We start from the raw sequence: 57,671 nt of genomic DNA, 5'->3' as shown, positions 1-57,671 counted from the left end.
TCCCGACGGAAGTATTTTTGAAGATACAGTTTTTGATTATGATACTTTAAAACAGAGGCTTCGTGAAATGGCGTTTCTGACAAAGGGCATCAGAATCTGTTTGATCGATGAGCGGGAAGGGGTGGAACAGGAAAAAGAATTCCATTACGAAGGAGGAATTAAAGAATTTGTCACTTATTTGAACCACAGTAAGGAAGCTCTTTACGACAGTGTGATTTATTGTGAAGGAGAGAAGGACGGCGTTTATGTGGAAGTTGCCATGCAGCATAATGATTCTTATAATGACGCCACTTACAGTTTTGTCAATAATATTACTACGCCGGAAGGAGGAACCCATCTGGCGGGATTTCGGAATGCATTGACAAAGACGTTTAATTCTTATGCCAAGGCAAACAAGATTTTAAAGGAAAATGAAGCGGCTCTTTCCGGTGACGACATTCGAGAGGGAATGACGGCGATTATCAGCGTTAAAATACAGGAGCCACAGTTTGAGGGACAGACCAAGCAGAAGCTTGGAAACAGTGAGGCAAGAGGGGCTGTAGACAGTGTGGTCAGCGAGCAGCTAACCTATTTTCTGGAGCAGAATCCTGCAGTTGCAAAGGTGATCTGTGAGAAATCACTGCTGGCTCAGCGCGCCAGGGAAGCAGCAAGAAAAGCCAGGGATTTGACCAGAAGGAAGACTGCTTTGGAGAATACGTCTCTGCCCGGAAAATTGGCAGACTGCTCTGACAAAGATCCGAGAAACTGTGAAATTTTTATTGTGGAGGGCGATTCTGCAGGAGGTTCTGCCAAAACAGCCAGAAGCCGTGCAACTCAGGCAATTCTTCCCCTTCGGGGAAAGATCCTGAATGTAGAAAAGGCGAGGCTTGATAAAATTTATGGTAATGCGGAAATTAAAGCAATGATCACTGCGTTTGGAACGGGAATTCATGATGATTTCGATATTTCCAAGCTGAGATATCATAAAATTATTATTATGACGGACGCAGATGTGGACGGCGCTCATATCAGTACGCTGATGCTTACCTTTATGTATCGTTTTATGCCGGAATTAATTAAACAGGGGTATGTATATCTGGCAAAACCGCCTCTTTTTAAGATAGAGAAGAATAAAAAGATCTGGTATGCCTATGATGCGGTGGAGCTGGATCAGATTCTTCAGGAAATCGGCAGGGATGGAAATAACAAAATTCAGCGGTATAAAGGTTTGGGAGAGATGGATGCGGAACAGCTCTGGGAAACTACTATGGACCCGGAAACCAGAATTTTGGAACGTGTTATGATAAATGATGAAACGGCTTCTGAAATAGATTTAACCTTTACCACACTGATGGGGGATAAGGTGGAACCGAGACGTGAATTTATTGAAGCCAATGCCAAATATGTACAGAATCTGGATGTGTAACGGATACATGGAAACTATGCGTAAGTGGCAGACGTGCCGGAAGAATGCAAATACAGGATGCGTAATGGAGGGAAATAGATGGATGATAAAATATTTGACCGGATTGATGAAATTGACTTGAAGAAAACCATGGAAAAATCTTATATAGATTATGCCATGAGTGTTATTGCATCCCGTGCACTTCCGGATGTAAGGGACGGCTTAAAGCCGGTACAGCGGCGTATTCTTTATTCTATGATTGAACTGAACAACGGACCGGATAAACCCCACCGTAAATGCGCCCGTATTGTGGGTGATACCATGGGTAAATATCATCCTCACGGCGACAGTTCTATTTATGGCGCATTGGTAAATATGGCTCAGGAATGGTCTACCCGTTATATGCTGGTGGACGGCCACGGGAATTTCGGTTCGGTAGACGGTGACGGCGCCGCTGCTATGCGTTATACAGAGGCACGTTTAAGTAAGATTTCCATGGAAATGCTGGCAGATATCAATAAAGATACTGTTGATTTCGGGCCGAACTTTGATGAAACGGAGAAAGAACCGCTGGTTCTGCCATCCCGCTATCCCAATCTTTTGGTTAACGGTACCACAGGAATTGCGGTAGGCATGGCTACGAATATACCGCCTCATAACCTTAGAGAAGTAATAGGGGCAGTGGTAAAGATTATTGACAACAGAATTGAAGAGGATCGGGCCACTGAAATTGAAGAGATCTTAAAAATTGTAAAAGGCCCTGATTTTCCCACCGGCGGTATGATTCTTGGAAATTCCGGCATCGATCAGGCTTACAGGACAGGAAGGGGAAAGATTAAGGTACGTGCCGTTTCTGATATTGAACCTATGCCAAATGGCAAGAACCGTATTGTGGTGACAGAACTGCCTTATATGGTAAATAAGGCAAGGCTGATCGAGAAAATTGCTGACTTGGTGCGGGATAAAAAGGTAGATGGGATTACAGATTTAAGGGATGAGTCCAACCGGGAAGGAATGAGGATTTGCATTGAGCTTCGCCGTGACGTGAATCCTAATGTAATTTTAAATCAGCTTTATAAGCATACCCAGCTTCAGGATACCTTTGGTGTAATTATGCTTGCTCTGGTAGACAACCAGCCGAAAGTCCTGAACTTAAATGATATGCTTGGATATTATCTGAAGCATCAGGAAGAGGTTGTGACCAGAAGGACGAAATATGAGTTGAATAAAGCGGAAGAGCGCGCTCATATTTTGCAGGGATTGCTGATTGCCCTTGACAATATTGATGAAGTAATCAGCATTATAAGAAGCAGTGATAATGTTCAGCTTGCCAAGACAAGGCTGATGGAGCGGTTTGCGCTGTCAGACGCCCAGGCTCAGGCAATTGTGGATATGCGTCTTAGGGCTTTAACCGGTTTGGAACGGGAGAAGCTGGAGGCGGAATATAATCAGTTAATGGAATTAATCAAAGAATTAAAGGAAATCCTTGCAGATGAGAAGAAGCTTCTTGGCGTGATTCGGGAAGAAATTATGGTGATTTCCAACAAATTTGGAGATGAAAGAAGAACGTCCATTGGATTTGACGAATATGATATTTCCATGGAGGATTTGATTCCTGTTTCCAATACAGTCATTACTATGACAAAATTAGGATATATTAAGCGCATGAGCGTAGATAATTTCCGCAGCCAGAACCGGGGCGGCAAAGGAATTAAAGGGATGGAAACCATTGAAGATGATTATATCGAAGAACTTTTGATGACTACCACTCACCATTATCTGATGTTTTTTACCAATACCGGAAAGGTCTACCGTATGAAGGCGTATGAGATACCGGAAGCAGGAAGGACAGCCAGGGGAACGGCAATTATCAATCTGCTTCAGCTTCAGCCAGGAGAAAAAATTACGGCTGTAATACCAATTCGGGAATATAAAGATGATCACTATCTTTTTATGGCTACGAAAAATGGAATTGTAAAGAAAACTCCAGTTGCGGATTATGCCAATGTGCGTAAAAAGGGTTTGGGAGCCATCAGTCTGCGGGAAGAGGATGAATTGATCGAGGTGAAAATGACGGACAATACCAAGGATATGATCCTGGTGACCCGCTATGGACAGTGTATCCGGTTCCACGAAACAGATGTGAGAAGCACCGGAAGAACTTCCATGGGCGTCATAGGCATGAACCTGTCAGATCGAGATGAAGTGGTAGGAATGCAGATGCATACTCAGGGAGAATATCTGCTGATTGCTTCGGCAAAAGGTCTTGGTAAATTAACCAGAATGGATGAATTTACTCCTCAGAACCGGGGCGGCAAGGGAGTAAAATGTTACAAGATCACGGAAAAAACTGGCAATATCGTAGGAGTGAAGGCAGTAAACCAGGAAAATGAAATTATGATGATTACTACGGAGGGAATTATTATACGGATGAAGGTGGAAGGAATTTCTGTTCTTGGCCGTGTAACCTCCGGAGTGAAGCTGATGAATCTGGATGAGGATATTACAGTTGCAAGTATTGCTAAGGTAAGGGAAGATCAGTCGTTGATGGATAATTCTGATGCAGAGGATTTGCTGACAGAAGAAGAGGAACAGCAGAGCCTGAAAGAAGTTGGGGAGGCTGCAAAGAGAATGTTACCTCCAGCGGAGAGCACGGAGACGAATGAAGAATTGATGAAGGAGCTGCTGGAGAGAGCAGAAGCAGATCAGAAGGAGCAGGAAGAGTAATTAGCATAGTTTTCTTTAAAATAAAATGAAAAAAAGAGTCGGAATAGATAAGTATTCCGGCTTCTTTTTTTAGTGAATTCCGTCATGAAATATTATAGTAGATCCGATTTTTTATTGAAAAGTCAGGGAAAATACGGACATGTATTTCATCCAGGTGCGCCTATGCAGTCCTGTTCTTATAATTTGTTTGTGAGGAAGTGACATGGGCTCCTTCTGTTCTTAATGTTATTAGAATGATATGTAGTATACTCTGCATGCTGTCTTTATTTTCAGACTTATAGGCGATTAATCTTCTTCCCCTTTGTTCAATGACATAATCGTATCAGTCACATTGTTCAGCGCCTGCTTAATCTGTACACTTGTCACTCCCATACCCTGTGCAAGCTTTTGAACTTCATTTGCAACTACGGAAAAACCTTTTCCTGCTTCTCCGGCTCTTGCTGCTTCTATACTGGCGTTTAAGGCAAGAATTTTCTGACGTTTGCTGAAGCCTTCGATTTGTTTTGTATCTTCATTTGCCAAAACAAGCTGCTCTGCCGCTTTGCTGATGCCGTCTCTTAATTCGGAAACAAGCTGATGATTCTGCATTGTTGCATAACTTGCCCGGACAAACATGTTAATTACGTCTCCCAGTAAATGAGCAGAGGCTTCAATTTCTGTTTGTGTTTTGACATTTACTTCATGAAGCGCCTGGATATATTCATCTTCATCAATATTCAGTTCTCTGGCTGTCTGACGGAATTTTTCTTCATCAGGGTTTTCTGGCAGCACCTGGCCGCCAATGATGCTTCCAAGCACTGTTCCATTATCTAAAGTAATGGGAATGCCAAAGTCCATAAGGCCGGCATGGCAGGAATATACTCCAACGCCTTCCCGATCGTTTTTCTCACAGCGTTTACAACCTTCTGCACTGCCTCTGGTTAGCTTAATGCAAAAATCTGTAAAATTATAGCAGTCACTGATATATTGTCCATCAGCTCCAACAGCTACGGTTGCAAGGCCGGTGCTGAGCGCCCAGTTACTCATGATTTCTTCAAATTTTTCCATATCACAGAAATCTTCTAATTTCATAATGAAGCCCCCTATTTTTTTATTTTTATTATAGGTAAAATTACTAATAATGTCAATAAAAGATATATCATAATTGTATATTTTGCAATAATTAAATGAGAAAGATATCAGAATTATTTTTAATCTTAGAAATTCAGCGCATGTTATTCTGGTAAATGATAATTCTGTCAGTTATAATTAAAGTATAATAATTCTGCAGATACGGCATTGCAGCGGATTAAGTGCAGAAATTATACCCAATCTCTGGAGAATTATACCGGTGAAATTATACTTGTGGGAGTAAATTATACCAAGGGCAGTGAGGATAAACTACATAGCTGTGTCGCAAATGCAGTCACCATGTATGCTTTTACCATAAAAGAAGTTGAAGAAGAGGAAAAGGTATTTTTAAATTATCAGGAACAATCTACACGTCTTTTTGAGGAAGTGTACCAGGATGAAAAGTTGTATGATAAATTTGGATTTCGTCAGGCTGCAGCCATTGCTTTAAGCGGAAGATATATCAAAATTGAAAATTGCAGGAAGCAGAGAATATTTAAAAAATCTCTCCTTAGAGAGAATGGATACCGCCCATATGCATATGTTGGCTCAAGTTTATCTGAAACAGGGGAAAACGAAAGATGTAAGGAAATATATCCGCCAGACAAAGGTAAGAGATTTGATAAATCTAACAATGATGCCTATTTTGAATTGGGTGCATCCTTCTGAACTTTTGGTGGAAGTATACCTTAATATGAAAGATTTGGAAATGGCAGAAGAGCATTTCTGTCATTATGTGGATGAGATTATTGAGACCTTACGATTATCTCAGGATAATTTTGTAATTCCTTTTTTCAAGATCAATGTGTATCGTATAGTTACAGAAAATCCGCTATATCAACCCTTATTGGAACGACCTGCTTGCAGGGAGAAATTAAAAAAATTATGCAAATTAAGTGAAAAGGAGAATCAATGAGAAGATTTGAAAAAATACTTCCTGCTATTTTAACAGTGTGGCCTTATTTGTTTTTTCTGTTTTTTATTGTGCCAGATAAAACAGGAAAAAATCATGGATTGTTTCTTATTATATATACTTTTTTAACGATTATTATATATGGATTTAATATTTATAATGCATTTGCTTTTCAGAATTCTGATGTGAAACTTGCCTTTTATGGTATGATGGTGAAACTGTTGCAAATACCTTTTTATCTGGCAGGATTTGCCGTGGGGATGTTATGTTTGTTTGTGATGGCTGTGCCTGCTTTTTTGCTTATTTCCCCGGTTCTTATTTTTATGTTAGCGCTGGTGGAATTCTTTTTAATGGCTGTTTCTTCTATGTATGGGATCAGTGCAGCTATTCGAATGACAAAGAAAAGGAAATTATCAAAGACATGGGCTGTAGTGTATATGATTGCACATTTTATTTTTGTTGCAGATGTAATAAGCGCTGTTTGCCTGTACATAGCGGCAAAAAAGAAATTGTTTCAGTGATTGACTATTGCCATCTGCGTCCGGTACAGTCACTTGCAGTGCTGTTAGTTTGAATGTCAAGTGCCAGTACACTAGTATAATCCACATTAAATATCTTAATATTATATGCCAAACATAAGGTTGTTTCGCGCAGATTATATTAAGTGTACTGGTACGATGATATTTGAAATTACAATTTTAAAGAGCGGTACCGGTTAAAGCAGGCAAATATCTCTTGTTTTCTTGGCATGGCAAACCCGCTGGGGATATAGTTTCCCTCACAGACAGCAGATAAGCCTTTGGTGCTCAGTATGCGGCAAAGTTCTTCCACTGCTTCAGAAAGTGTTTTTTTACCGTCAAAAATATGAAGCTGTGCATATTTTACAAGAATTCCCAAAGAAGATAACTGTTCGGAATCAGCCAGTTGTTCTACATACCGCAAATCTATGGTTTCTTTATTAATCAATACAGAATCCCTTCCCTGTGTTTTTAATTTAATTCTATCGTTCTTCTTAAAGTTAATGTCTGATTTAACAATTCGATGGAAAGAAGGAATATCACTGGGTTTTACAGGATCATTTGGAATCGGAAAGGCATAGGCTTCTTGTTTTGCAAATTCTGTAATGTCTTTTGGAAGGTAATGATCCATTTGAAGAATACAATCAGCCTTATGGAAATAGGAACCAGAACTTCCTGCCACCAGAATTGTGGAAATATGGTATTGGCTAAAAAGTTCCTGTACCCGGTCAATAAAAGGAGTAATCGGTTCGGAATTACGGTTTACGACACGCTGCATCAGTTCATCCCGGATCATAAAATTTGTTGCGCTGGTGTCTTCATCAATCAGCATCAGATTTGTTCCTGTTTCCATAGCTTCTATTACGTTGGCCGCCTGAGAAGTGCTTCCGCTGGCGTCCTGGGTGCAGAAATGCACCGTATCTTTTCCATTGGGAAGATTATTGATAAACATGGAAATATCTGATTGTTTAATGCTTCTTCCATCTTCGGCTCGGATTTTCACAGCTGTATCATCGGTGATCACGTATTCTCGGCCGTCGCCGGAAATATGATTGTATATGCCCAGTTCCAGTGCCTTTAACAAAGTAGATTTCCCATGATATCCGCCTCCTACAATCAAGGTAATGCCCTGTTTGATTCCCATACCGGCAATCTTACCGTAATTAGGAAGATCAATTGAAACTTCCATAGATTTTGGAGACTGAAAAGCAACAGCTTGTTTCATGGGGCGGTTGGAAACGCCGGATTCTCTTGGAAGTATGGAGCCGTTGGCAACAAAAGCGGCAAGCCCTAACTTTGGAAGCTGTTCCCTGATATATTGTTGATCTTCTGCAAGCTCTGCATTTTTCTGAACATCCGCTTTGTTCAAGGAAGCATAAAATAAGGATTTCTTCACACAGCCTGGAAGAAAATCAAAGAGTATTTTGATTAATTCTCTGCTGTTAATGGTTCTGCCGTTGGCAGGAAAACCAATTTCCATCCGCACAATGACGGTTCCATCCAACCGGATTTCGCAGGCAGTCCGCTCTAAAATTTCCTGTCCGCAGCGGCTGACAGACAACAGTCCGCTTTTTCCGGAACCTTTGGCTTTGAAATTAAAGGTTTCTGCCTCTCTTGCAAATTTGCGGATCAGATAGTCCTGGAGCGCAGTCCGCTTGTGTTTTTCCTGAAATAAATCAGAAGGAAATCCGGCGGTTTTTCCTGGAACCTGAATGCTGACTTTGGAAGGAGCGGCAAAGGGATCTCCCTGTACATGATCGATAGAGAGGATATATCCTTCAAACTGGTAGCTTCCTCTGGTATCTTTATAAGCCGGATAACCTTTATGGTCAATCCTTGTCAGTAATTCTCTTAAATCCTTAAATGTTTTCATATTTTCATTCCTCACTTTCCAAGATATTGTATCATCCAGGGAAAAATAACACAATAGAAATGGAAGATCCAATAAGAAAGTATTGATTTTGAGGGAACGATAGTTCATAATATGATTGTAAATGATATCAAAAGAAGAGATTTGGAGGCATGCATGAATAACGAATGGGAGAAATTTGGGAAGGATATTAAAGATCTTGTAGATGACGCCATTAATTCTCAAGATTTTAATCAGTTGAATAAAGCCATTACAAATTCAGTGAATGAGGCAGTCAATACCCTCCAGAAAGGTTTGAAAACGGCAGGAGATGCGGTGAATAGGGCTTCTTTTCTCTCTTATCAGAATAAAGAAAAACAGAGAGAATGGGAAAGAAATTGTCAGAATAACCAATATGGGCAGAATTCTCTGAAGGTGCCAAATACAGATGTAAGTCCTGAGTTATTTAAGAAAAATACTTCCCTGAAAGCTGGAGGATGGGTATTGGCAGTATGCGGTTACACCTTTAGTGCTGGAATCGGAATTACAATCATGATTTTATTTCTTGTAAGTTTCTTTTTGGGCAGCTTTCCTATTGGAATTAAAATTGCACTTTCTGTTTTGGTTCCTTTACTTTTGGGAAGCGGAATTATGGCCTGGAAGGGAAGCAGTATTTTGTCGGGATTAAAGAGATATCGGAATTATATTGCACAGCTGCGGGGGAGAACTTATTGCAATATTAAGGAATTGGCAGATAAGAATGGAAAATCTTTCCGGTTTGTGGCAAAGGATTTAAAGAAAATGATTGAAAAAGGCTGGTTTCGGCAGGGACATCTGGATCATGATAATACATGTTTGATTGTAAGTCACGACACATATCAGGAATACCAGAATATCCAGAAGCAGCGGATAGAGCAAATACAGTTGGAAACAGAGAGGCAGAATCGTTCTAAAACCAGTGAGGGCAGCCGGAATCCTGAGGTTGAGAAAGTAATTTCAGAGGGAAAAGAGTATATCCGTAAAATTCGGGAGTGCAATCAGAACATTTCGGAAGAAGAGATTACCAGCAAAATTTCCCATATGGAAATGCTGATTCAGAAAATATTTGATCGGGTGAAGGAAGATCCAGATGCTCTGGATGATATTCAGAAATTGATGGAATATTATTTACCCACTACAGTGAAATTGTTAGAGGCATATCAGCAACTGGACAGCCAGCCTGTTCAGGGAGAGAATATCAGATCGTCTAAAACAGAAATTGAACAGACATTGGATACGCTGAATCTTGCATTTGAAAGATTGTTGGACAGCCTGTTTGAAGAAGTGGCCTGGGATGTATCTTCTGATATCTCAGTGTTGCATACTATGCTGGCACAGGAGGGTTTAACGGGCAATGATTTTAAATAGTATAAGTAGATTAAACTTTTTGTTTTAACTGATATTTGAATAAAATATGAAAACATACAAATTAAGTCATAATATAACAGAAAAAAGGATAAGAAAAGCGGAGGAAAAACATGAGTGAAGGATTAGAATTTTCAAATGCTCCAGTATTAACGTTAGAGCCTTTTCCAGAAAAGGAAGAGATTATAGAAGATAAAAAAGAGCCAGCAGAACCAGCCTGGGATGATAATATTCTCACGGAAGAAGAACGCAGGATGATCGATCAGTTTACCAATCAGATAGATTTGCACAATTCTAATATAGTGCTGCAGTATGGCGCAGGCACTCAGAAAAAAATGGCAGATTTCTCAGAAAAAGCGTTGCAAAATGTACAGACCAAGGATTTGGGAGAGATTGGTGATTTGCTGACAGGAGTAGTAACGGAATTGAAAGGCTTTGATGCTGAAGAAGAAAAAGGATTTTTGGCAAGGTTTAAGAAAACTTCCAACAAGCTGACAGCTTTAAAGGCGAAATATGATAAGGCAGAGACAAATGTTAATAAAATCTGTAAGATTTTGGAAGGACATCAGGTACAGTTGATGAAAGATGCTGCAATTCTGGACAAAATGTATGAACAGAATAAGATATACTTTAAAGAACTTTCCATGTATATTCTGGCAGGAAAGAGAAAATTAGAACTGGTGAGAAAGACAGAGCTTACAGAATTAATAGAAAAAGCAAATCATTCCGGGCTGCCGGAGGATGCACAGGAAGCCAAAGATTTGGAATCTCTTTGTACCCGGTTTGAGAAAAAAATACATGATTTGGAATTAACCAGAATGATTTCCATTCAGACTGCCCCTCAGATCCGTTTGGTACAGAATAATGACACTGTTATGGTAGAGAAAATTCAATCTACCATTGTGAATACCATTCCTCTGTGGAAGAGCCAAATGGTTCTTGCTATGGGTGTGGAGCATTCCGCTCAGGCGGCTCAGGCTCAGCGGGAAGTGACAGATTTAACCAATGAGTTATTGATGAAAAATGCAGAGCGTCTAAAGATTGCCACGGTGGAAACGGCAAAAGAGTCAGAACGGGGAATTGTTGATATGGAGACGCTGCGTAAGACGAATGAATCTTTGATTTCCACTTTAGATGAAGTGATGCGAATTCAGAAAGAGGGAAAAGAAAAGCGCAGAGAAGCTGAGAAAGAGATGAATCGCCTAGAAGGAGAATTAAAAGAGAAACTTCTTCAGATTCATGGATAGCAGATTAGAAAAAGAAATTAATATCAGATAGTTTATTGATAAATATGAAATTAATATCAGAAATTAAAGGAGTATTTTATGCCAGTATCATTTTACGAGATAGCCTGGATTTTTCTGATTTATGCATTTTTAGGCTGGTGCACAGAAGTAGCTTATGCAGCATTGGAACTGAAGCAGTTTGTAAACAGGGGATTTCTGAATGGTCCTGTCTGCCCCATATATGGCTGCGGGGTTCTGGTGGTGATTGTGATTTTAACCCCTTTAAAGAAAAATTTTCTTATGCTTTTTCTAGGGTCTGTGATACTTACTACCGTTATTGAATTTGCGACAGGATTTTTGTTGGAAAAATTATTCCATAACCAATGGTGGGATTATTCTGATGAGAATTTTAATATTTGTGGGTATGTCTGTCTGAAATTTTCTATTTTGTGGGGAATTGGATGTACTATGGTGATGGATGTGATTCATCCAGGCGTTTACAAATTGGTGAAAGATATTCCGAGAATTCCCGGCACAGTAATGTTGTCAGTGCTTTCGGTTTTGTTTGCGGCGGATTTTGCAATTACTTTCAGCACAATACTGAAATTCAATAAGCATCTGAAGCTTATGGATGAAGCGGCTTTCAGAATACGGGAAATATCAGATGAAATTGGTGAAAATATTTATGAGGGCGTAACGGCAGTTGTAGAAAAAAGAGAAGAGCTGAAAGAAAGCATTGAGATAAAAGCAGCAGAATTAACAGAAAGCCGTGAAGAAATTGAGGAACGGATAAAACGGCTCCAGCAGGAATTTGAGGCTCTTTTGGAACATGAAAGCTTTGGCATAAAGCGTCTGATGAAGGCATTTCCAGGTATGAAGTCCAGAAATTATCCGGAAGCTCTGAAAAAATGGAAACATTATAAAAATAAAAGAAAAATTTAATTTTTAATCATATTTGGAGAAGAATCTGGAAGGTCATACCTAAAACCAGGAAAATAGTGAATTTTTCTGGTTTTAGGTAGATATAACGATTATTTTCTTTTTGAATCTTTTGCTTTATCAAGATAATTATTCAGTTCTCTAACATTACGTTTACTAATGATAAATTCCACAATCCATATTATAACAAAAATGAAAAAGAAAATTCCAAAATAACTGAAAAATCCTTTGATACTATGTTCCATCCAATAATTGAAATATGCGGCTGGCATCATAAGAACAGATATAACCAGGAAATAAATTCCTGTCTGTTTTGTGATGCCCCAATGTTCTATTTCCCAGATGAATGAGGAGCCTGCAAATCCAATTCCAAGTATTCCACATAATAGGGTCTGAAGCAAAACGGCGTTAACTTCATTACCCATCTTGTCAATCAGTTCCGGAACACAAGGGGAATAATACCCATTTCCATATGCAAAAGATAAGATTATTGTGATAAAATAGCCGATAGTAACTCCAATGGGAAAACCAACTGCACTGCGTAAAAATATTTTTTTCTTCATATCGCTCACCTCATAATCCTAATATTTTTTTGATTTTGTTGACATACCGTCTTGAAACATAAGTTATATCATTATTTAATAACTTAACACAAATTGTACCAGTAAAGCTCAGATCAAAGTTATTTACTTTTTTTAAATTAATAATTTCTGAATTGGAGATACGGATAAACTGATGGGGATTCAGCCGTTCTTCTGCCTCATATAGTCTGAGCCGTAACAGATAGGTTCCTTTGCCGGTTACTGCAAACACTTTTTTAGCGCTTGTGTATATCCGAATTAAATCTTCTTGTTCCAGAACTTCGATTTTTCCATCCTTACTGCCGGAAATGATCTGAGGAACATGTTCCGATAACTTTTTAATGATATCGCTGACCTCCTCTGTCATGGCGGCAGTTAGGATGATAATTTTCGGTTCCCTGCAGGATTCGTCAATTTTAATTTCAACCTGCATGGTATCACCTCCTCGTGTTGTCATTATAGGAGAAACAAATTTCTTTTTCAATAAATTTCGGATAGTCGGTTTATTGAAAAATATAAGTGGTAAGCGTATAATAATGCCCAGATGATTTACGGCGCTTATTTCTCTCTTTTTTGTGCAGAGAAAGAGAGGACAAATTTGTCAAAGGTTGTTAGAATTTATATGAAAAAGGAGTGAAGTGACAATGGAATGGATTGAAAGATTGAATCAGGCAATTAATTATATGGAAGAACATCTTACGGATAAAGTGGATTACGAAGAGCTTGGACGGATTGCCGGATGTTCCTCCTATCATTTTCAGAGAATGTTTTCTTATATGGCAGGCATGCCATTGTCTGAGTATATTCGAAAGAGAAAAATGTCATTGGCAGCCGTGGATTTACAAGGTGGTGAAGTTAAAATTATTGATGTGGCGGAGAAGTATGGGTATAGCTCTCCCACTGCATTTAACAGAGCTTTTCAGTCCATTCATGGAATTGCCCCTTCTGCCATAAAAGCGGAAGGGGTGTCTGTCAAATCCTTTCCTCCGATTGCATTTAAGCTTACCGTGAAAGGAGTCGAAGAGATGAAATACCGAATTGAAACAAAAGACGCATTTCGTATTGTTGGGGTTTCTGTGCCTTTGGAAAAGGAAATTGAAAAAAATTTTGCAGTTATCCCATCAAAGTGGCAGGAGGTTTCTGTCAACGGTACATTGCAAACACTTATTGGAAAGATGGATGCAAAACCAATGGGAGTATTGGGAGTCAGTACCTGCAATGAAGAGGAACCTTGGAGGTATTATATTGCAGTTGCCAGTTCGAAAGAATGTGAAGGATTGGAAGAGTATAAAGTTCCGGCTGCAACATGGGCAATTTTTCCAGGTTCCGGATCTAATCAGTCCATCCAGGAGCTGGAAAAAAGGATTGTTACAGAATGGCTTCCTACCTCGGGATATGAATATGGGAGTGCGCCGGATATTGAGGTTTACTTGAATCCTGATCCTGAGAACGCCAAGTATGAGGTGTGGATTCCTGTAAGAAAGAAAAATGAGACAAAAAGTGTGCTGTTATAATCGTTAATAGCTACAATTTCGAAAAAGAATGTCGAAAATAAACGGATTTCTACAATATATACGGGTTCTTTTTAAAATCCACAAATATATTGCCATAGAATCCATTTTTCGGCATTCTTTCTTCTTGGCGACATATCATAGATGATACTATTTATTATGATAAATAGTGTAAAAAATTACAGAATTTTAGCTATTCGAAGCAAAGTTTCCTGTCTTTCTTTCTCCATTTCCCGAAAAATATTTATAAGCTCATGTTCAATGACTGAATCAGATGAGTGATACTCATTTTCCAGAATATAATCGATGGTAGTATCCAATACGTTGCAGATCCGTACCAAAAGAGTAAGGCTTACTTTAACTTTGTTTGTTTCTATATTACTGATATGGGAAACATTTACATCTACCGCATGGGCAATGTATTCCTGTGTTAGCATTTTTTCGTTCCGAATTTCCCGAATTCTCTGTCCGATGAAGGCAAAATCTAAGTCTTTCATGGCATACCTCAAGATTGAAATTATTTTAGGCGACAATATCTTCGAATTATAAAAAATGATATCTTAACTTTAATGTTTTTATAGCTATAGTCTTAGAAAAAGAAATTATCAAGCAACAGTAATATCCTGAATCAAGGTAAAAATTATTCTTTTTCATGGGCAGTGAAAAAGGGAACATATTATATGGCAGTAAGCGGCGATCAGAAATATAACATCCGCTATACTTTTACAGCAGTTGGGAAGGTAAGCAAATCTGGAACAAGCGCTAAAAATGCCGTATCTTTGAAAAAGGGAAAAATAGTGAAGGATTTATTGTTTCCCAATAAATATCACTATTTTAAAATAAATCTTTCAAAAAAATCAAAGGTAACGCTAAATCTTCTAAAAGGAACTTATTATATTAGGATGGATGGCGGGACAATGTCTGTCTAAAATACCGAAAAATTAGCGGTTCAGATGGATATGAAATCTGTTATTCTACCAGTAAAAAATTCAAATCTTCTGTGAAAAAATTTAATACTTCCTCCTTGTCAAAAACTGTGAAAGGGCTTAAAAAGAAGAAAAATTACTATGTACGTGTACGAGCCTATCAAATAGATTCCACTGGAAGCAAAGTATATGGAAACTACAGTAAGACAAAGAAAGTGAAAGTATAAGTAGAAAGCCGTCCTGCATGATGATAGGGCGGCTTTGCAAAATTAAAACTTGGTATGTACTCATATACATCACCTCCCATCTTCTGAAATTTACAAAACCTTTACAAATTCCTATCGCTTTCTTTTCTAATCTTCGATATAATAGAATCGGTGATTATATGAAAAAAATATTAGTAATAGAAGACGAACTGCCCATTAATGATTTAATCTGTATGAATCTGGAAATTGCAGGATACAAGCCCGTTCCTTTTTTTGACGGCAATGAGTTCAGCCGCCATTTAAAAGAACGGGATGATTACTCCCTTGCTCTTTTAGACATTATGCTTCCAGGAAAAGATGGATTTGAACTGTTAGAAGAACTGAAGGAACATAAAATTCCAGTTATTTATCTGACAGCCAAAGGAGATTTACCCAGCAAGGTAAAAGGCTTAAGAAGCGGAGCGGAAGACTATATAGTAAAGCCCTTTGAAATGTTAGAGCTTTTAGTTCGTATGGACAATATACTGAAACGCTGCGGCAAAGAAGAGGCAGAAGAAATTTGTATCCGTGATGTGGTAATTAATGAGAAGAAGAGAACCGTACAAAAAGGCGGCAGGGAAATCTCCATGCAGCCAATGGAATTTGATTGCCTTTTGGTATTTTGGAAGTACCGGAACCGGGTGATTACAAGAGAACAGATTTTGAATATTCTCTGGGGAGTGGACTTTGAAGGAGAAAGCAGAACGGTGGATGTGCATGTGGGGAATATCCGCAAAAAATTGGATTTTTCTGATGTGATTATTACGGTGCCAAGGGTTGGATACCGTATGGAAGTTCCTTAATGGTGACTATGACTCCAATGTAATTGCTGCAACGCCAGTGCAGGATACCGAATGGAGGGATAATAATGGATATGATTAAAAAAATTGCATTCACTGCGTCAACCATGCTGTTTGTGTTGACGCAGGTTTTTTCGTTTTATGTGATTTTTACCAGCCGGCAGGAAAAAATTGATTTGCTGAAAGAAAAAGAACGTAAAATCTATGAAGGCGCCCTGTCGAATTTTAACAAAAAAATGTCTCATGCAGAGTTAAAGGCAGAGTTATCAGATCACGTGATCATCTACTGTTTTCGGGAAAATATGCCAGAAAATTCGGCCTTATATAAGGAAAAAGAGGAATTGTACAACAGCAGCCCCTATGAATTTGACGTAAATAACATAAATTTAGCTAAGGTAGATAATACCGGAGATTGTGTATTAGAGAAAAGCAATAACAAATATATTCTAGTGTTTTTTCAAAATGATGCGGTCAGGTACTACCAAAGGACAACTGCCAATTATACCTTATTTTATGCGGTAGACGTCACTTATATTTATGAAAAAAGCCGGAATCTGGTAATTCAGGAGTTTCTGATTTCTTGTCTGGCGTCTTTGGCAATGGCGCTGCTTTTAGTATTTCTGATTAAAAAAATTACAAGGCCCCTGCAGGTTATTAATGAGACCCAAAGACAATTAATTGGAAGCATGTCCCATGAATTAAAAACTCCGTTAACTGCCATGAAGGGATATTCAGAAACTCTTCTCAGCGTAAAATTGTCACCGGAGCAGGAGGAAAAATCCCTTCGTTATATACATCAGGAAAGTGGAAGGCTGTCGCGCCTGACAGAAAAAATGATGGAGTTAACCAGGCTCTATGAGCCGGAATGTAAAATTCAGTTACAGGAAGTTTCAGTAGAGCATATATTTCAGGCAGTGGAAGACAATGTAATATACGGACTGCAGGAAACAGGAATACATCTGAAGCGGGAAGGGGATTATCAGGGAAGAATGAAAAAGCTGGATGCTGATTTGATGACAAGCTTTCTTATCAACCTGATTAATAACAGTATTATGGCTTCGAGTTCCGGCGGCTCCGTTTATCTGGGAGCAGACGAACATTCTCTTTGGGTGCGGGATGAAGGATGTGGAATTCCTCCAGAGGAAGTGGATAAAGTTCGGAAAGCATTCTATCGGGTGGATAAGTCCCGTTCCAGAAAAAGTGGAAATATGGGACTGGGACTTGCACTCTGCGATCAGATTGCAGCAGTGCATCATGGAACAATGAAAATTGAAAGCAAGGTTGGAGAGGGAACGAAAATTTCCATTATTCTATAATGGGAGGTAAAATCCTTTACCAAACCTTTACAACTGAGTGAATATTTCAAAAAAATAACCTGTTACCATGAATTTATAAGAACTGTTTTGCCACAGCAGTATGCAGGTATTTTAAGGAACAGTCCATCATGAAAGAACAGGAGGATATTATGAGGAAGAACTATAAAGCAATCCTTGCAGCGGGGCTTTGCATCAGCATATTAACAGGATGCCAGGAAACGCCCCAAAATACTATTGTAAAACAAAAAGGCGCAGACAACATCAAAGAATATGAAAGCGCCGAAGGAAAGATCAAAGATATGGTAAACGCTCCGAAAACCTATCAGAATCAGGCGTCATACGAAAATGGCGTGCTTATCATTGATACGGACGCAGAAATCGTCCTGCCGGGGACAGATACCATGAATACCTACAAAGTGTCTGCAGAGGAAGTAGATCAGGAGATGATAGATAAGGTAACCAACGCCTTTTTGGATGATGCAAAATTTTATCATGCTTACGGCTATCACGACTGGACGAAGGAACAGTATCAGGAGGAGATTACAAGGCTGAAGCAGTACAAAGCAGAAGGAAATATTGATCCATACGAATATGGAACAGATGAAAATGGAGAATTGTATTTTAACATTGATGATGTGATTGCAAGAGATGAAGCGGATATGGAAAATGCGCCAGATGAAATAGTAAAGGAAGAAGTAAAGCCTTCCTTTGGTTTGGAGCATTCGGATATGGTAAAAGAAGGGGAATACCAAAACCAGGTGGATGAACATGAATTTTACGGAGTAGCAGAGACAGATCATGGAAATTACAATTATGTAATTACATCAAGTGTGGTTTCTGCAGATGTTGAATTTTCAATTGAAAAAATCAGGGATGATTTACCAGATCCCCGGGAATTTAGCGCCTGGACAGAAGGAAGATATCTGATGGACTGTGAAGTAGAAGATTACAAAGGAATGACAGAAGAAGAACTTAAGGGATTTATGGATATTTCCTACGAAGATGCAGAAAAAATTGCCAAAGAAAAGGTAGAAAAGCTGGGCTGGGACTGGGAGATATACGATTGGGATTATACCGTTTTCAAACATGGAGAAGACAATGTCAGTAAAGATAACATTCTGGACGGGGGATATCTGTTTCATTTTACGAGGGTGCTGGACGGCATTCCTGTTACCTTTACAGATTCCTATGGAGGAGCCCTGGAGGATATGGACAGCACATTAATACCCTGGAGTTATGAGAGATGTGAAGTGATTGTGGGAGACGATGGAATCCAGAAGGTGGAGATCTATAATCCTTACAAAATAGATGAAGTCCAGACGGAAAATGTACAGCTGATGGATTTTGACAGTATTATAAAAATCTATGAGCAGATGATGGAAGTGTCCAATGCAGATATTGCAGAATTTGAGAAACAGAGAACCTACCATATTAATAAAATAACATTAGGCTACAGCAGGGTGTATGATCCAACGGTGGATAACCATTCAGGAATTTTGGTGCCGGTGTGGGACTTTTTCGGAGGGTTTGATGTAGAGGTTGAAGGACATCATGAGAAGAATAACGGGGAACATTCCAGACAGAGCTTTATGACGATTAATGCCATAGACGGAACGATCATCGACAGAGATTTGGGCTATTAGAATCACAGAGGAAGGGGGAACAGAACATGGAAACTGTAAAACAGGTGACAGCGGCAGTCAGGTGTAATTTCCTGGGATTTTTCAGAAATTCCAGGGTGATTATCACCTTCCTGTTCTCCTTTATCCTCTGCTTTTTCTTAAGTGGCCGGGCAATGATGGTGGCAGATTATTATGAATCTTCCATGCAGGCGTTGGAGCCTTTTATCTGGACCTTTGGAGACGCCACAGCAATTCTTCTTTGTTCCCTGCTGTTAATTCTGCTGTTTTTGGATTTGCCGAAATTAAGTCCATTTACTCCTTACATGCTGCTTCGGATGAAAAAGAGCAGATGGCTTCTGGCACAGCTTTTCTATATTTTTCTGGTGACGGTTTTGTATATGCTTTACGTGATTCTGGTCACCAGCCTGCTCTGTATGCAAAAGACCTATCCGGGAAATGTATGGAGCAAAACGGCAGCTCTTTTGGCCTATTCCAAGATGGGAAAGGATTTGTCGATTCCTTCTACGGTAAAGGTGATGGAAAGCACTACTCCCTTTTCCTGCAGCTTGCAGATTATGATACTGCTTGTGTGTTATGCTCTTACGTTAAGTTTTTTGATGCTGTATGTTCAGATGAAGATTGGGAAGAAAGCTGCAATTGGCGCAGGGCTTTTCTACAGTTTGTTTGGGTTTTTACTGGATCCGGAGATTCTGGCAAAAATTCTCCGTAAGGAAGAATATGAAATGTTTTTGGTGCGGAGAATGATTGGATGGATCAGCCCTTTGAACCATGCAACTTATGGAATGCATGATTTTGGGTATGACGTGCTTCCTTCCATTCAGCAGTCCTGTGTTTTTTTCCTGGTGATTCTGGCATTATTGTCAGGGCTTTCTTTTCATACCCTGAAACAATATAATTTCAGTTCCTTTACAGGGGAATAGATACAGCAGAATGTCTGATATGTGGGAAAATTTTGCAGCTTCAAAGGAAAATGTTTGGAAATGAAAGGGGAAGGAATGAAAGAATTATTACGGGAGAGAGGCTTTTGGGCTGCTGCGCTTTTGTGTTTTTCAGGTATGGCCTTAGGATTTCCTGTTTATGAGATTTGTGTTCCGTTAAGTCAGGGAAGCTTCCTGAAATTTTATCAGACTTCATTGAATTCCCAGACAGTGCTATTTCTGATTCCCATCGCCGCATCCCTTCCGGCAGGGGCAGTTTATGTGAGAGAATCTTCCTGCGGATTTTTAAAATTATACATTTCAAGAATCAGCCGTATGGATTATATAAAAAGAAAAATGTTGCAGACGTATGCCGGAGGCTTTCTGCCCTTATTTCTGAGCGGAATCTTTGGTCTTCTGATTTGTTTTCTGTTTCTGTATCCTCTGGAATTGCAGGGCAGCGTTTCCTGGGAAGCAGTGAGGGAAAACCTTCTGCTTTTGCTTCGCATCAGCCTTACTGGAGGAATTGCGGCAGAGCTTGCAGGAATCTTCGCCGCTTTTTTTCAAAATTATTATATGGCCTATGGATTGCCCTTTGTAAGTTATTATCTGCTGATTATTTTAAAAGATCGTTATTTGCCGAAGATGTATGCCATGTATCCCAAAGAATGGATCGTGTGTGAGCAGAATTGGGGAACCGATGGAGGTGGAATCTGGATATTTTTTCTGGTGTTTTCTCTGGCAGTTCTGTTATGCCATGGGCTGCTGTTATATTATCGTTTGAAAGAAATTAATTAGAAAGGAATCTTATGGAGCCTTATATTGAGATAAATCATGTAACAAAAAAATTCGGGGACGATATTGTTCTGGATGATATAAACGTTGCAATGGAAGAAGGAAAAGTCTATGGAATATCCGGCAACAACGGTTCCGGCAAAACAGTTTTCATGAAATGCATCTGCGGATTTCTTCCAGTTACACAAGGAACCATACAGATAAATGGAAAAATAATTGGAAAAGAAATTGATTTTCCAGAAAGTATCGGCGTTATTATTGAGACTCCCGGATTTCTGACAAATTTAAGCGGAATGCGTAACCTGGAAATTCTGGCAGGATTAAGACGCAGGATTACCAGAACCGAAATCCGGTCTGCAATAGAAAAAGCAGGATTAGATCCAGATCTGAAAAAATCTGTTTCCAAGTATTCCTTAGGGATGCGGCAGCGTCTTGGCATTGCCCAGGCAATTATGGAAAATCCGGACTTTTTAATTCTGGATGAACCCTTTAACGGACTGGATAAACATGGGGTAAAGGATATACGAAGGCTTCTGCTGGAATTGAAGGAACAGGGAAAAACCATTCTTCTGGCCAGCCACAACAGTGAGGATATTCGGATTTTGTGCGATAAAGTCTATGAAATGGATGGAGGGAGGATACAAAAAATATGAAAAGATTATTTTTTCTGTTTTGCTTTGTTTTTCATGCTGTCCTCTTTTTTTCTGAAACCGTTAAAGCGGAAAATGTCAATCCTTCTTGGGACAGCAAGAATTATGAAAATATGATTTCTATTGAAACCAACCGGAAATACGAAGGAATGAAGCATTCCTTTTCCAAAGGCTATGAGCCTTCCATTAAGAAAAATACCATGTTTCTTGTGGTGCCCTTTGTAACAAGGCAGAAAACGGATTCAGACAGGATAATTGTGGGTATCTCTTTTGAGAGAGAAGAAAACAGCCCTTTTTATTATAAGAATTATCAGAAAAAAGTAAAAAAATCAGAGGACGGCGTCTATCTGTATCAGTGTCAGATTAAGTTAAAGGAAGACAGGGTTAACGGCCAGTATCCTCTTCATTTATCTGTTCAGGCACAGACGGAAGGAACTATGATCCGGCAGAATTTTACAATTTATGTGGAAATTACAGACGGAAAAGACCGTCCTGAGGAAAAAGCAGATCTCCCGGCCTTTGTTGATTCCGATACAGAGGAAATGGTGGGAGAGACGGAACCGATGGAAGAAACAGTTTCCATGGGACAGGGTTCTGTGTCTGGAGAAGAAATCAGTCATCAGCCCCGGGTAATAATTGCTGCAAACAGCCTGCAGGGAACGGATTTGTCTGCGGGAAGCAGTATGCCCTGGTCTGTTTCTGTAAAAAACTGCAGCAGCAGCCAGTCATTGGAAAATATAAAAATTACCCTTATGTCAGAAAACAAAGATATTATCCTGGAAAAAAATTCCTGGTATTTTGCACGGATGTCAGCAGGCACCACCGTGGAGCTGTCCCAGAATCTTACGGTTGGAAAAAAAGCAGCGGCAGAACCGGCGCCTCTTCAATTTCAATTTGAATACGAGGATAAAAAGGGAAATGCTTATACATCCACAGAAACAATAAATTTGTCAGTGAGCCAGGTTCCCCAGGCAGAGCTTGTTAATGTGTCTTTTCCTGAAAGCATCTATGAATCTGATACAGATTTTCTAACCTTTCAGATCCAGAATACAGGTCTTGCAGTGCTTTACAATGTCAGGGTACGTCTGGAAGGAAAGGGGCTGTTTCCGGAGAAAGAACTGTTTCTCGGAACTGTGGAAGCAGGAACTTCGGCGGATGGAGAGATCAAAGTTTTTGCAGGGACGCTGAATATGGACAATCAGGGTAATATCATTGAAGAGGACAGTAAAAAATATGGAGAGACATTGGGAACTGTAATTTTTTCCTATGAAGATGAACAGGGAGAAATCACAGAGCAAAGCCAGGAAGTGCATACTTCCATCAAAAAGCCCCAAATTATGGAATTAAAAGTGGAAAAAGAGGCTCCGAAAACAAATCAGTGGTGGATAACTATTATAATTTTGATCTTTATTGTAATGATTCTTATAATTTTATGGCTGTATCTGAGAATAAACTATTATAAGAAAAAGGCAGACAGGAATCAGCATGTTTGATATCGGTTATTTTGGCTTGCGGGTATCAGAATGGGAAATGGTAAGTGAGGAACAGGGAAATGAGAGAGCGGAATATTTATAAGAATATTGTATTTTCCATTATCATTGGATGGATTATTTTTTTCCTGTATGGAAAGCTGCAATCCTATCAGAAGGAACAGAAAACCTATGAATTTTCCATTCAGTCAGCTTCCGATTTGACGCAGGAAACTGCCAAAGAGCTGCAGAAAATTTCTGGTATCTGCAGTTTTGTGCCTGTGGAAACAGTGACAGTCACAATAAAGCTAGGAGAATATGCCATGGAAACAGAGGTTTTTGGAGTGGATTTGCAGGAATTTTCAGGAAAGTGGAAGGAAGTATCAGAAACCTTTTCTCTGGGAAATACCCCTGTTCTGTTTTTGGGAACAGACAGTTTTCAGAGATTTACAGACCAAACCGGCAGCCTTCCTGGAAAAAGTCAGACAGAAAAGTGGAAAAAAGAATATCAGCAATTGAACCTTAAGATTCAGGATGAAACAGGACTGGAAAGAAATGGGATAGTTTGCGGCATTTTGGATGAGCCAAGAGATCTGATTTTTATGGATGAAATGCAGATGGCGGAGACGTTTGAAGATACTGTCCATACAAGAGGCGGCCGAATGGAGATTTTCGGATATCAGAATGCAAGGAAGGCGAAGGAATTGTTAGAACAGGCAGGATTTACAGTGGATATGGGAAAAGAGAAGGATTTTAAGGAAAATTGAAAAGGCTGTCGGAATTTTATTTTCCGACAGCCTTTTTTTCAGAGCTAAAACAGATATCTGTAGATGCTCAGACCCAACGCTGAAGGGATGCTACCATATGGCCCCGAACATCCATGCTGTAAAGTTTGTCCAGTAAAGAGAGGTCAAAATCATCCAGTTTGCTGCAATGTTCTATCTGCCCGTGATTCAAAAGAAGCAGGGTGTCTGCGAATGATAAGGCAAGATTCATATCGTGGAATACTCCCACAACGCAGCGTCCTCCGGCACAAGACCAGGTTTTTAAGCTTTCAATCAGTTCCACCTGGTAACGGAGATCCAGATGATTGGTGGGTTCGTCCAACAGGATGATTTGCGGTTCCTGGGCGAAGGTGCGGGCAAGAAATACGCGCTGAAGCTGGCCGCCGGAAAGTCTGGTAACCAAATGTTCCCGCAGATCCCAGGTTCCTGTGAGACGCAGGCTTTCTTCTACAGCATGTCGATCTTTGCTGCTTTCTCCTGATAACAGGCCCTTTGTCTGGTGGGCGTAACGTCCCAGCATGACAGTTTCATAGACGGTATAATCGAAGGTTGCCGGAGAAAACTGGCTCATCAGGGCCATTTTTTTTGCCCGTTGTCTGACTGGCATTGTGCGAAGATTATTGTTCAGCAGTTCCATAGTGCCGCTGCTTGGCAAAAGACCTGCCAGGGCCCGCAGCAGCGTGGTTTTGCCGCAGCCGTTGGGGCCAAGGATGCACAGCTTTTCTCCTTCTTTTACCTGGAAAGAGATGTCTTTCACGATGGGCGGCCCGCCGTAGCCGCAGCTTAAGTGCTCAATTTTTAACATATCAGTCTCCATTTCTGCGTCCTGCAAAAAAGATGTATAGGAAAAAAGGCGCGCCCAGCAGCGCAGTAATGGCGCCGATTGGTATTTCCCGGGCAGGAATCAGTGTCCGTGCGGCCAGATCGCACAGTACCAGAAAGGTGCCGCCGAACAAAGCGCTGGCAGGAAGAACTTTTCTGTGGACTGCTCCAAACCACCGGCGCACAATGTGCGGCGCGATAAGATCCACAAAACCGATAATGCCCACGAAGGCTACTGCCGCTCCGGTTAGGGCGGCTATGGCAGCCAGAAGGATGCGCTTGAGTTTTAGTAAATCCACCCCCATGGCCCTGGCCGATTCTTCGCCGAAAGTCGTCACATCCAGTTCCCGGGCATAGAACAGAAAGAAAACAAGTCCCAGGACTGCAGCAAGGGCTAATACCCCTACAGCGTTCCATTCTTTCATGGAAAAACTGCCCAGCAGCCAGAGCTGTATGCGCTCGCCGTAGGAAGGAGAGCTGGCAGCCAAAAGATTCATGACAGCATTGCAAAACAGGGAAAACACCGTGCCCACCAGGATAATGGTTATATTTGACACGCCGCTGTCTAAACGGGAAGAGATCAAAACCACCAAAAATACAGTGGCCAGGGCAAATACCAAGCTGACGCCTGGCAGCAGGAATGCTCCTGTTCCGGCTGCGGTCAGGCCCAATGTAATCACAATTGCCGCTCCCAGTCCGGCTCCGGAAGAGATACCGAGGCCGAAGGGAGAGGCGAGGGGATTTTGCAGAATGGATTGGGTTACAGTACCGCTCATTGCCAGTGCCGCCCCGGTGAGAAATGCCAGGATAACCCGGGGAAGGCGCATGTTTAATACCATAGCAGGATAGCTGGCAGGCAGGGAGTCTGGCAGAGGTACATCAAAGAAGTGATTGAAGAGGATAGCCAGAATATCTCCGGGAGCCACATATACGCTGCCGATTCCAATGCCCAAAAGCAATGCTGCCAGTGCTGCCAACAGCAGTACAATCATTTTTGTCTGGTATTTCATTTTGCTGCGTAATAATCCGGATAGAGAATTTCGGCCATCTGGCGCATGGCTTTTACGATGTTGTGGTTGGGCTGGGAAGAAGAATTATTGTCAATACAGTAAACATTCTGATCGGCAACGGCGGAAATATCAGCCCAGCCGTCCCGGTCGAGTATTTCCTGTACCGGATCTTCCAGATAATCTGCGTTTGTGAAGATAACATCGGGGTTGGCGGCTGCAATCGTTTCACCTTCTACAGTGAACCAGCCGGACTGGTCAGCCAGAATATTCTCTGCGCCAATCCATTCTATCATTTCATTGAGGAAAACCCCGCTGCCAAAGCTGTACATATTTGGTGCGGGAGCAACTTCAAAATAAATCCGTTTGCGTTCTTCTTTTGGAATGCCGGCTGCAATTTCAGCCAGTTCCTTTAGCTGTTCGTCAAAATCTTCCAGCAGTGAGCTGCCTTTTTCGGATGCGTCAAGGGCTGAAGCCAGGAATTGGATATCGCTTTTAATTCCTTCAATATTGTCTCTGTTAGGGACGCAGATTACGCAGGTTCCTGCGTCAATCAGAGACTGAAATGGGGATTCCTGATCGTAAAGGGATTCGTTGGTTACTAACAAAATGTCAGGGGCAAGGGCTGCCAGTTGTTCCATATCCGGATTGGTAATTTCGAAAGTCGGAACATTTTCAGGCAGCCCTGCGATTCCGGCGCTGTAGCTGTCATAGCCTGTGATTTTATCCCCCATGTCAAGGGATACTACGATCTCAGACAGGGAAGGCGCCAGTACGACAATGGAATTTATCTGTTTTGGCAAAGTGATTTCTGCCCCGCTGGGGTCAGTCATGGTAACCGGGCTGGTATCATTAGGCTCATTGGCGGAATTGCCGCAGGCGCACAGAATTAACATTGCGGCGATGATCAGGATAGAAGTAAATTTCTTTTTCATTTTTATTGCTCCTTTTAAGAAAAGCGGATTCGGTTGACTGGTAAGATATTTCTGAATACTTATTTTGTTTATGGTAAAATAATTCCACTGTGATGTCAACCTGTAATAATTTGTCTGTAATATTTTGCGAAAAGAGCTTTCTCAGGATTGACGGCATCCCATTTCGTTTCTTAAGAGAAAAAGGCTCCAGGCATTAAAAATGCTGCATATATTTCACTTGCGCATCTTGTTTGCCCATGAGAAAATTTTATGATTCTGGTTGCTGATGTTGGGAGAGATAAAAAGTTGTGCCAGGGCCAAAAAAGAATTGTGTGGATGGGATTTTTTTGTTATAATAAAAACATTAGAAATGTTTCATGCAGACTGCGGCAAATTGTTTTGCAGAAGTCTATGGGCATTGAGGGTGGGGATTTTATTGGGAGATGGGAATAATGGTGAAAGAATCAAAAAAAGTATCGAATAAAATATCCGATTATATTGACATTGGTTTTCTTCAGATGCTGCAGGATGATTGTTCCAGGGCTATGGGGCTGGCTTTTGTGACGGTGGATTACCGGGGATGTCCAATCACACATTACAGCGGATTTACTCCCTATTGCCAGATGGGACGCAAGCATCAGGATTTTTTTGAAATGTGCAAGCAGTGTGACGCCCACGGCGGCCTGCAGGCTGCAATTACCGGTCAGCCTTATATTTACCGCTGTCATGCAGGGCTTGTGGATTTTGCGCTGCCTCTGATTTATGACGGCGTCTATATGGGCTCGCTGATGGGAGGCCAGATCCGTTTAAGTCGGGATGCGAAAGAAGAATTAGAGGATATTCTGCCTGTAAAAACCAACTGGCGCAAGGACAAGGCTCTGGATGAAGCATATAACGAGACGCAGAGAGTTTCTTATGAAAAGATTAAGTCGGCAGTTACGTTGCTGCATGATTTAATCTTGTTTATGATGCAGACAGGCAGACAGGCAGATCGGGATTTGGAAGTGGCAGGCATGGAGCCAGTAGAGGAATGGAAATCCCATTCGGATATGGAGTTTTCCTTTCAGAAACGGGAACTTACTAATATTAAGCAGCAGGGAAGGCTTCGTTATTTTTTCTTTGTAATGAATGTTATCTCTCAGCTTGCTTTTCAGGAAAAAGCAGTGAAAACAGAGGCGGCAGCCTATGATTTTGCAGATATTATGCGCTATGTTACGGAATCCGATCATGAGATTTCCACATTGGGAGAGGAATTGAGCTATGTTGGCGCTCTTTTGCGTATTCAGAAGGCGTGGGAGGGAGACGGGCTTCATTATAGTATTTCAGTGCCGAAAGAGTACTGGGGCGTAAACTGTCCTTATATGGTGCTGGAACCGTTAGTGGGATTGTCTGTTCAGGGATGCGGAAAAGAGGAGATACGTGAGATAGAGATATTTGCTGAGGAAGAGCAGGGGGATGTGATTCTTCAGGTAGTCAGCAATAATGAAGGAATTACATTAGAGGAAATGGATGCCCAGATGGGCGCTTCCTCTCAGGAGGAGGGTTTTTCCCTTCATGATTCGGATCGGAGCCTGAAACGGATTTTTGGAAAGAGGTGCGGTCTCTCTGTCAGCCCCAGAAAGGATGGGCGGGCAGGGTATATGGTCAGCTTTCACCTGCCGCAGAAAAAAGAAGGATAAGGAGGTAAGCAGCCTATGGGTCAGATTTTAGTGCTGAATGAAAACCGGCTGGAACGGGAGATTACCAGAAATATTCTGTCAGAAGGACTGGAATCGGCAGAGATTGTCCTTGCATCGGAAGAAGAGTCGGCCATCAGGTTGTTAAGAGAAGGGGATGTGGATCTTCTGATTGCGGATGTGCCAAGATTTGATCTGCGGCGCTGCGATATGCTGGCCCAGGCCAGACAGGTATCGCCGGATACGCCGATTCTGGTGACTTCTGTAGGAGTCCGCGCTGATATTGCTCCCCATGTCTGGCGGTTGGGCCTTCAGGATTATCTGCTTAAGCCCTGCCGTCCGGCATGGCTTTTAGCAGCGGTCCGTGCGCTGAAGCGGGACGCCTCCCTTGTGTCGGATGACAGGGAACAGCAGCGGCGGGAGCGGTACCTGAAGCTTTTGGCTGAGCAGATGCGTGTCTTTTGTTATAAAAAGTGCACAGATGTTGCAAAAGATTACCTTGATTCTCTCCATAAAGATATCCATAATAAAAGTGTAATTCGGTTCCAGGTACTTCGGTTTGCCGAGGGGCTTATGCAGTTGGGCGATCCCCTGGGAACTGCTGTTCAGATGAAATTGGCGGGAATTATGGAGAAATTTAAACTGCGGTTTGACCAGCAGGCGCAGAAATATGACGCATATCTTGTACTGAAAAAGATGCTTAACGTTATTTTTGATGTTTTTGCTGAGGATTCCAGTTATCAGGTTGGCAGCCAGCAGAGGATGCTCAACTATATTGACCGTAATATCAAGGATGGCATCAGCCTGGACCAGGCCGCGGAATATGCGAATATGAGTTCTTATTATTTCAGCAGGATTTTTAAGAAAATCACCGGGGTCAATTTTATTACCTATGTGACAGATTGTAAAATTGAGGTAGCTCGGGAAATGCTGGTGGACACGGATATGCCTGTGATCAGCATTGCCTATGAGCTTTCTTACAGCGAAGCCAATTATTTCAGCAAGGCTTTTAAACGGAAAGTGGGAATGACGCCCACAGAGTACCGGGAAATTCATTGCGGCGGGAAGGCTGTCTGAAAATGGAATTCAGACAATATGGAGAAGGTGCATCCGTGCCTGTGGGTGTTGGCGGCAGAATGGAGGTTGCGATGCAGGAATTTAGTTTCAGTACCAGGATATTTTTTGGGGAAGGCGCCTTGGAACGTCTGCGCCGGGTGGAAGATCGGAGAGTTCTTATCGTTACAGATCGCTTTATGGTACAGTTAGGGACGATAGAGAGAGTGATTTCCTATTTGACAAGATGTCAGGTCAGCGTATTTGACGGCGTAGTGCCTGATCCGCCTATTGAGGTGGTGGCTGCGGGAGTGAAGGCTTTTGAAGAGTGTCAGGCAGAGACTGTAATTGCCGTTGGAGGCGGCTCTACGATTGATGCGGCGAAGGCAATCCGTGCCATTGCCAAGAAGGTGCTTCAGGTTGAAACAGACAAGATGGAATGTTTTGCTGTTCCTACCACCAGCGGCACCGGTTCTGAGGTTACAGATTATGCCGTGATTACTGACAGCGCCCGGGGAGTCAAATATCCTCTGGACAGCCAGGCGCTGCGTCCGCCGGTTGCTATTCTGGATCCTTATCTTACAGCCAGCGCTCCTTCATCTGTTACCGCTGACGCCGGCATGGATGTGCTGACTCATGCTCTTGAGGCTTATGTTTCAACCAATGCCAATGATTTTTCGGACGCCATGTGTGAAAAAGCCATTTCTTTGGTCTTTCGATTTTTACCCCTGGCCTATAAGGACGGAGGGGATTTACTTGCGCGGACCAAGATGCAGAATGCCTCCTGCATGGCTGGGCTTGCGTTTAACTCAGCCGGATTAGGAATTAATCACAGCCTGGCTCATGCCATTGGCGGGAAACTGCATATTGCCCACGGGCGCATTAATGCGATGCTGCTGCCGAAAGTTATGGCTTTTAATGCGGATTTATCCCATGTAGTGGGAGGAGAATATACTGTGGCGGCAAGAAAGTATCAGCGGATCGCAAAAATTATGGATTTTCCGGCTGCCAATGTCCGGCTCGGGGTGTCTAATCTGATTCGCGAAATAGAACGTTTGAACCATACACTGAAGATTCCATCCACCCTTAAGGAGTGGGGAGCAGATTTGGCAAGTGTCAGAGAAATGCAGGGGGAACTTGTGTCAGCAGCCCTCGCAGACGCTACATATGCTACCAATCCCCGAAGAGCGAATGAAGAAGAGGCTGCGGCTCTTCTGAAACAGATCATGGGTTAACAGAATAAAATATTGAGCCGGCGGCTCTGTCTAACGGGCAGGGCCGCCGGTTTTTATGCAGCAGGAAGGCGTTTGTAAAAAATGTGCTGATTGCAAAAAATCATTGTTTTGTACAGAAAAAATAATTGTGCAAACTTAACAAAATATTAGACAAAAAAGTCTCTGACAACGACAAGAAAGTACAAGTCTGTTTTTAGTATAATAAAAAATAGCAACAAATTAACCAATTGTGTGTGCATTGTAATTAAATTGACGAATGCACCGCAGTATATTACAAGGAGGAATCAAAATGCAAAGAGAAGCCCTTGGTATGGTAGAGACAAAGGGTCTGGTAGGCGCTATTGAAGCTGCTGACGCTATGGTTAAGTCCGCAAATGTTGCCCTGGTCGGTTATGAAAAGATCGGTTCCGGCTTAGTTACCGTTATGGTACGTGGTGACGTAGGCGCAGTTAAAGCGTCTGTAGACGCTGGATCCATTGCCGCTGAAAAAGTTGGAACGGTTGTTTCCTGCCACGTAATCCCGAGACCGCATACAGATGTGGAGAAGATCCTTCCCCATATGGAATAATTACGGGATTCATTATGAGTAACCCCACTGTTTATGTGGAAACGCTGAAATAGCAAAAATATTATTTTGGAGGGAAAACACATGGATGAATTGAACAACAACATCATGGAAGAAGTTATGAAGAGGCTTGGAGCCATTGCTTCTCCTGCAGAAGAATGCTGCAAAGAACCGGCTGCAGCTGCTTCGCCCACATGCAACCTGACAGAGTATGTAGGCACAACTATGGGCCATACCATTGGCCTGGTTATTGCAAATCTTGACCATCAGGTTCACGAAGCTCTTAAAATAGATCCGAAGTACCGCGCAATCGGCATTATCAGTGACCGTGTTGGTGCAGGTCCGCAGATTTTTGCAGCTGACGAAGCAGTAAAAGCAACCAACAGTGAATGCCTTCTGGTAGAGTGCCCCCGTGATACAGAAGGAGGAGCAGGCCATGGTTCTTTAATTATTTTTGGGGCTGAGGACGTATCTGACGCCCGCCGTGCAGTAGAAGTTTGCCTGCGTGAGATTCCGCGTACTATGGGCGACGTTTACGGCAACAGTGCAGGACATCTGGAGTTCCAGTACAGTGCCCGCGCTTCTTATGTATTAAATAAAGTTTGGGGTGCGCCTCTTGGCAAGGCATTCGGTATCACAGTAGGCGCTCCGGCAGGTATCGGCGTAGTTCTGGCTGATGCGGCTTCTAAGGCTGCAACCATCGACGGCGTGACTCTTGCAACGCCCGGCAACGGCGGAACCAGCTTCTCTAACGAGGTGAATTATTTCTTCTCCGGAGATTCCGGTGCAGTAAAACAGGCGATTATCGCAGCGCGTGACGTAGGACTTCAGTTATTGAAGACTTTGGCGCCGGACGAGGAACTGAAATCAACGACTACCCCTTACATTCTTTAATTCAGGAAGGAGCTGTAAGCTATGAAATCAAAACGTTTTGAAGTGTTGGCGAACCGCCCGGTAAATCAGGACGGTTACGTCAAAGAGTGGCCGGAAGTTGGTCTGATCGCCATGAACAGCCCTTTCGATCCCACCCCAAGCATCAAGATTGAAAATGGCCGTGTGACAGAATTAGACGGCAAGTGCCGTGCTGATTTTGATATGCTGGATACTTTTATTGCAGATCATGCGATCCGTCTGGAGAATGCAGAGAAGGCTATGGCGCTGGATTCTTTGGAAATCGCACGCAAGATTGTAGATATCAATGTTTCACGTAAAGAAATTTTGGATATTACCCTTTCCATTACCCCGGCGAAGTTAACAGAGGTTGTAGGAAAGATGACAATTGTAGAAATCATGATGGGTATGTCAAAGATGCGCGCCCGCCTGATGCCTGCAAATCAGTGTCATGTTACTAACGTAAAGGATAATCCAGTTCAGATTGCAGCTGACGCTGCAGAAGCAGGCGTACGTGGTTTTGCGGAGATGGAGACAACCGTTGGTATTGCCCGTTACGCACCTTTTAATGCAATTGCTATTATGGTAGGCGCTCAGGTGGGACGCCCCGGAGTTATGACACAGTGTGCATTGGAAGAAGCTACAGAGCTGATGCTTGGTATGCGTGGTTTTACCACTTATGCTGAGACAATTTCCGTATATGGTACAGAGCCGGTATTTATGGACGGCGATGACACTCCTTATTCAAAAGCATTTTTGGCAAGCTGCTATGCAAGCCGGGGCTTGAAGATGCGTTTCACCTCCGGTACAGGTTCTGAGGTTCAGATGGGTTATGCAGAAGGCAAATCTATGCTGTATCTGGAAGCTCGCTGTCTTGCAATTACCAAGGGCGCAGGCGTACAGGGAACACAGAACGGTTCTGTATCCTGTGTAGGAGTTCCAGCTGGCGTACCTGGCGGTATTCGTGCAATCGCTGCTGAGAATCTGATTGCTATGCTTCTTGATCTGGAATCCACAACTTCCAACGACCAGACCTTTACACATTCTGATCTGCGCCGTGTAGCCCGCAGCGTGCCTCAGTTCTTCTCCGGAACTGACTACATATGCTCCGGTTATTCTGCTACTCCAAACTATGATAATATGTTCGCAGGATCCAACTGGGATGCAGAAGATTATGATGACTGGAATATTATCCAGCGTGATATGAAGATTGACGGCGGTCTGCAGCCAGTTCGTGAAGAAGATGTTCTGAAAGCCCGCAACAAGGCAGCGCGTGCGCTTCAGGGTCTGTTCCGTGAGCTGGGTCTGCCTCCAATTACAGATGCAGAAGTGGAAGCAGCTACATATGCAAATGGATCGAATGATATGCCGGATCGTAATGTAAACGAAGACTTAAAGGCAATTGAAGATATGATGGCGCGCAATGTAACAGGCGTAGACTTTGTAAAAGCTCTTGACAAAGCTGGATTCCCGGATGTGGCACAGAATATTTACAATATGCTTCGTCAGAAGGTGGCAGGCGACTATCTCCACACAGCTTCTATTTTTGGAGACAATTTCCACGTATTGTCTGCTGTTAATGCGCCGAATGATTACCATGGACCGATGACTGGCTACCAGATCAGTGAAGAGAGATGGAAACAGCTCAGCGATATCCCGAATGCTATTCGGCCGGAAGACATTTAAGAAGGAGGTGTGCTAGATATGACTTTTGATGAAAAAACACTGCGCAGCGTTATTGCAGAAGTAATAAAAGAAATGACAAGTCAGCCAGCTCCTGCGGCATCCGCGCCTGCAGCAGCTGCACCTGCACCTGCAACCCTGCCTGCAGCCGGCAAGATGACCTTGACCGAGCAGGGAGATGCACCTAAGGGAGTTGCACCTGATGAAGTTGTAATTGGTTTGGCGCCGGCTTTTGGCATTTATCAAACCGAAACAATTATTCATCAGCCCCACGATAAAGTATTGCGTGAGATTATTGCAGGTATTGAAGAAGAAGGATTAAAATGGCGTGTGGTACGTGTATACCGCACTTCAGATGTTTCATTTATCGCTCATGATGCTGCTGAATATTCAGGCTCAGGCATTGGTATTGGAATTCAGTCTAAGGGCACTACGGTAATCCACCAGAAGGATCTTCCGCCTCTTAGTAATCTGGAGTTGTTTTCACAGGCTCCGCTGATTGAGATGGATACATTCCGCCAGATTGGCAAGAATGCTGCCAAGTATGCGAAAGGTGAGGCTCCAACGCCGGTACCAGTCCGCAATGACCAGATGGCGCGTCCTACTTATCAGGCGATTGCAGCATTGCTGCATATTAAAGAAACAGAACATGTTGACAACGATAAGCGACCTCAGGCTGTCGCAGTATCATTCCAGTGAAAGGAGGCATAATCATGGATCAGGAACTTTTAATGAAACAGATTGTAGAACAGGTTATGCAGGCCATGAATAACGGTAGTTCCCCATCAGCTCCTGCTGCCTCTGTAGGCGGCAAGGTTACCTCTGCGAATTACCCGCTGGCTGAGAATATGGCCGATAAAATTAAAACCCCTACAGGCAAGCCTTTCACTTCCTTAAGTTATGAGAAAGTGATTTCCGGTGACATTACTGCAGATGATATGCGTATTTCTCCTGATACTCTGGAGATGCAGGCTCAGGTGGCAGAATCTGTAAACCGTGAAGCATTTGCAGGTAATCTGCGCCGTGCGGCTGAACTGATTGCTGTACCGGATGATCGTTTGCTGGAGATTTATAATGCATTGCGTCCGTATCGTTCCAGCAAACAGGAATTGATTGATATTGCCAATGAATTAGATCAGAAATATGGCGCTAAAACAGCGGCTGCCCTTGTCCGTGAAGCTGCTGATGTTTATGAGCAGCGAGGAAGGCTGAAGAAATTCTAAGATTCTGCAAAGTTGGGAGGTTCCACTATGAAAATTGTTGCAGGCATTGATATTGGAAATGCGACAACAGAAACAGCTCTGGCAAAGATTGATGGGAATTCAGTAGAATTTCTGGCCAGCGGCACAGTACCCACAACAGGTATCAAGGGAACCCGGCAGAACATCAATGGCGTCGTTCATTCCCTGACCAGCGCGATGGAGAAGGTGGGCGTTGAGATCGCAGAGCTCTCAGAAGTGTGTTTGAATGAGGCGGCTCCGGTGATCGGCGATGTAGCTATGGAAACCATTACGGAGACCATTATTACAGAATCTACGATGATTGGACATAATCCATCTACGCCTGGCGGCATGGGTGTGGGCGTAGGAGAAACGATCCTTGTCACCCAGCTTGCCAAAGCAGCAGGGGGAAAAGACTACATTGCAGTGGTGCCTGCCAGCGTGGACTTTGAAGACGCCGCAAGGCTGATCAATGAAAGTTCTATGGGGACGCGGCAGGTAACCGCAGCGATTGTACAAAGGGATGACGGCGTACTAATTCACAATCGTCTGCATCATAAGATTCCTATTGTAGATGAGGTGGCCCTGGTGGATAAGGTTCCTTTGGGCATGCGTTCTGCAGTGGAAGTTGCAGGTGTGGGCGGCGTAGTGGAAGTACTCTCCAATCCATACGGGATTGCAACGCTTTTTGGATTGTCTTCCGAAGAGACGCAGCAGGTGGTACCTATTGCGCGCGCATTAATTGGCAACCGTTCCGCTGTGGTAATTAAGACTCCTGCAGGTGATGTTAAAGAGCGGAAAATTCCTGCAGGTCTCATTGAATTCTACGGGCAGAACCGGACGGTAAAAGTAGATGTGGATGCAGGCGGAGAAAAAATTATGAAGGCGGTGGAATCCCTTCCTTTTCTGGAAGATGTTCGGGGAGAACCGGGAACCAACGCAGGCGGCATGTTAGAGAAAGTCCGCCAGGTTATGGCGAATCTGACAAAGCAGCATCCAAAGGATATCCACATTCAGGATTTGCTGGCAGTAGATACGTTTACGCCTCAGAAAGTTCAGGGAGGTCTGGCAAACGAGTTTTCCCAGGAAAACGCAGTGGGCATTGCCGCTATGGTGAAGGCGGACCGTCTTCAGATGGAAGCAATTGCCAGAGAGTTTTCAGAACAGATTGGCATTCCAGTTCATGTCGGAGGCGTAGAGGCTGATATGGCTATCCGGGGAGCGTTGACAACGCCGGGCACCAATAAGCCTCTGGCTATTCTGGATATGGGAGCTGGTTCCACTGATGCATCTATCATCAATCAGGAAGGGGAAATTCACTCCATCCATCTGGCAGGCGCAGGCAATATGGTGACGCTTTTGATCCAGTCGGAAATGGGTCTGGACAGCTTTGATACTGCAGAAGATGTGAAGAAATATCCTCTGGCAAAGGTAGAGAGTTTTTTCCATATCAGGCATGAGAACGGAACGGTAGAATTCTTTACGGAACCGCTGGACCCTAATATTTTTGCCAAGACCATTATTCTCAAAGAAGGCGAGATGGTACCGCTGGAGGGTGATTGGTCTATGGAAAAAATTCGTCTGATTCGGCGCCAGGCCAAGCAAAAGGTATTTGTAACGAATGCTCTGCGTGCACTGGCAAGGGTCAGCCCTACAGGAAATGTTCGGGATATTCAGTTTGTTGTACTGGTAGGCGGCTCTGCTTTGGATTTTGAAGTGCCGCAGATGGTTACGGATGCGCTGTCCCAATATAAGGTTGTGGCAGGCCGCGGCAATATCCGGGGAACGGAAGGCCCCCGCAATGCGGTGGCAACAGGACTGGTGCTTTCCTTGTCAGAAAGGGGGAGTTGATATGAATGCTTCCCAAATTGCAATGACAAAGCCCACCGTCCATGTGCTGTGCAGTCCGGATGTTCCGGAACAGGCTTTTTGGCAGCTGCTTTACGGATTAGAGGAAGAAGGCATTCCCTGCGAAACCTGGACGAAGACGGAGGGGGATGCATTGACACTGGCATGGGAGGGCGCACAGGCTTCCCGTTTGGAAGTAGGCGTCGGAATGGACGCGCAGACGGCAGTTTTACATATTTCCAAATTGGAGTTTGAGCATCCTCTGTTCAGGATTCCGGTTCGGTCTGTGGAGCAGGTACGTGTATTGGGGGCAAATGCAGCGCGGCTTGTAAAGAAGCTGCCGCTAAAACCTTTGGAAGGGAGGTGAGGGAATGAAGAAAAGTTTAGGGCTCATAGAGACACAGGGGTTGGCTGCCGGCATTGAAGCAGCAGATGCAGCAGTGAAGTCGGCCAACGTGGAACTGATTGGCTATGAGCTGACAAAAGGCGGAGGCTGGACGACCATTAAGGTTCAGGGCGATGTGGGTGCGGTGAAGGCAGCCGTGGATGCAGCCCGTATGGCAGCCGCTAAAGTAAACCAGGTAGTAAGTACACGTGTGATTCCCCGTCCCTCTGCCGGACTTGACATGCTGGTGTATAGTCCGGATACCGTCGGAACCGCACAGCCGTCAAAGGGGCCGGATAAGCCAAAGCCTCCCACACCGCCAAAGGGTTCAAAAAAGGTGAAAGAGGAAGAGAAACTGCCGGCAGAACAGGATGGACAGGAAGAAGTGCAGACAGTTCTGGAACAAACAGATGAGATAAATGAGCAGGAGAAGCTTTCTGTATCGGAAATGATTGCGGATCATTCTGAGGAAGCAGGATCAGACAGCGCTGAAGCGCCGGAAGAAACAGGAGAAAAGGAGAAGGCTCCTGTATCAGAAGAGCCTGCAGAAGATTCCAGGGAATCAGAACCGGATGACGTGAAAGCGCCGGCAGAGGAGCCGGAGGAGGTTCCTGTACCGGAAGAACCTGCGGATAGTCCAAAAGAAGAAGAGAAAGCGCAGGAGCCGGAACATCCTGAAACGGAGGAAGGGGAAGTAACTTCGGAGCAGGAGACGCCGGAACCTGCAGCTTCGAAGCCTGCCAAGCGAACAGCCTCAAAAGGGCGTAAGGGAGGAAAGCGAGGCAGTAAACAGGAAAACGCAGATTAAAATAGATTGGAGGTTATCATTATGGGTGAAGCTCTTGGCATGATTGAAACAAAAGGTCTTGTTGGTGCCATTGAAGCAGCCGACGCCATGACAAAATCAGCAAATGTGACGCTGATTGGTTATGAGAAGATTGGTTCAGGTCTGGTGACCGTAATGGTTCGCGGCGATGTGGGTGCAGTGAAAGCATCTGTAGATGCAGGAGCCGCTGCCGCTGAAAAAGTGGGCGAGATTGTATCACAGCACGTTATTCCGCGTCCGCACACAGATGTGGAGAGAATCCTGCCGAAGGATCTGTGAGAGGAGGAATAAGCCGTGGAGAAAAGCCAATACGCGCAGGAAGAGTTCCTGCGTCTTGTGGTGAGATTGGTGATAGAGGAACTGCTGAAGTTGGAGCGTTCTGTTCCAATTGGCGTTTCTAATCGCCATATTCATCTGAACCGGGCAGATATGGACGCCTTATTTGGGGAAGGCAGTGAACTGACAAGGGTGAAAGATTTGGGGCAGCCAGGTCAGTATGCCGCCGCAGAGACGGTAACAAGCCGGGGTTCAAAAGGTGAACTGACACGTATGCGCGTGCTTGGCCCTCTGCGCGAGGAATCTCAGGTGGAAGTTTCCATCGGTGACGGCTTTGCCCTTGGTGTACATCCTCCTGTCCGGGAATCCGGTCAGCTTGAGGGAACGCCGGGCGTAAAGGTGATTGGACCGAATGGAGAAGTGGAGATGAAGAGGGGCGTTATCGCCGCTCTTCGTCATATCCATCTTGATCCTGCAACTGCAGAACGGATGGGTGTACATGACAAGCAGATTGTTCGGGTGGAGATAGGCGGTCTGCGCGGTGCAGTATTGAATAATGTGCTGCTGCGTGTGTCTGACAAATTTGCTCCCGAGATGCACATTGACGTAGAAGAGGCCAATGCCCTGGGCGTGAAAAACGGCGACCGGGCATATATCATTCTGGATTAAAGGCAGTGGAGGAAGTGCATATGGCTTGCGATATGGCGCAGTGTAACGAAACGCTGCTGGAATTTGAGAGCCTGATAAAAAATGGCGAGAAAAAGAAATGGGAGGGTGCTCTGCGCACTGGAGTGGACCTGGGAACTGCCAATATCGTTTTGGCAGTGGTGGACGAGGAAAACAGGCCGGTGGCCGGAGCCACTTTCCCATCAACTGTGGTTCGGGATGGCATTGTGGTGGATTACGTGGGAGCTGTACAGGCAGTGACTAAATTAAAAGGCCAGTTGGAAGAACTGCTTGGTGAGACATTGGAAGCAGGGGCCTGTGCAATTCCGCCGGGAATACTTCCCGGTAATGTAAAAGCCATTGGAAATGTAGTAGAGTCAGCCGGATTCCGGCTGACTGAAATTGTAGATGAACCTACTGCTGCCGCAGCCGTGCTGGGTATTACAGACGGCGCTGTAGTGGATGTAGGAGGCGGAACTACCGGGATCAGTATTCTGGAGAATGGGAAAGTCATTTATACAAGCGATGAGCCTACAGGAGGTACTCATATGACTCTGGTACTGGCAGGTTTTTACGGATGCAGCACCAATGAGGCTGAGGTTATGAAACGCGACCCGGCCCAGGAGGCAAACGTATTTCCGGTAGTAAAGCCGGTAGTGGAAAAAATGGCTGCAATCGTCAAGCGGAGTTTGGAAGAATACCCCGTAGACACAGTCTATGTGGTAGGCGGCGCATGCTGCTTTACTCAGTTTGAGGAAGTCTTTGAAAAATATCTTGGCACCCCTGTGGTGAAGCCGGCGGCGCCGCTGTTGGTTACGCCTTTGGGAATTGCCATGAATTGTACGGAATAAGGGGGTGAGGACGTTGACTGAGCAGGAACAATATGTTCATAGCATTGTAATGCAGGTACTTGCGGAGAGGGTAATGCAGAAGCTTTTGGAACGCCAGAAACAGGCATTGGTAGTCTATACCGGATCGAATATGGGTATAGAACCTGGGTTAGAATGTCTGAGGAAGCTGCGCCGGGAGGAAGGATTTACCTATCGAGTATTGCTGACACAAAGCGCTGCTGAGCTATTGGATACATCGGTAATTCGTTCTGCCCTGGAACCGGAGGAATTATGGGTGGGGACTCCCGGGGATTCGCCGGAAGCTCTTACTGCCCGGTATGATACGATTCTGGTTCCTGCAATGACAGTGAATACCGCGGCCCATGTGGCTGCATGTATGGCGGACACCCCGGCTGCTGCTATTATCCTGGATGGACTGATGCGGGGGAAAAATGTGATTGTAGCTGTGGATGGCTGCTGTCCCGATAATCCAGAGCGTATCCGGCGGGGATTTCGTATGACGGAAGCCCTTAAGAATAAGCTGCGTGAAAATAAAGACGCCTTGAAGGATTTTGGAGCATTGCTGACAACTTCAGAACATCTGGGAGAAACAGTTCAAAAAGCTATCACAAGCTTTACTCCTGCAGGTGCTTCTGTGAAGCCAGAACCAAGGATGCAGGCAGAGAGCAGACCGGAACCGAATATACAGGCAAAAAGCGGTACAAAAGCAAAAGTAAATGCAGGAATGTACCAGGCAGTGCTGGAGGGACGTGTGTTCAGCGGGAAACATATAAAGTCTTATCCGGATCATGCAACAATTCTTGTTCCGAAACGGACAATCATCACTCAGCTGGCGTCTGATGAAGCTCGCAGACGGGGCATTCGTATAGAGATTGAATCATGAGGCAGGTGGAATAATGTATCTAGGAAGAGTAATAGGAACTGTAGTTTCTACCAGTAAGAACGAAAATCTGGTTGGCATGAAACTGTTGATGGTGGAGAAGCTGACGGAGCGTCTGGAGCGGGAAGGATCAACTGAGATTGCCGTAGATTCTGTAGGAGCTGGGACCGGTGAGATTGTAATTGTTTGTAAGGGCAGTTCAGCCCGTTATGTTTTTGGTGATGGCTCGGCTCCGGTGGATACATCCATCGTGGGCATTGTAGACTCTGTGGAGGTGGGTTGATGGCGAATTTGTATACTAAAACTGGTGATAAGGGTCAGACCAGCCTGGTAGGCGGATCGAGGGTCAGTAAATCAGATCTTCAGGTAGAGTGTTACGGTACCATCGACGAAGCAAATTCCATGCTGGGTCTGGCCTATTCCAATACATGCCAGGAATATATTCGGACCACCATACACACGATTCAGGGAAGGCTTTTTTCTCTGGGAGCAGAGCTGGCCAGTGACAGGAAAGGCGCTTCTAAATTAAAAAATCTGATTTCTGAGGAAGATGTAGCTTTCCTTGAAAATGTAGTGGATACATGTACAGAAACGACAGGGAAAATGACTCATTTTGTCATTCCTGGCGTGGATTCGGCGTCATCTGCTCTTCATGTGGCCCGGACGATTGTGCGGCGGGCAGAGCGGCGCATGGTAGAATTGGCAGGCAGTTCCTCTGTACGTGAAGTGGTAATGCGCTACGTGAACCGCTTGTCTGACGCCATATATGCTATGGCCCGCCTTCAGGAGGAAACGGTTGCCCAGGCCCAGATGCGGGAGAAGGTAACGGAAATGGTAAAGAATGTATTGGCAGGGTATGCAGACGGTCTTCCTCCTATTTCCCTGAAAATTCTTGAGCGCATGGCAGAGAGAGCTAAGGAAAAATCACGGGAGCTTGGAGTTCCGGTGGTCTTTTCTGCCGTTGATGGCGGTGGAAATCTGCTTTTGCTTGAGCGGATGGAAGGTGCGCTGCCTGGCAGTGTGGAAGTGTCAGCCGGCAAAGCGTATACCGCCAATGCGTTTCATATGCCGACCCATGAACTGGGCCAGGCTGCACGTCAGGATGGTCCCCTTTATGGAATTGAGAATGCCGCGCCGGGAAAAATTATTCTGTTCGGAGGAGGTTTTCCCTATGTGTCAGGCGGCCAGATTGTGGGAGGCATTGGCGTATCCGGCGGGACAGTAGAACAGGATATGGAGATTGCACGTTATGCAATGTCTATTTAAGGAGGGAAAGCAATGAATATTGATGAACGCGTAGTAGCGGGCATAATAAATGCGGTTTTGGACCGGCTGGATGATGTTTCCAATCCCTGCGCAGACGCAGGAGGCGGAAATTGGGGCGTTTTTGAAAGCATGGATGATGCAGTAGAGGCTGCCGCTGCTGCGCAGAAAAAGTACTTGAACTGTACAATGCATGACAGAGCGGCATATGTGCAGGCGATTCGTGATGTGGTGCTCAATCAGGAGAATCTGGAGTATATTTCCCGTCAATCTGTAGAAGAAACTGAAATGGGAAATTATGAGCACAAATTAATAAAAAACCGGTTGGCAGCTACGAAAACGCCGGGAATAGAAGATTTGACAACAGATGCAATGACAGGCGATGATGGACTTACTTTAGTGGAATATTCTCCTTTTGGAGTAATTGGGGCAATTACGCCTACTACGAACCCAACTGAGACAATCATATGCAATTCCATTGGAATGCTGGCTGCAGGAAACAGCGTAGTTTTCAGCCCCCATCCAAGGGCAAAAAATGTTTCTCTGCATCTGGTTCGATTGATTAACCGTGCACTGGCTGAGGTTGGCGCCCCGGCGAATCTGGTGGTTACGGTATCAAAACCATCCATTGAGAATACAAATGCTATGATGAATCATCCGCTGGTGCGGATGCTGGTGGCTACAGGCGGGCCTGGCATTGTGAAAACTGTGCTTTCCAGCGGCAAGAAAGCTATCGGTGCAGGAGCAGGCAATCCTCCGGTTGTGGTGGATGAGACTGCAAACATTGAAAAAGCGGGAAAAGATATTATTGACGGCTGCTGCTTTGACAATAACCTGCCCTGCATTGCGGAGAAAGAGGTTATCGTAGTAGATTCCGCAGCAGATTACTTAATCTTCAACATGAAGAAAAACGGCGCTTATGAAGTGAAAGATCCTGAGATCATCGACAAAATTGTGAAACTGGTGGTACAGGAAAACGGAAAAAGCCCGGTAACATCCTTTGTAGGCAAGAGCGCAAAATACATTCTGGAACAAGTGGGCGTTCATGTGGATGAGGATGTGAGAGTTATCATAATGCAGACGAATGAGAATCATCCTTTTGTGCAGGTAGAGCTTATGATGCCTATCCTGCCAATTGTGCGGGTGCCGGATGTGGACGCCGGGATTGAGATGGCTGTCCGTGTAGAGCATGGCAACCGCCATACAGCAATGATGCATTCCCGCAATGTAGATAAGCTTACCAAAATGGCAAAGCTTATTCAGACAACAATTTTTGTAAAAAACGGTCCTTCTTATGCCGGAATAGGCGTGGGAGGTGAAGGTTATACGACATTTACCATCGCAGGACCTACCGGAGAGGGACTGACTTCAGCAAAATCTTTCGCACGGCGGCGCAGATGCGTGCTGGTAGGAGGAATGGACGTACGCTGATTAGGGAGGTGCTCCGATGCAAGAAAATTTAACAGCTTTGGTGGAAAACGCCGGCATAGTCGGCGCAGGGGGCGCAGGCTTCCCCACCCATGTAAAGCTGAATGCCAAAGCAGATACCGTAATTATTAATGGGGCTGAATGCGAACCGCTTTTGCGGGTGGATCAGCAGCTTATGGCAGAGCAGGCAGGACGGCTGCTTGCAGCTTTAGACAAAATTGTCACACATTTGGGAGCTGGCGAGGGCGTTGTAGCGCTGAAGGAGCATTATCATACTGCAGCAGAAGCACTGCAGTGTGAGTTGATAAATTATCCGAAGCTGCGGCTGCATTTGCTGGGAGCCTTTTACCCGGCAGGGGATGAGCAGGTTATTGTTTATGAGGTCACAGGAAGGGTTGTTCCGGAAGGGGGCATTCCAATTAATGTGGGCGTTGTGGTAACCAATGTAGAGACTGCCCTGAATGTTCTGGATGCTGCAGACGGGCATCCGGTTACAGATAAATATGTGACGCTGACAGGAGCTGTTCGCACACCGAAGACGGTTAGGGTTCCTTTGGGGATCACTGTAGCAGAGGCGTTGGAATTAGCAGGCGGCCCAACTGCGTCAGATTACCGTATTGTAAACGGCGGCCCCATGATGGGACGGTTGGTTTCGCCGGAAAGTGCAATTACAAAGACGACAAAAGGACTGATTGTGGTTCCGGCAGGACATCCCATTTTGAACAGCCTGGAGAGGCCGCTGAACGTTTCTCTGCGGCAGGCGGCAACTGCATGTATGCAGTGCTCCCTGTGCTCTGAGGTTTGTCCCCGGGGACTGTTGGGGCATCGCATTCAGCCCCATAAGCTGATGCGTTTGGCAGCTTACGGAAGTATGTGTGATCCAGCGCAGACTCCCATGAACGCTTATCTTTGCTGCGGATGCCGTCTGTGTGAGTATGCTTGTGTCATGGGGCTTCAGCCCTGGAAATTAAATGGCAATCTTAAGAATATCCTGGGCAGTCAGGGTATCCGCAACAGTCTGAATAACAAGCCGGAACATGGCGCGCCTTTCAGGGAATATAAACGTTATCCGGTACACAAGCTGATTCATCAGCTTGGCCTTGCGGCTTATGATGTAGATGCGCCTTTAGAGGAAGCCGCAGCGCCTGCTTACGCAAAAGTTACCCTTCCCCTTCGGCAGAATGTGGGAGCGCCGGCAGAGCCGATGGTACAGACGGGCAGCCAGGTGGAAAAAGGTGATTTGATTGCCCGTATCCCGGAGGGGAAGCTGGGAGCGAATCTGCATGCCAGTATCTCTGGCACGGTGATAGCTGTCAGTGATGACAATATTGTGATTCAGGCGTAATTAGTAAGAAAGGATATGCGTATGGGAAAGTCAATTGGATTGTTAGAGCTGAAAAGTATTCCTGCAGGCGTACAGTCTGCGGATGAAATGCTTAAAGCTGCGGATGTGGAGTTGTTGGTGGCTACCGCTATCTGCCCGGGAAAATATATCATTATCGTCAGCGGGCAGGTGGGGGCAGTAAAAAGCTCCATGGAAAGGGGAAGACAGGTTGCGGGAACTTTCCTTATCTGCCATCACATTATCAATAATGTCCATGCATCTGTACCGTCGGCCCTGGTAGGCACAGTTGATGTAGAACACGTAACTGCTCTGGGTATGCTGGAAACAATGTCAGCGCTGACTGCGGTACAGGCTGCAGATATTGCTGCAAAGGCATCCAATATTACTCTTATGGAGGTTCGGGTGGCTCGGGGACTGGGAGGAAAAGGATATCTGATTTTTACAGGTGAAGTATCTGCCGTAAAATCAGCATTGAATTCCTGTATGACCCAGTTGGCAGAAACCGGCGAGATTACCAGCAGCTGCGTGATTCCGTCACCGCATAAAGGTTTACTTGAGAAGTTGGTTTGATGCAGTAGAAGGAGTGAATTGGCAATGGATATGAATCTTTTGAATATTGGTGCGTCTGCAGAAGGCAAGATGCGTATCATTCAGGAGACGGTTCCTGGTAAACAGGTCACATTGGCACATATTATTGCCAGTCCTGGTGAGATTATCTACCAAAAGCTGGGTTTGAATCCGGAATTGGATTATAAACAGTCAGCAATTGGAATTTTAAGTATGTGTCCATCTGAGATATCTGTAATCGCCGGTGATATTGCGATGAAAACTGCCCCGATTGAGATTGGATTTATAGATCGATTCAGCGGAACGCTGATTTTTACAGGAAGGATATCCAATGTTCAGTCCGCAGTTGCCAATATTTTGGCCTATCTGAAGAATAATTTAGGTTTTACAGTTTGTGAGATTACAAGAACATGAAAAAGATCATTTTAATGGGGCGCAGTGAATGTGGGAAAACTACTTTGACACAGGCGCTGAAGGGTGATGTGATTTCATATCACAAAACACAATATATTAATCATTACGACGTTGTGATTGATACACCGGGGGAGTATGCGGAGACTTCTACATTGGCTCGGGCCCTGGCATTGTATGCTTATGAGGCGGATGTGGTTGGCCTTCTGCTGAATGCAGCAGAACCTTATTCCCTTTATCCTCCCTGCTGTGCGTCTGCCTGTAATCGTCCCGTGATTGGAATTGTTACACAGATTGACCGGGAAGACGGTAATCCGGATCGGGCGCATCAATGGTTGGAAATGGCGGGGTGCCGGCCGGTGTTTCGGGTCAGCTCATATACAGGAGAAGGAATTTGGCAGGTGCTCAATTATCTTCGTGAGCCGGGAGATGTGCTGCCCTGGGAATCTGAAGAGGATGCTGACCGTCCGCGTACAGTGATTTCCGACAAATATGGAAAAGTATAGAGAGTGGCAAATATAAAGAGTGGAAAAGTATAGAGAGTGAAAAAATAAATCCGGGAATCTTATCGTAGATTCTCGGATTTTATTTTTTATCGAAGGGCTCATATCCGGGCTTACAGCAGGCTGGTCCATTTTCTGTCGGGAATTTCACACCTTGCTGCCTGCAGCAATCTGGAAAAATCAGAAAAGGATATCTTTTTGTTCTTGAGAAAAATAGCTTATCAAAAACTATTCCTCTCCGGTTTTATCAGGATTCACAGAGATCTCCTTTTGGTTTTCCTGAACAGGAAGATTCCCGGCAGACTTCTCTTTCAAATCGTCCGGGAGGAGCTGGCTGTCATGGAGACGCGGAAAACGCCGGCTGCCGTTGGAACGATATAAGACAGCAGCTCCCGCCGTCAGGCCGCCAATCAGTACACCGCCTGTGACGCCGATAGCCGGACTTACGGCTAAGAGGCTTCCAAACATAAAGTTCAATGCAACTGCGCCTAGAGAAACCAGAGTTAAGAGCCTGGTGTTGCGGCTTAAGTTGTTGCTGACAATGGAGGTATAAGTATCCAGGTCTTTAATAATAGTATTCTTGTTCAGTTCATATCGTTCTTCCATAAACTTGAAATCCAGAGCCATCTGTCCCTGGAGAACATAACTGTTCTGCATCTGCATGGGATAATAGCCCTTGTCAATGCGGGCAATGATTTCTTTCAGGGAAATAATCTGATTGCCGTATTCTGTATAGCGGCGGCGGAAGTCCAAAATCTGATAAGTTCCGCTGTTATCAATGCGGTTATCCAGAGAATCCTCCAGTATTTTCATATCTTTAATGCTGTATTCAATTAATTCGTTCAAATTGGCAATTTTAAACAAAATGGCATAAATATAAGCCTGTCCGATGTACTTTACTTCTTTGTCCATCAGAAAATTTCCGAACAGACCTACCGTGGATTCTTCTATCACCAGATTAGTGCCGGCCTGACGCAGGCGGAGATCGCAAAGGATATCTCCTTCCCCGTAGTTGAGTTCCAGAATCAGAGAAGTTTCGTCGCCGAAAATACGCTGGTGAACAACCGGTTCCTGAATAGGACAGGTAAAAATGCAGTAGGAACTGTCGGCAATGTCTGCGCCTTCCGGATGGCGGCCTCTGCCCATAGTTTGAAGAAAGGTATAATTTTCCATAAGAATGCCTCGCTGCGGAGCTTTATGTAAAAGGTATCATGTAAGTCGGCTGTCTGCCTGCCGTATACATTACATTAATGCAGCTCCTTTTCTATTATAAATTTGATGTAAAATGCTTCGTTTTCTCTGGTAAAATCATACCATATTTTTGTGATATTGTCCATATAACAGGAACTTCTATTTTATGTCTATCACAGCATAATTCCCCAACTTAATTTTATCTCCTGTTTTAAAAACCAACGGTTTATGAAAGACAGGTCCGTCTACTGCAAGCGTATGGTATTCCCCGTTTTCTCCGCATATGTCAATGTCGCCGAAACAGGCAGCATCTGCGCCGTGGAAATAGGAACGGCCCACAGATTCATTCACCATAACGATCAGGCATATAGGTTCGTGTCCTTGTTCCATCATTTTGTAAAGAGCCAGAGTGCTGTCTTTTCCGCAGCTGTATGACATGGCAAATTTCATTGGATACCTCCGAAATGATTAAAATGTGGCTGTTTCCGATTTCTTATTGTGAAATATATCATAGGCATGAGTGGTCTGTCAAATATAGCCGGATTTGCTCTTAAATTAAGATAGATTTTTCATTTTTTCTATGTTATCATTTAATAAATACGAACTATGCCGAAATGCCTGTTGATTACTGTGTGTATGCCTATATACTCAGGAGGAAAATCTATGAAAGAGAAACCAATATACAGAAAGTTGCCTTTTATTTTTAAATTTTTGCTGTGTCTTGCCCTGGGGACTGCGGCTTTTCTCCTGGCCGGCCAGCACACAAAAGCCCTGGCAGCACAAGTCAGCGGGGAAGAGGATCAGATACTCGATAAAGATGAATTCGGCGGAATTCATACTGCAAATGGTTTTGTCTATTATTTACACAAGGATGTTTATATTTCCACTTACTCGGTACGTTACGAGGGAACCGCTGAAAGCATTGTTATTCCGGCCACATTCCAGGGACTGGAAGTGAAAAGTCTTTTTTCCGAAGCGTTTTCGGACGCCCCTAATTTAAAGAGCGTTACTCTGCCAAAAAGTATGTCTGACATAGACACCGGGGCTTTTAACGATTGTAAAACTTTAGAGGAAATCCTGGTGGATGAAAATAATCCTTTTTATACTGCACAGGAAGGGGTTTTATATGGACTTGGCGATGACGGCGTAAAGAGACGTCTTATATTTTGCTATATGAAAAACATAAAAGCTTTCTCAGTCCCGGAGGGCGTAGAGTTGATTGACAGTTATGCTTTTCAGGAGTGCAAAGACTTACAGAGTGTCTATATCCCCATTTCCGTCCAAAAAATAGGTTCTGCATTCTCCTCTGCAAACTTGCAGAATGTGTATTACGGTGCTGGCAGAGAAGAAATGGAAAATATGAAAGAGCATTATGATTTTTCAACAACGGTAGAAAAGGCCCATCTCCATTTCAATTTTGATCCGGACGACTATGAAATTTCTCTGCTGTCCGATCAAACGGCGGAGATTTCAAGCTGGGGCGGAACAGACGGCGAATTGTCCATCCCGGCGGGGCTGGGAGATAAAATCGTCTCTTCCATCGGAACGGGGGCTTTTTCCGGCTGCCGGAGCATTGTCCATGCAGATATCCCTGACAGCGTCGTCCGTATTGGGGACAGGGCTTTTGAGGGATGCAGTGCGTTAGAACGCGTCGTTGTGCCGGCGGAGGTAACCTCTGTTGGGACAGGCGCTTTTAACAGATGCGCTGCTTTAACAGAGATCTATTACGCCGGGAGCAAAGCGCAGTGGAACGAACTTAGCGTGCAGCTTCCAGACGGGGTGAAAGTTATTTACAACTGTAATCCTCATGATTTTTTTCCGGATCATGCATCAGAATCGGAGACGAGGATTTTACATTATATCGGAGACGGGGCGGATATCGTAGTCCCCTCATGGCTGGACGGCCGGAAGATGACGGCCATTGGGGATGGGTATACGGAGCTTTTTGCTGGTTCTTCGCCCAGGCGCGTTGAAATCCTGGATGGCATTACCCGGATTAATAGAATTGCTTTCTCCGGCTGCGAGTCCATACAGGAGGTCAGTCTTCCTGACACCTGCGTGGAAATCGGCGAGGAGGCTTTTGCGTCCTGCGCGAACCTGGAAAAAATCACACTTCCCTCAGGCCTGGAAAAAATCGGTGAAAAGGCTTTCTATCAATGTGAAAGCCTGGCGGGAAAGCTTTCTTTTCCTGAAAAACTTACTTATATTCCTGCCAGTGCCTTTGAAGACTGTGAAAAATTAAACGGCGTAACTTTGGCTGAAAACCTGAGAGAGATCAACACGTATGCCTTTTCCGGCTGTAAAAACCTTACTTCCCTTTCCCTCCCAAAAAGCCTGAATTATGTTGGAGTAAGCGCTTTTTGGGGATGCAGTTCTCTAAAAGATGTTTATTATTCCGGCACAGGGAAGGAATGGAAAAATTTCACGAATTCCGGCAGCTTTGCCAAAGCAGGGAATGATTGCCTCCTGAATGCCGGTTTTCATTATACAGAGGAAGATCTGGGCGTTCCTTCCGGCAGCTTTACGGTTACATTCAATGCCTGGGGCATGGCAAATATTCCTCCGCAGACGATTTTGCAGTTTAGTCATGTTGAAAAGCCGGAGGATCCTGTCCGCCCCGGCTATATCTTTATCGGTTGGTATCACGGAGGGGAACTGTGGGATTTTGAATTCGACAGAATACGAGGCGACATGACGCTGGAAGCTAAATGGGCGAATCAGGAAGAGGTTCGCCAGAATGCGAAAGGCGATTATATTGACGCGGAGGGCTTTGTTCTGATTCCCCTCGGGAAGGAACTCATTGTAAATGGCGGCGCGCCCGCTTATTCCTCTAATATTACTTACAATTGGAACATTGATAAATCGGCGATCATGCAGATGGGGCAGAACGGAAACATGAGCATTCCCGTAAAAGGTCTTGCAGAAGGCCAATGTACCCTTACGTGCACGGTTCGAAGTGAACTCTACCAGGTTCCCCCATATGGCACAGAACTTATCCTCTGGGATGTGGATACGAGTGTTTACCCCTATAAATACAGGATTGTCTCTTTGATAGAGTCCCTCAAAATGGATGAAAAGTCCATTACGATGAAGCCCGGCGCTTATTATCCTCTGACGATTACCGCAGCTCCCTCAGACAACAACTACGCGCGAACCTTGAGCGGCCTGACTTTTACTTCCTCAGACTCCTCCATAGCGGCAGTCAGTGAAGATGGAATTTTAGAAGCCAGGAAAAATGGAACGGTCACTGTTACCGCTTTCACCAGGAATGGTATGAATGGAATTACTGGTCAAGACGTTTGTACCGTCACTGTTACGGATTTTGGAGGGAATTCTGGCTCAACTCCATCGGTGCCAGATTCCAGCGGCGGGGAATCCGACAAGAATTCAGGCGAAGCGCCGCCGGCGTCCGATTCCGGCAATGGGGAAACCAATAAGGATTCCTCTAATTCCACGTCAGACAAAAATGGTGCGGAAGAAAAACCAAGTGGGGGAACTAAGGCAATTCCAGCAAAAAAGATTGCTTTAAGCGCGAAACAAATTTATATGGTGAAGGGAAAGAGCATCCGCGTCGGGGTATATGTGTCTCCTTCTAACGCCACGGATGAAATTAAATGGACGACTTCCGATAAAAAAATTGCGGAAGTAAAGAATGGGAAAATCACTGCTAAGAAAACAGGGAAAGTATCCATCACTGCAAAGGCAGGAAAGAAAAAAGCCAGCCTGAAAGTAAATATTGTATCAAAAGCGAAAAAAGCGGTAAAAGTAACCTTAAAGAAAAAGATTTCTATGAAAGTAAAAAACAGCCTCCTGTTAAAAACGTCCGTATCACCAAAAAATGCAACCGATACGCTGATATGGAGCAGTTCTAATAAAAAGATTGCGAAGGTGGACAAATTTGGCAGAGTCACAGCCTTGAAAAAAGGAAAGGCAACCATCCGGGTTAAGACCAGCGGCGGAAAAAAGGCTTCCTGTAAAATCATCATAACCAAATAGGAGAACAGATGTCAGAAAATTGATTTTATAACAGGATTTACTGCCCGGAAGAAACATATTAACAACAAAAGTCAATATAAATTTATCGAATTACGATAAATTTATATTGACTTTTGTTGCGTCTAAGAGTATGATAACGATAGATGGAAGTTCTGACAGATGGATGCCTGTTCTGAAGAATGGGAGCGGCGTCTCAGAACAATAGAAGTGAAACAAAGTCAATTAGAAATGAACAGGGAGGTTATAAGATGACACAAAAAAGTTTAAGCAGTTGGTTAAAAGGTATAATTGTAGGAATTACAGTCTGCGGAACCGTGATTTATTTTTATCTGGTACCAATGTTCGGGCAAGAGGCAGCGGAGGCTAATCCGGAATTTTCCTATTGCTATGCACCTTGGCTGGCAGTAATCTGGCTGTCTGCCGTTCCTTGTTATCTGGCGCTGTATTTTGGGTGGAAGATTACCGTGGAAATCGGAAGGGATAATTCGTTTTCCATGGAGAATGCCAGATATTTAAAACGCATTTCCGTGCTGGCATTATTGGACAGCGGATATTTTTTTCTGGCAAATCTGATTTTGCTGCTGCTGAATATGAATCATCCGGGAATTCTCCTGATTTCTCTGTTTGTGGAATTTGCAGGGGTGGCAGTGGCAGTGACGGCTGCAGCGCTTTCTCATTTGGTGCAGAAGGCTGCCGAGATACAGAATGAAAATGAGCTGACTATCTAAGTGTTATTATTTTTAAATGGTTTACGGCCATAAAAAGGAATATTGAGAACGGAGGAAGAGATGGCAATTATTATTAATATAGACGTAATGCTTGCCAAACGGAAAATGAGCGTAACAGAGCTTTCCGAGAGGGTAGGGATTACCATGGCGAATATTTCAATTTTGAAAAATGGTAAAGCAAAAGCAATCAAAGTTGATACATTAGATAAGATCTGCAGGGCATTAAGCTGCCAGCCAGGTGAAATTTTAGAATGGAGGGATGAAGATGGAAAAGCATGAAGTATTTGTACCGAAGCCGGAAGAAACGTTGTATCGGGAACCGGAACAAAAATCAATCAATCCGATTATGCGCAATCATGTTCCGTATTTTATGGGAATATCGTTATTATATGCTGTTTGCTTTACCATTGCGTTTTATAAAAATTTTATCGGAATTACCTTTCCGATTATCACAGCCATTACTTTAGCGGTATGCTGTCTGTTTCTTAAGAAAAATGAGATTTCCTGGAACAAATCCAACTGGTGGTATGTAGCTGGGAGTCTGCTGCTTGGAGTCAGTACCGTGCTCACTGCCAATGAATTTGTCATATTTTTTAATACGCTGGGAATTCTTTTGCTGATTACTGTATTTATGATTCGTCAGGTATATGATGACAAAGGATGGAATCTGGGGCAATACATCTGTAATCTTCTGTTTCTGTATTTGTGCATGGTGCCGGAGATTGCGAGTCCGTTTATTCATTTTGCAAACTATATAAACAAGTATAAAAAAGAAGAAAAGAAAAATAAAAATGTCAAATATATTTTAATTGGAATATTAATCGGACTTCCCATTCTGCTGATTGTAATTGAGCTGTTAAGCAGCGCCGATCAAATATTTTCCAGATTAGTTGGCAGGGCTTTTCATAGCTTGTGGAGCCAGATAGTCTTTTCTCCCAATTTGTTTTTGGTTATTTTGCTGATTATTCTGGGATTTTTTGGAATTTATTGTTTTCTGTCCGCATTGACTCAGAATAATATGCCGGAATGGAAGAAAAAGGAGAATCGAAAAAATCCTGTTATTGCCATTACTTTTCTTTCCATGATTACGGCGGTTTATCTACTTTTCTGTGGGATACAGGCAATATTCCTATTTACAGGCGGCAAATTACTGCCTCAGGGCTACACGTATTCAGAATACGCCCGCCAGGGATTTTTTCAACTGTTGTTTCTGTGTATTTTTAACCTGATTCTTGTGGTAATATGTCTGTCTGTTTTTCAGAAAAACAGATGGCTGAAGACTTTGCTGCTGATATTTTCCGGATGCACTTATATTATGATTGCTTCCAGTGCATTTCGGATGATCCTTTACATTTCAGTGTATCATTTGAGCTTTCTCAGAGTGCTGGTGCTTTGGTTTCTTGGAATGCTGGTAATTCTGATGGCAGGCGTGGTGATAAATATTGTAAAAGAAGAATTTGAACTCTTTCGTTACTGTGTGTCAGTGGTTGCCGTGTGTTATCTTTTATTTTCTTTTGGAAAAGTGGATTCACTCATTGCTTCTTATAACGTGGCGCAGCTTGGAAATGATATGAGTTATGAGGATGTGGCGTATTTGGCAGGTCTGTCGGCGGATGCTGTACCGGCTTTAAGCAAATGTGAGTTTGAACATGAGCATTTTTCAACAAATACAGCGAAATACGGAGGTTACACCGAAGATCTTTACGGTAATGTTACCGGCTTAAAACCCCAGGAGGATCGGAACGGATATGTTTCCGGCTGCAGGCGGTGTAAATTGGAGCAGAAATTTCAGAGGGTTTTGAATACAGCAGACAAGATGAGTCTGCGAACATTTCATTTTTCCAGATATCAGGCGGCAAAGGCGGCAGAAAAATATTTCAGATGAATGTTTACAGATGAATATTTATCCATTATTATAAAATAAGATGAATATAATTATGGATATGCGGCATGCCAAAGGGCAGGCTGAAGTTTACATGAATAAAGGAGAAGTGTTATGATTCGCAGTGTCTCAATAGGAATAATCACAGACAATATCAGGGAAATGTGTATCGAAGCCAATCACTGTCTTTCTAAAGATATGGAACAATCATTAAAAGAAGCAGTATCCAGGGAGGAATCGCCCCTGGGGCGAAAAATTTTAGGTCAGCTTCAGGAAAATCTGCAGATTGCAGAGAAAGAAAGGATTCCCATTTGCCAGGATACAGGAATGGCAGTGATTTTTGTGGAAATTGGGCAGGATGTGCATTTTGAAGGAGGATTGCTGGAGGACGCCATTCACGAAGGGGTGCGTCTTGGATATGAAGAAGGATTTTTAAGAAAATCTGTGGTGGAAGATCCAATTTTTCGGAAGAACACCAGAGACAATACGCCGGCGGTGATACATTATACCCTTACAGCCGGAGATAAAGTAAAGCTTACCCTTGCGCCGAAAGGATTCGGCAGTGAAAATATGAGCAGAGTTTTTATGCTGAAGCCTGCCGACGGCATTGAGGGAGTGAAAAATGCAATTTTAACGGCGGTAAAGGATGCAGGCCCCAATGCCTGTCCGCCTATGGTAGTGGGAGTAGGAATTGGGGGAACCTTTGAGAAATGTGCTCTTCTGGCAAAAAAAGCTTTGACAAGACCGGTAGATGAACGCGCTTCGGTTCCCTATGTAAAGGAGTTGGAACTGGAAATGCTGGGCAGAATCAACATGCTTGGAATAGGCCCGGGAGGATTAGGAGGCACTGTCACAGCCCTTGCAGTTAATATCAATACATATCCTACCCATATTGCAGGACTTCCGGTAGCGGTCAATATCTGCTGTCATGTGAACCGCCATGTGACGCGGGAACTGTAAGGCAGAACATCAAAAATATAGCAGATAATCAGGAATACAGAAAGGTTTGTGTTATGGATAAATACATTAAAACGCCAATTACTGCAGAAGTGACGGAGGATCTTCGTGCAGGAGATTATGTGTATATTACGGGAACAGTTTATGTAGCCAGAGATGCAGCCCATAAGCGGCTGGTGGAAGCCCTGGAGAAAACAGAAAGGGAATTTTATGCTGAACGTTTTCTCAGTAAAACAGACGGTTTGCAGCAGTCTGAACAAGAAAAGCTGCAGCAGAGACTGAGGGAAACGCTTCCTTTTCCCATCGTGGATTCCGTTTTGTACTATATGGGTCCCTCGCCGGCCAGGGAAGGCCGCCCCATTGGTTCTGCAGGGCCTACTACAGCAAGCCGCATGGATAGATATGCTCCAAGGCTTTTGGATTTGGGACAAAAAGCAATGATTGGTAAAGGAAAACGAACAAAAGAAGTGATTGACGGAATTATCCGCAATCAGGCAGTATATTTTGCAGCAGTTGGAGGAGCCGGGGCATTACTCTCCAAGTGTATCAAAAAGTCAGAAACGATCTGTTATGAAGATTTGGGTGCGGAAGCGGTTTTAAAGCTGGAAGTGGATCATTTTCCTGTGATTGTGGTAATTGATCGGGAGGGAAACAATCTCTATGAAACTGCCGCCAAGGAATATGAAAAAGGAAAGTAATAGTTAAACTTGACGAAATAAAGAATATAAAGTAAGATATTATTAAGCAAATCAATCAAATAGCAGAGAAGGATAAAGAGGAACAAGAGGGAAGGTTTATGGAAAAGAACAGTCAATCGTTTCAGCTGCAAAAGATAATCAGACAGTCAATCATCATAGTAGGAGCAGGAGCTGTTTTGCTGCTGCTTTCCATTGGTACAAGTATATTTATGAGCAGGGTGGCAGATGAAGAACTGGAGACTACTACATATTTGAACCAATACCGGCTGGGCTCTAAAACATTAACTTATGCAGTACAGGCTTATGCGGCTACTGGAGATCAGCAATATTATGATGATTATATGAGAGAATTGAATGAGGATAAGAATCGTGATGCAGCTTTGGAAGGATTGAAGAAGAATAACATAACCCAGGAAGAATGGAACAGTATGAATCAGATTGCAGAATTTTCTAATGGACTGGTACCCATAGAAGAGGAAGCAATGGAGCTTGCTGGAAAAGGGGATATAGAAGGTGCGAAGAGCCGTGTATTTGGCGAAGAGTATCGAAACACTACTCAGCAGATTAATTCCCTGACGGATGAAGTGATTACCAATATACAGAAAAGGGTGAATAGTGCAAAGGGCAAGCTGAGAATATTCCAGGGGATTGTTGAGTTTATTTATGCCCTTTCCTTTTTATATTTGATTATTCAGGTTGTTCGGATTGTGAAATTTTCCAGAGAAGAGCTGTTGTCTCCTATTATAAAAGTATCAGACCAGATGCTTGAGCTGGCAAATGGAGATTTTCACGGGAATTTTGATTTGAAGGAAGATGCCAGTGAAGTTGGAAAAATGGCGGGAGCTATTATTCGTATGAAGCGAAGTACTACGATAATGATTGAAGAAATTTCTGATATTTTGGAGAGAATGGGCAATGGAGATTATAATTTTGAAATCAATCAGGAATACGTAGGGGAATATGGGCAGATTAAGGAATCATTTCTAAAAATCAGTGAGAAAATGCGTGAGACGCTGGGTACAATCCGGGAAGTTTCTTTACAGATTGACAGCGGATCTGAGCAGTTGTCCTGTGCAGCAGTTGATTTGGCAGAAGGAAGTCAGGAACAGGCAGGGAAAATTTCAGAATTGGTTGGTCTGATGAATAATATGTACCAAAGTATGGAACATAGTGCACAAGAAGCAGCAGAGACAGTAGAGATATCTAATCGGGCAGGCTATGTTCTGGAAGCAGGCAACGTAAAAATGCAGGAGTTAAAGGCGGCGATTAGCGAGATTAACAATTGTTCGGAAGAAATTGGAAAGATTATCAGCACCATTGAAGATATTGCTTCTCAAACAAATCTTCTATCTTTAAATGCAGCCATTGAAGCAGCCAGGGCAGGTGAAGCTGGAAAAGGGTTTGCCATTGTGGCAGATCAGGTAAAGAGTCTGGCGGATGAATCTGCAAGAGCAGCGGGTGAAACGGATAAGCTGATTGAACGAACGGTTATGGCAGTGGATAAGGGAATTTTAATTGCAGATGAAACAGCGGCGAATATGGATGAAGTAATGCTGGGCGCCAAGGAAGCTACAGGAAGAATGGGGAAAATGTCCGGCATCCTAACTGGAGATGTACAGCATATGCATCAGTTAAATGAAAATATTATGCGTATTGCAGAAATTGTTGATAGTAATTCAGCGGCTTCCCAGGAGACAGCAGCCGTCAGCCAGGAGCAGAAAGCCCAGGTAGAAACTATGGTAGGCTTAATGGATAAGTTTAATGTATAAGTTTAATGTATAAGTTTAATATATAGGAAAGGATATACCTGATATTTTCAGGAAGAACATGGGAAAAGAAAATTAATCTAAAAAATTAAAAAAAAGCTATTGACAAATATAAATATATAGAGTAGAATAATCAATGCGTTACGGCGCAAGAGACAATTTTATAAGAGAAAATGTCAGTTCGGAGAAATACTCAAGAGGCCGAAGAGGTGCCCCTGCTAAGGGTATAGGTCGGGTAACCGGCGCGAGGGTTCGAATCCCTCTTTCTCCGTTTCAGATTTTCAAAAATAAAATTGTTATTTTTTTGAAAAAAGTTATTGACAAACGCAAACGACTGTGATAAGATATAGAAGTTGTCGCGCAAGAGAGATAACAAAACGACCTTGACAACTGAACAGTGGAATAACCTTGAAAGATTCAAAGAGTTTCC

The 57,671-nt window shown here is 43.7% G+C and carries 56 protein-coding genes, 1 tRNA gene and 1 pseudogene (1 of these 58 running past the window's edge); 48 read left to right on the top strand and 10 right to left on the bottom strand.

Annotated features, from left to right (window positions below; genetic code table 11):
* Positions 1–1,405, top strand: the 3' portion of a protein-coding gene (gene gyrB / locus E5329_RS12390; RefSeq protein WP_135989846.1) for a DNA topoisomerase (ATP-hydrolyzing) subunit B. It extends 530 nt beyond the left edge of the window; the window shows 1,405 of its 1,935 coding nt (coding positions 531–1,935); the start codon falls outside the window, past its left edge; its stop codon occupies positions 1,403–1,405.
* A 78-nt stretch (positions 1,406–1,483) separates the two neighbouring features.
* Positions 1,484–4,111 (top strand): DNA gyrase subunit A, encoded by a 2,628-nt coding sequence (gene gyrA / locus E5329_RS12385; RefSeq protein WP_135989845.1) that lies wholly within the window; start codon positions 1,484–1,486, stop codon positions 4,109–4,111.
* A gap of 285 nt (positions 4,112–4,396) precedes the next feature.
* Here gyrA and E5329_RS12380 read toward each other — a convergent pair whose 3' ends face one another.
* Positions 4,397–5,182: a PocR ligand-binding domain-containing protein gene (locus E5329_RS12380; RefSeq protein ID WP_135989844.1), complete on the bottom strand. Its 786-nt coding sequence runs from the start codon at positions 5,180–5,182 to the stop codon at positions 4,397–4,399.
* A gap of 339 nt (positions 5,183–5,521) precedes the next feature.
* Here E5329_RS12380 and E5329_RS12375 point away from each other — a divergent pair, with 339 nt between their 5' ends.
* The 3 genes from E5329_RS12375 to E5329_RS12365 are packed head-to-tail and all read left to right on the top strand — an operon-like array spanning position 5,522 to position 6,655.
* Entirely contained in the window at positions 5,522–5,890 is a 369-nt protein-coding gene (locus E5329_RS12375) for a hypothetical protein (RefSeq protein ID WP_135989843.1), read from the top strand.
* 25 nt (positions 5,891–5,915) lie between these two features.
* The gene (locus E5329_RS12370) at positions 5,916–6,137 is read left to right on the top strand and encodes a hypothetical protein (RefSeq protein WP_135989842.1); all 222 of its coding nucleotides are present in this window, start codon (positions 5,916–5,918) and stop codon (positions 6,135–6,137) included.
* Complete coding sequence (locus E5329_RS12365; RefSeq protein WP_135989841.1) at positions 6,134–6,655, top strand: hypothetical protein; 522 nt, start codon at positions 6,134–6,136, stop codon at positions 6,653–6,655. Before E5329_RS12370 ends, E5329_RS12365 begins: the two co-directional genes overlap by 4 nt.
* 169 nt (positions 6,656–6,824) lie before the next feature.
* Here the strand turns inward: E5329_RS12365 and E5329_RS12360 are convergent, their stop codons facing one another.
* Positions 6,825–8,525: an ABC-ATPase domain-containing protein gene (locus E5329_RS12360; protein WP_135989840.1), complete on the bottom strand. Its 1,701-nt coding sequence runs from the start codon at positions 8,523–8,525 to the stop codon at positions 6,825–6,827.
* Between the two features lie 153 nt (positions 8,526–8,678).
* Here E5329_RS12360 and E5329_RS12355 point away from each other — a divergent pair, with 153 nt between their 5' ends.
* The 3 genes from E5329_RS12355 to E5329_RS12345 all read left to right on the top strand — a co-directional run bounded on the left by E5329_RS12355 (position 8,679) and on the right by E5329_RS12345 (position 12,073).
* Positions 8,679–9,908 (top strand): 5-bromo-4-chloroindolyl phosphate hydrolysis family protein, encoded by a 1,230-nt coding sequence (locus tag E5329_RS12355; RefSeq protein WP_135989839.1) that lies wholly within the window; start codon positions 8,679–8,681, stop codon positions 9,906–9,908.
* A gap of 110 nt (positions 9,909–10,018) precedes the next feature.
* The gene (locus E5329_RS12350; RefSeq protein ID WP_135989838.1) at positions 10,019–11,152 is read left to right on the top strand and encodes a toxic anion resistance protein; all 1,134 of its coding nucleotides are present in this window, start codon (positions 10,019–10,021) and stop codon (positions 11,150–11,152) included.
* A gap of 78 nt (positions 11,153–11,230) precedes the next feature.
* The gene (locus E5329_RS12345; RefSeq protein WP_135989837.1) at positions 11,231–12,073 is read left to right on the top strand and encodes a putative ABC transporter permease; all 843 of its coding nucleotides are present in this window, start codon (positions 11,231–11,233) and stop codon (positions 12,071–12,073) included.
* A gap of 89 nt (positions 12,074–12,162) precedes the next feature.
* On the opposite strand, the gene E5329_RS12340 is transcribed toward E5329_RS12345, so the two are convergent.
* Both E5329_RS12340 and E5329_RS12335 read right to left on the bottom strand, forming a co-directional pair.
* Positions 12,163–12,633, bottom strand: a complete 471-nt coding sequence (locus tag E5329_RS12340; protein ID WP_135989836.1) for a DUF3021 domain-containing protein — start codon at positions 12,631–12,633, stop codon at positions 12,163–12,165.
* A gap of 10 nt (positions 12,634–12,643) precedes the next feature.
* Positions 12,644–13,084 carry a LytTR family DNA-binding domain-containing protein gene (locus E5329_RS12335; protein ID WP_135989835.1) on the bottom strand — a complete coding sequence of 147 codons (441 nt, stop codon included), beginning with the start codon at positions 13,082–13,084 and terminating at the stop codon, positions 12,644–12,646.
* 211 nt (positions 13,085–13,295) lie between these two features.
* Between E5329_RS12335 and E5329_RS12330 the strand changes: the two genes are divergently transcribed.
* Positions 13,296–14,165, top strand: a complete 870-nt coding sequence (locus E5329_RS12330; protein ID WP_135989834.1) for an AraC family transcriptional regulator — start codon at positions 13,296–13,298, stop codon at positions 14,163–14,165.
* Between the two features lie 176 nt (positions 14,166–14,341).
* Here E5329_RS12330 and E5329_RS12325 read toward each other — a convergent pair whose 3' ends face one another.
* Complete coding sequence (locus E5329_RS12325) at positions 14,342–14,659, bottom strand: helix-turn-helix domain-containing protein (RefSeq protein ID WP_135989833.1); 318 nt, start codon at positions 14,657–14,659, stop codon at positions 14,342–14,344.
* Positions 14,660–14,842: 183 nt separating this feature from the next.
* On the opposite strand from E5329_RS12325, the gene E5329_RS12320 reads away from it, so the two are divergent.
* From E5329_RS12320 to E5329_RS12280, 9 genes are all read left to right on the top strand, one after another.
* Positions 14,843–15,091: a hypothetical protein gene (locus tag E5329_RS12320; protein WP_135989832.1), complete on the top strand. Its 249-nt coding sequence runs from the start codon at positions 14,843–14,845 to the stop codon at positions 15,089–15,091.
* 382 nt (positions 15,092–15,473) lie between these two features.
* Positions 15,474–16,136: a response regulator transcription factor gene (locus E5329_RS12315; RefSeq protein WP_135989831.1), complete on the top strand. Its 663-nt coding sequence runs from the start codon at positions 15,474–15,476 to the stop codon at positions 16,134–16,136.
* A 65-nt stretch (positions 16,137–16,201) separates the two neighbouring features.
* Complete coding sequence (locus E5329_RS12310) at positions 16,202–17,449, top strand: sensor histidine kinase (protein ID WP_135989830.1); 1,248 nt, start codon at positions 16,202–16,204, stop codon at positions 17,447–17,449.
* A gap of 149 nt (positions 17,450–17,598) precedes the next feature.
* Positions 17,599–19,092, top strand: coding sequence for a DUF6034 family protein (locus E5329_RS12305; RefSeq protein WP_135989829.1), 1,494 nt, complete (start codon positions 17,599–17,601; stop codon positions 19,090–19,092).
* A 26-nt stretch (positions 19,093–19,118) separates the two neighbouring features.
* On the top strand, positions 19,119–20,012 hold the full coding sequence (locus tag E5329_RS12300; RefSeq protein WP_135989828.1) for a hypothetical protein: 894 nt from the start codon (positions 19,119–19,121) through the stop codon (positions 20,010–20,012).
* Between the two features lie 75 nt (positions 20,013–20,087).
* Complete coding sequence (locus E5329_RS12295) at positions 20,088–20,807, top strand: hypothetical protein (protein WP_135989827.1); 720 nt, start codon at positions 20,088–20,090, stop codon at positions 20,805–20,807.
* 11 nt (positions 20,808–20,818) lie between these two features.
* Entirely contained in the window at positions 20,819–21,457 is a 639-nt protein-coding gene (locus tag E5329_RS12290) for an ATP-binding cassette domain-containing protein (protein WP_135989826.1), read from the top strand.
* Positions 21,454–22,947, top strand: coding sequence for a COG1361 S-layer family protein (locus E5329_RS12285; protein WP_135989825.1), 1,494 nt, complete (start codon positions 21,454–21,456; stop codon positions 22,945–22,947). The genes E5329_RS12290 and E5329_RS12285 overlap by 4 nt, the downstream gene beginning before the upstream one ends.
* Before the next feature lie 59 nt (positions 22,948–23,006).
* Positions 23,007–23,690, top strand: coding sequence for a hypothetical protein (locus tag E5329_RS12280; protein WP_135989824.1), 684 nt, complete (start codon positions 23,007–23,009; stop codon positions 23,688–23,690).
* Positions 23,691–23,757: 67 nt separating this feature from the next.
* Here E5329_RS12280 and E5329_RS12275 read toward each other — a convergent pair whose 3' ends face one another.
* Genes E5329_RS12275 through E5329_RS12265 form a run of 3 tightly spaced genes read right to left on the bottom strand, consistent with a single transcriptional unit; the run spans position 23,758 to position 26,472 of the window.
* Entirely contained in the window at positions 23,758–24,513 is a 756-nt protein-coding gene (locus E5329_RS12275; RefSeq protein WP_135989823.1) for an ABC transporter ATP-binding protein, read from the bottom strand.
* A gap of 1 nt (position 24,514) precedes the next feature.
* Complete coding sequence (locus E5329_RS12270) at positions 24,515–25,540, bottom strand: FecCD family ABC transporter permease (RefSeq protein ID WP_135989822.1); 1,026 nt, start codon at positions 25,538–25,540, stop codon at positions 24,515–24,517.
* Complete coding sequence (locus E5329_RS12265) at positions 25,537–26,472, bottom strand: ABC transporter substrate-binding protein (protein ID WP_135989821.1); 936 nt, start codon at positions 26,470–26,472, stop codon at positions 25,537–25,539. The genes E5329_RS12270 and E5329_RS12265 overlap by 4 nt, the downstream gene beginning before the upstream one ends.
* A gap of 431 nt (positions 26,473–26,903) precedes the next feature.
* Here E5329_RS12265 and E5329_RS12260 point away from each other — a divergent pair, with 431 nt between their 5' ends.
* The 22 genes and pseudogenes from E5329_RS12260 (at position 26,904) to E5329_RS12155 (ending at position 46,026) form a co-directional block, all read left to right on the top strand.
* Positions 26,904–28,130: a PocR ligand-binding domain-containing protein gene (locus E5329_RS12260; RefSeq protein WP_135989820.1), complete on the top strand. Its 1,227-nt coding sequence runs from the start codon at positions 26,904–26,906 to the stop codon at positions 28,128–28,130.
* A 15-nt stretch (positions 28,131–28,145) separates the two neighbouring features.
* A complete protein-coding gene (locus tag E5329_RS12255; RefSeq protein WP_135989819.1) occupies positions 28,146–29,204 on the top strand; it encodes a response regulator transcription factor in 1,059 nt (352 codons plus the stop codon).
* 2 nt (positions 29,205–29,206) lie between these two features.
* Positions 29,207–30,415, top strand: a complete 1,209-nt coding sequence (locus tag E5329_RS12250) for a 1-propanol dehydrogenase PduQ (RefSeq protein ID WP_330572141.1) — start codon at positions 29,207–29,209, stop codon at positions 30,413–30,415.
* Positions 30,416–30,704: 289 nt separating this feature from the next.
* A complete protein-coding gene (gene pduA, locus E5329_RS12245) occupies positions 30,705–30,983 on the top strand; it encodes a propanediol utilization microcompartment protein PduA (protein ID WP_135989818.1) in 279 nt (92 codons plus the stop codon).
* An 81-nt stretch (positions 30,984–31,064) separates the two neighbouring features.
* Entirely contained in the window at positions 31,065–31,874 is an 810-nt protein-coding gene (gene pduB / locus E5329_RS12240; protein ID WP_135989817.1) for a propanediol utilization microcompartment protein PduB, read from the top strand.
* Between the two features lie 21 nt (positions 31,875–31,895).
* Positions 31,896–33,557: a propanediol/glycerol family dehydratase large subunit gene (locus E5329_RS12235; RefSeq protein ID WP_135989816.1), complete on the top strand. Its 1,662-nt coding sequence runs from the start codon at positions 31,896–31,898 to the stop codon at positions 33,555–33,557.
* An 18-nt stretch (positions 33,558–33,575) separates the two neighbouring features.
* Positions 33,576–34,253 (top strand): propanediol/glycerol family dehydratase medium subunit, encoded by a 678-nt coding sequence (locus E5329_RS12230; protein ID WP_135989815.1) that lies wholly within the window; start codon positions 33,576–33,578, stop codon positions 34,251–34,253.
* Between the two features lie 14 nt (positions 34,254–34,267).
* Positions 34,268–34,777, top strand: coding sequence for a diol dehydratase small subunit (locus tag E5329_RS12225; protein WP_135989814.1), 510 nt, complete (start codon positions 34,268–34,270; stop codon positions 34,775–34,777).
* A gap of 27 nt (positions 34,778–34,804) precedes the next feature.
* The gene (locus E5329_RS12220) at positions 34,805–36,625 is read left to right on the top strand and encodes a diol dehydratase reactivase subunit alpha (RefSeq protein ID WP_135989813.1); all 1,821 of its coding nucleotides are present in this window, start codon (positions 34,805–34,807) and stop codon (positions 36,623–36,625) included.
* Position 36,626: 1 nt separating this feature from the next.
* Positions 36,627–36,989, top strand: a complete 363-nt coding sequence (locus E5329_RS12215) for a glycerol dehydratase reactivase beta/small subunit family protein (RefSeq protein WP_135989812.1) — start codon at positions 36,627–36,629, stop codon at positions 36,987–36,989.
* A 4-nt stretch (positions 36,990–36,993) separates the two neighbouring features.
* A pseudogene (locus tag E5329_RS32175) lies at positions 36,994–37,257 on the top strand (BMC domain-containing protein); the annotation flags it as partial.
* A 576-nt stretch (positions 37,258–37,833) separates the two neighbouring features.
* Complete coding sequence (locus tag E5329_RS12205) at positions 37,834–38,112, top strand: BMC domain-containing protein (protein ID WP_135989873.1); 279 nt, start codon at positions 37,834–37,836, stop codon at positions 38,110–38,112.
* A 15-nt stretch (positions 38,113–38,127) separates the two neighbouring features.
* Complete coding sequence (gene pduL, locus E5329_RS12200; protein ID WP_135989810.1) at positions 38,128–38,778, top strand: phosphate propanoyltransferase; 651 nt, start codon at positions 38,128–38,130, stop codon at positions 38,776–38,778.
* Positions 38,779–38,810: 32 nt separating this feature from the next.
* The gene (eutJ, locus tag E5329_RS12195; protein ID WP_135989872.1) at positions 38,811–39,626 is read left to right on the top strand and encodes an ethanolamine utilization protein EutJ; all 816 of its coding nucleotides are present in this window, start codon (positions 38,811–38,813) and stop codon (positions 39,624–39,626) included.
* Between the two features lie 13 nt (positions 39,627–39,639).
* Positions 39,640–40,509: a flavoprotein gene (locus tag E5329_RS12190; protein ID WP_135989809.1), complete on the top strand. Its 870-nt coding sequence runs from the start codon at positions 39,640–39,642 to the stop codon at positions 40,507–40,509.
* 13 nt (positions 40,510–40,522) lie between these two features.
* Positions 40,523–40,789: a EutN/CcmL family microcompartment protein gene (locus tag E5329_RS12185; protein ID WP_135989808.1), complete on the top strand. Its 267-nt coding sequence runs from the start codon at positions 40,523–40,525 to the stop codon at positions 40,787–40,789.
* Positions 40,789–41,772, top strand: coding sequence for a cob(I)yrinic acid a,c-diamide adenosyltransferase (locus E5329_RS12180; RefSeq protein WP_135989807.1), 984 nt, complete (start codon positions 40,789–40,791; stop codon positions 41,770–41,772). The genes E5329_RS12185 and E5329_RS12180 overlap by 1 nt, the downstream gene beginning before the upstream one ends.
* 12 nt (positions 41,773–41,784) lie before the next feature.
* Positions 41,785–43,200 (top strand): aldehyde dehydrogenase family protein, encoded by a 1,416-nt coding sequence (locus tag E5329_RS12175; RefSeq protein ID WP_135989806.1) that lies wholly within the window; start codon positions 41,785–41,787, stop codon positions 43,198–43,200.
* A gap of 16 nt (positions 43,201–43,216) precedes the next feature.
* Positions 43,217–44,542: an SLBB domain-containing protein gene (locus tag E5329_RS12170; RefSeq protein WP_135989805.1), complete on the top strand. Its 1,326-nt coding sequence runs from the start codon at positions 43,217–43,219 to the stop codon at positions 44,540–44,542.
* 21 nt (positions 44,543–44,563) lie between these two features.
* Positions 44,564–45,112: a BMC domain-containing protein gene (locus tag E5329_RS12165; RefSeq protein WP_135989804.1), complete on the top strand. Its 549-nt coding sequence runs from the start codon at positions 44,564–44,566 to the stop codon at positions 45,110–45,112.
* A gap of 24 nt (positions 45,113–45,136) precedes the next feature.
* Entirely contained in the window at positions 45,137–45,523 is a 387-nt protein-coding gene (locus E5329_RS12160) for a BMC domain-containing protein (RefSeq protein ID WP_275443217.1), read from the top strand.
* Positions 45,520–46,026: a EutP/PduV family microcompartment system protein gene (locus tag E5329_RS12155; protein WP_135989803.1), complete on the top strand. Its 507-nt coding sequence runs from the start codon at positions 45,520–45,522 to the stop codon at positions 46,024–46,026. Before E5329_RS12160 ends, E5329_RS12155 begins: the two co-directional genes overlap by 4 nt.
* A gap of 225 nt (positions 46,027–46,251) precedes the next feature.
* On the opposite strand, the gene E5329_RS12150 is transcribed toward E5329_RS12155, so the two are convergent.
* Both E5329_RS12150 and E5329_RS12145 read right to left on the bottom strand, forming a co-directional pair.
* Complete coding sequence (locus tag E5329_RS12150; RefSeq protein WP_135989802.1) at positions 46,252–47,196, bottom strand: CorA family divalent cation transporter; 945 nt, start codon at positions 47,194–47,196, stop codon at positions 46,252–46,254.
* Between the two features lie 177 nt (positions 47,197–47,373).
* Positions 47,374–47,664, bottom strand: a complete 291-nt coding sequence (locus E5329_RS12145) for a Dph6-related ATP pyrophosphatase (RefSeq protein ID WP_135989801.1) — start codon at positions 47,662–47,664, stop codon at positions 47,374–47,376.
* A 213-nt stretch (positions 47,665–47,877) separates the two neighbouring features.
* On the opposite strand from E5329_RS12145, the gene E5329_RS12140 reads away from it, so the two are divergent.
* The 8 genes from E5329_RS12140 to E5329_RS12105 all read left to right on the top strand — a co-directional run bounded on the left by E5329_RS12140 (position 47,878) and on the right by E5329_RS12105 (position 57,512).
* Complete coding sequence (locus E5329_RS12140) at positions 47,878–51,210, top strand: leucine-rich repeat protein (protein ID WP_168356602.1); 3,333 nt, start codon at positions 47,878–47,880, stop codon at positions 51,208–51,210.
* Positions 51,211–51,458: 248 nt separating this feature from the next.
* A complete protein-coding gene (locus tag E5329_RS12135; RefSeq protein ID WP_135989799.1) occupies positions 51,459–51,938 on the top strand; it encodes a DUF2975 domain-containing protein in 480 nt (159 codons plus the stop codon).
* Positions 51,939–51,998: 60 nt separating this feature from the next.
* The gene (locus E5329_RS12130; protein WP_135989798.1) at positions 51,999–52,217 is read left to right on the top strand and encodes a helix-turn-helix domain-containing protein; all 219 of its coding nucleotides are present in this window, start codon (positions 51,999–52,001) and stop codon (positions 52,215–52,217) included.
* Positions 52,204–53,823: a DUF4153 domain-containing protein gene (locus E5329_RS12125; protein ID WP_168356601.1), complete on the top strand. Its 1,620-nt coding sequence runs from the start codon at positions 52,204–52,206 to the stop codon at positions 53,821–53,823. Before E5329_RS12130 ends, E5329_RS12125 begins: the two co-directional genes overlap by 14 nt.
* A gap of 111 nt (positions 53,824–53,934) precedes the next feature.
* Complete coding sequence (locus E5329_RS12120; RefSeq protein WP_135989796.1) at positions 53,935–54,780, top strand: fumarate hydratase; 846 nt, start codon at positions 53,935–53,937, stop codon at positions 54,778–54,780.
* Positions 54,781–54,833: 53 nt separating this feature from the next.
* On the top strand, positions 54,834–55,475 hold the full coding sequence (locus tag E5329_RS12115) for a fumarate hydratase C-terminal domain-containing protein (protein WP_135989795.1): 642 nt from the start codon (positions 54,834–54,836) through the stop codon (positions 55,473–55,475).
* A 98-nt stretch (positions 55,476–55,573) separates the two neighbouring features.
* Positions 55,574–57,244 carry a methyl-accepting chemotaxis protein gene (locus E5329_RS12110; protein WP_135989794.1) on the top strand — a complete coding sequence of 557 codons (1,671 nt, stop codon included), beginning with the start codon at positions 55,574–55,576 and terminating at the stop codon, positions 57,242–57,244.
* Between the two features lie 180 nt (positions 57,245–57,424).
* A tRNA-Ser gene (locus E5329_RS12105) sits at positions 57,425–57,512 on the top strand.
* The last annotated feature ends 159 nt before the right edge of the window (positions 57,513–57,671 follow it).

This window comes from Petralouisia muris (genome assembly GCF_004793545.1).
GTDB classification, from domain to species: domain Bacteria; phylum Bacillota; class Clostridia; order Lachnospirales; family Lachnospiraceae; genus Petralouisia; species Petralouisia muris.
This window is presented reverse-complemented; position numbering and strand designations above follow the sequence as displayed.

Excerpts from the sequence above, each read along its gene's own strand:
- gyrA (WP_135989845.1), top strand. The coding sequence starts at position 1,484 with ATGGATGATAAAATATTTGACCGGATTGATGAAATTGACTTGAAGAAA.
- E5329_RS12380 (WP_135989844.1), bottom strand. The coding sequence starts at position 5,182 with ATGAAATTAGAAGATTTCTGTGATATGGAAAAATTTGAAGAAATCATG.
- E5329_RS12375 (WP_135989843.1), top strand. The coding sequence starts at position 5,522 with ATGTATGCTTTTACCATAAAAGAAGTTGAAGAAGAGGAAAAGGTATTT.
- E5329_RS12370 (WP_135989842.1), top strand. The coding sequence starts at position 5,916 with ATGAAAGATTTGGAAATGGCAGAAGAGCATTTCTGTCATTATGTGGAT.
- E5329_RS12365 (WP_135989841.1), top strand. The coding sequence starts at position 6,134 with ATGAGAAGATTTGAAAAAATACTTCCTGCTATTTTAACAGTGTGGCCT.
- E5329_RS12360 (WP_135989840.1), bottom strand. The coding sequence starts at position 8,525 with ATGAAAACATTTAAGGATTTAAGAGAATTACTGACAAGGATTGACCAT.
- E5329_RS12355 (WP_135989839.1), top strand. The coding sequence starts at position 8,679 with ATGAATAACGAATGGGAGAAATTTGGGAAGGATATTAAAGATCTTGTA.
- E5329_RS12350 (WP_135989838.1), top strand. The coding sequence starts at position 10,019 with ATGAGTGAAGGATTAGAATTTTCAAATGCTCCAGTATTAACGTTAGAG.
- E5329_RS12345 (WP_135989837.1), top strand. The coding sequence starts at position 11,231 with ATGCCAGTATCATTTTACGAGATAGCCTGGATTTTTCTGATTTATGCA.
- E5329_RS12340 (WP_135989836.1), bottom strand. The coding sequence starts at position 12,633 with ATGAAGAAAAAAATATTTTTACGCAGTGCAGTTGGTTTTCCCATTGGA.
- E5329_RS12335 (WP_135989835.1), bottom strand. The coding sequence starts at position 13,084 with ATGCAGGTTGAAATTAAAATTGACGAATCCTGCAGGGAACCGAAAATT.
- E5329_RS12330 (WP_135989834.1), top strand. The coding sequence starts at position 13,296 with ATGGAATGGATTGAAAGATTGAATCAGGCAATTAATTATATGGAAGAA.
- E5329_RS12325 (WP_135989833.1), bottom strand. The coding sequence starts at position 14,659 with ATGAAAGACTTAGATTTTGCCTTCATCGGACAGAGAATTCGGGAAATT.
- E5329_RS12320 (WP_135989832.1), top strand. The coding sequence starts at position 14,843 with ATGGCAGTAAGCGGCGATCAGAAATATAACATCCGCTATACTTTTACA.
- E5329_RS12315 (WP_135989831.1), top strand. The coding sequence starts at position 15,474 with ATGAAAAAAATATTAGTAATAGAAGACGAACTGCCCATTAATGATTTA.
- E5329_RS12310 (WP_135989830.1), top strand. The coding sequence starts at position 16,202 with ATGGATATGATTAAAAAAATTGCATTCACTGCGTCAACCATGCTGTTT.
- E5329_RS12305 (WP_135989829.1), top strand. The coding sequence starts at position 17,599 with ATGAGGAAGAACTATAAAGCAATCCTTGCAGCGGGGCTTTGCATCAGC.
- E5329_RS12300 (WP_135989828.1), top strand. The coding sequence starts at position 19,119 with ATGGAAACTGTAAAACAGGTGACAGCGGCAGTCAGGTGTAATTTCCTG.
- E5329_RS12295 (WP_135989827.1), top strand. The coding sequence starts at position 20,088 with ATGAAAGAATTATTACGGGAGAGAGGCTTTTGGGCTGCTGCGCTTTTG.
- E5329_RS12290 (WP_135989826.1), top strand. The coding sequence starts at position 20,819 with ATGGAGCCTTATATTGAGATAAATCATGTAACAAAAAAATTCGGGGAC.
- E5329_RS12285 (WP_135989825.1), top strand. The coding sequence starts at position 21,454 with ATGAAAAGATTATTTTTTCTGTTTTGCTTTGTTTTTCATGCTGTCCTC.
- E5329_RS12280 (WP_135989824.1), top strand. The coding sequence starts at position 23,007 with ATGAGAGAGCGGAATATTTATAAGAATATTGTATTTTCCATTATCATT.
- E5329_RS12275 (WP_135989823.1), bottom strand. The coding sequence starts at position 24,513 with ATGTTAAAAATTGAGCACTTAAGCTGCGGCTACGGCGGGCCGCCCATC.
- E5329_RS12270 (WP_135989822.1), bottom strand. The coding sequence starts at position 25,540 with ATGAAATACCAGACAAAAATGATTGTACTGCTGTTGGCAGCACTGGCA.
- E5329_RS12265 (WP_135989821.1), bottom strand. The coding sequence starts at position 26,472 with ATGAAAAAGAAATTTACTTCTATCCTGATCATCGCCGCAATGTTAATT.
- E5329_RS12260 (WP_135989820.1), top strand. The coding sequence starts at position 26,904 with ATGGTGAAAGAATCAAAAAAAGTATCGAATAAAATATCCGATTATATT.
- E5329_RS12255 (WP_135989819.1), top strand. The coding sequence starts at position 28,146 with ATGGGTCAGATTTTAGTGCTGAATGAAAACCGGCTGGAACGGGAGATT.
- E5329_RS12250 (WP_330572141.1), top strand. The coding sequence starts at position 29,207 with ATGGAATTCAGACAATATGGAGAAGGTGCATCCGTGCCTGTGGGTGTT.
- pduA (WP_135989818.1), top strand. The coding sequence starts at position 30,705 with ATGCAAAGAGAAGCCCTTGGTATGGTAGAGACAAAGGGTCTGGTAGGC.
- pduB (WP_135989817.1), top strand. The coding sequence starts at position 31,065 with ATGGATGAATTGAACAACAACATCATGGAAGAAGTTATGAAGAGGCTT.
- E5329_RS12235 (WP_135989816.1), top strand. The coding sequence starts at position 31,896 with ATGAAATCAAAACGTTTTGAAGTGTTGGCGAACCGCCCGGTAAATCAG.
- E5329_RS12230 (WP_135989815.1), top strand. The coding sequence starts at position 33,576 with ATGACTTTTGATGAAAAAACACTGCGCAGCGTTATTGCAGAAGTAATA.
- E5329_RS12225 (WP_135989814.1), top strand. The coding sequence starts at position 34,268 with ATGGATCAGGAACTTTTAATGAAACAGATTGTAGAACAGGTTATGCAG.
- E5329_RS12220 (WP_135989813.1), top strand. The coding sequence starts at position 34,805 with ATGAAAATTGTTGCAGGCATTGATATTGGAAATGCGACAACAGAAACA.
- E5329_RS12215 (WP_135989812.1), top strand. The coding sequence starts at position 36,627 with ATGAATGCTTCCCAAATTGCAATGACAAAGCCCACCGTCCATGTGCTG.
- eutJ (WP_135989872.1), top strand. The coding sequence starts at position 38,811 with ATGGCGCAGTGTAACGAAACGCTGCTGGAATTTGAGAGCCTGATAAAA.
- E5329_RS12185 (WP_135989808.1), top strand. The coding sequence starts at position 40,523 with ATGTATCTAGGAAGAGTAATAGGAACTGTAGTTTCTACCAGTAAGAAC.
- E5329_RS12180 (WP_135989807.1), top strand. The coding sequence starts at position 40,789 with ATGGCGAATTTGTATACTAAAACTGGTGATAAGGGTCAGACCAGCCTG.
- E5329_RS12175 (WP_135989806.1), top strand. The coding sequence starts at position 41,785 with ATGAATATTGATGAACGCGTAGTAGCGGGCATAATAAATGCGGTTTTG.
- E5329_RS12170 (WP_135989805.1), top strand. The coding sequence starts at position 43,217 with ATGCAAGAAAATTTAACAGCTTTGGTGGAAAACGCCGGCATAGTCGGC.
- E5329_RS12165 (WP_135989804.1), top strand. The coding sequence starts at position 44,564 with ATGGGAAAGTCAATTGGATTGTTAGAGCTGAAAAGTATTCCTGCAGGC.
- E5329_RS12160 (WP_275443217.1), top strand. The coding sequence starts at position 45,137 with ATGGATATGAATCTTTTGAATATTGGTGCGTCTGCAGAAGGCAAGATG.
- E5329_RS12155 (WP_135989803.1), top strand. The coding sequence starts at position 45,520 with ATGAAAAAGATCATTTTAATGGGGCGCAGTGAATGTGGGAAAACTACT.
- E5329_RS12150 (WP_135989802.1), bottom strand. The coding sequence starts at position 47,196 with ATGGAAAATTATACCTTTCTTCAAACTATGGGCAGAGGCCGCCATCCG.
- E5329_RS12145 (WP_135989801.1), bottom strand. The coding sequence starts at position 47,664 with ATGAAATTTGCCATGTCATACAGCTGCGGAAAAGACAGCACTCTGGCT.
- E5329_RS12140 (WP_168356602.1), top strand. The coding sequence starts at position 47,878 with ATGAAAGAGAAACCAATATACAGAAAGTTGCCTTTTATTTTTAAATTT.
- E5329_RS12135 (WP_135989799.1), top strand. The coding sequence starts at position 51,459 with ATGACACAAAAAAGTTTAAGCAGTTGGTTAAAAGGTATAATTGTAGGA.
- E5329_RS12130 (WP_135989798.1), top strand. The coding sequence starts at position 51,999 with ATGGCAATTATTATTAATATAGACGTAATGCTTGCCAAACGGAAAATG.
- E5329_RS12125 (WP_168356601.1), top strand. The coding sequence starts at position 52,204 with ATGGAAAAGCATGAAGTATTTGTACCGAAGCCGGAAGAAACGTTGTAT.
- E5329_RS12120 (WP_135989796.1), top strand. The coding sequence starts at position 53,935 with ATGATTCGCAGTGTCTCAATAGGAATAATCACAGACAATATCAGGGAA.
- E5329_RS12115 (WP_135989795.1), top strand. The coding sequence starts at position 54,834 with ATGGATAAATACATTAAAACGCCAATTACTGCAGAAGTGACGGAGGAT.
- E5329_RS12110 (WP_135989794.1), top strand. The coding sequence starts at position 55,574 with ATGGAAAAGAACAGTCAATCGTTTCAGCTGCAAAAGATAATCAGACAG.